This window comes from Methylobacterium sp. WSM2598 (genome assembly GCF_000379105.1).
In the GTDB taxonomy this organism is placed as follows: Bacteria; Pseudomonadota; Alphaproteobacteria; order Rhizobiales; family Beijerinckiaceae; genus Methylobacterium.
This window is the reverse complement of record NZ_KB900609.1, coordinates 4,190,040-4,246,098: the sequence shown is the minus strand read 5'-3', so window position 1 is coordinate 4,246,098 and position 56,059 is coordinate 4,190,040. Positions and strand designations below refer to the sequence as shown.

49 protein-coding genes and 1 pseudogene (2 of these 50 only partly in view) are annotated in these 56,059 nt (G+C 71.7%); 18 read left to right on the top strand and 32 right to left on the bottom strand.

What is annotated here, in order from left to right; all coding sequences use genetic code 11:
* A protein-coding gene (locus MET2598_RS0120215; protein WP_036270456.1) for a bifunctional aspartate transaminase/aspartate 4-decarboxylase crosses the window boundary here: on the bottom strand, positions 1-873 show its 5' portion. It extends 780 nt beyond the left edge of the window; 873 of the gene's 1,653 nt are visible here — the first part of the coding sequence; it begins with the start codon at positions 871-873; its stop codon lies off the left edge, out of view.
* Between the two features lie 902 nt (positions 874-1,775).
* Between MET2598_RS0120215 and MET2598_RS0120210 the strand changes: the two genes are divergently transcribed.
* The 7 genes from MET2598_RS0120210 (at position 1,776) to ppk2 (ending at position 10,404) form a co-directional block, all read left to right on the top strand.
* The gene (locus MET2598_RS0120210; protein ID WP_018262117.1) at positions 1,776-2,570 is read left to right on the top strand and encodes a DUF4344 domain-containing metallopeptidase; all 795 of its coding nucleotides are present in this window, start codon (positions 1,776-1,778) and stop codon (positions 2,568-2,570) included.
* A gap of 471 nt (positions 2,571-3,041) precedes the next feature.
* Positions 3,042-3,866 carry a DUF4344 domain-containing metallopeptidase gene (locus tag MET2598_RS0120205; protein ID WP_018262116.1) on the top strand — a complete coding sequence of 275 codons (825 nt, stop codon included), beginning with the start codon at positions 3,042-3,044 and terminating at the stop codon, positions 3,864-3,866.
* Between the two features lie 218 nt (positions 3,867-4,084).
* Entirely contained in the window at positions 4,085-4,420 is a 336-nt protein-coding gene (locus MET2598_RS0120200; protein WP_018262115.1) for a GCG_CRPN prefix-to-repeats domain-containing protein, read from the top strand.
* Between the two features lie 192 nt (positions 4,421-4,612).
* The gene (locus MET2598_RS0120195; protein WP_018262114.1) at positions 4,613-5,164 is read left to right on the top strand and encodes a hypothetical protein; all 552 of its coding nucleotides are present in this window, start codon (positions 4,613-4,615) and stop codon (positions 5,162-5,164) included.
* A gap of 81 nt (positions 5,165-5,245) precedes the next feature.
* Positions 5,246-6,361: an efflux RND transporter periplasmic adaptor subunit gene (locus MET2598_RS0120190; protein WP_018262113.1), complete on the top strand. Its 1,116-nt coding sequence runs from the start codon at positions 5,246-5,248 to the stop codon at positions 6,359-6,361.
* A 4-nt stretch (positions 6,362-6,365) separates the two neighbouring features.
* Positions 6,366-9,551, top strand: coding sequence for an efflux RND transporter permease subunit (locus MET2598_RS0120185; protein WP_012331475.1), 3,186 nt, complete (start codon positions 6,366-6,368; stop codon positions 9,549-9,551).
* A gap of 13 nt (positions 9,552-9,564) precedes the next feature.
* The gene (gene ppk2, locus MET2598_RS0120180) at positions 9,565-10,404 is read left to right on the top strand and encodes a polyphosphate kinase 2 (RefSeq protein ID WP_012331476.1); all 840 of its coding nucleotides are present in this window, start codon (positions 9,565-9,567) and stop codon (positions 10,402-10,404) included.
* A gap of 270 nt (positions 10,405-10,674) precedes the next feature.
* Here the strand turns inward: ppk2 and fabI are convergent, their stop codons facing one another.
* The 11 genes from fabI to MET2598_RS0120125 all read right to left on the bottom strand — a co-directional run bounded on the left by fabI (position 10,675) and on the right by MET2598_RS0120125 (position 20,339).
* Positions 10,675-11,457: an enoyl-ACP reductase FabI gene (gene fabI / locus MET2598_RS0120175; protein WP_012331477.1), complete on the bottom strand. Its 783-nt coding sequence runs from the start codon at positions 11,455-11,457 to the stop codon at positions 10,675-10,677.
* A gap of 22 nt (positions 11,458-11,479) precedes the next feature.
* Positions 11,480-13,789, bottom strand: a complete 2,310-nt coding sequence (locus tag MET2598_RS0120170) for a DUF3141 domain-containing protein (protein ID WP_012331478.1) — start codon at positions 13,787-13,789, stop codon at positions 11,480-11,482.
* 196 nt (positions 13,790-13,985) lie between these two features.
* Positions 13,986-14,483 carry a hypothetical protein gene (locus MET2598_RS0120165; protein ID WP_012331479.1) on the bottom strand — a complete coding sequence of 166 codons (498 nt, stop codon included), beginning with the start codon at positions 14,481-14,483 and terminating at the stop codon, positions 13,986-13,988.
* A gap of 16 nt (positions 14,484-14,499) precedes the next feature.
* Positions 14,500-15,702: an acetate/propionate family kinase gene (locus MET2598_RS0120160; RefSeq protein WP_018262112.1), complete on the bottom strand. Its 1,203-nt coding sequence runs from the start codon at positions 15,700-15,702 to the stop codon at positions 14,500-14,502.
* A gap of 2 nt (positions 15,703-15,704) precedes the next feature.
* A complete protein-coding gene (locus MET2598_RS0120155; protein ID WP_012331481.1) occupies positions 15,705-16,679 on the bottom strand; it encodes a phosphate acetyltransferase in 975 nt (324 codons plus the stop codon).
* A gap of 262 nt (positions 16,680-16,941) precedes the next feature.
* Positions 16,942-17,481 (bottom strand): GNAT family N-acetyltransferase, encoded by a 540-nt coding sequence (locus tag MET2598_RS0120150; protein WP_018262111.1) that lies wholly within the window; start codon positions 17,479-17,481, stop codon positions 16,942-16,944.
* A 180-nt stretch (positions 17,482-17,661) separates the two neighbouring features.
* Positions 17,662-17,844: a hypothetical protein gene (locus tag MET2598_RS0120145; protein ID WP_012331483.1), complete on the bottom strand. Its 183-nt coding sequence runs from the start codon at positions 17,842-17,844 to the stop codon at positions 17,662-17,664.
* A gap of 49 nt (positions 17,845-17,893) precedes the next feature.
* Positions 17,894-18,535 carry a 3-oxoacid CoA-transferase subunit B gene (locus tag MET2598_RS0120140; RefSeq protein ID WP_012331484.1) on the bottom strand — a complete coding sequence of 214 codons (642 nt, stop codon included), beginning with the start codon at positions 18,533-18,535 and terminating at the stop codon, positions 17,894-17,896.
* Between the two features lie 4 nt (positions 18,536-18,539).
* Complete coding sequence (locus tag MET2598_RS0120135; RefSeq protein WP_018262110.1) at positions 18,540-19,187, bottom strand: CoA transferase subunit A; 648 nt, start codon at positions 19,185-19,187, stop codon at positions 18,540-18,542.
* 247 nt (positions 19,188-19,434) lie between these two features.
* Entirely contained in the window at positions 19,435-19,854 is a 420-nt protein-coding gene (locus MET2598_RS0120130) for a hypothetical protein (protein WP_012331486.1), read from the bottom strand.
* A gap of 71 nt (positions 19,855-19,925) precedes the next feature.
* Positions 19,926-20,339, bottom strand: coding sequence for a hypothetical protein (locus MET2598_RS0120125; protein ID WP_018262109.1), 414 nt, complete (start codon positions 20,337-20,339; stop codon positions 19,926-19,928).
* A gap of 349 nt (positions 20,340-20,688) precedes the next feature.
* Here MET2598_RS0120125 and MET2598_RS0120120 point away from each other — a divergent pair, with 349 nt between their 5' ends.
* Positions 20,689-20,907 (top strand): hypothetical protein, encoded by a 219-nt coding sequence (locus MET2598_RS0120120; RefSeq protein ID WP_012331488.1) that lies wholly within the window; start codon positions 20,689-20,691, stop codon positions 20,905-20,907.
* Between the two features lie 338 nt (positions 20,908-21,245).
* Here the strand turns inward: MET2598_RS0120120 and MET2598_RS0120115 are convergent, their stop codons facing one another.
* Both MET2598_RS0120115 and MET2598_RS0120110 read right to left on the bottom strand, forming a co-directional pair.
* Complete coding sequence (locus MET2598_RS0120115) at positions 21,246-21,677, bottom strand: hypothetical protein (RefSeq protein ID WP_018262108.1); 432 nt, start codon at positions 21,675-21,677, stop codon at positions 21,246-21,248.
* 29 nt (positions 21,678-21,706) lie between these two features.
* Entirely contained in the window at positions 21,707-22,837 is a 1,131-nt protein-coding gene (locus MET2598_RS0120110; protein ID WP_026190835.1) for an AraC family transcriptional regulator, read from the bottom strand.
* Between the two features lie 961 nt (positions 22,838-23,798).
* On the opposite strand from MET2598_RS0120110, the gene MET2598_RS0120105 reads away from it, so the two are divergent.
* Positions 23,799-24,182, top strand: a complete 384-nt coding sequence (locus tag MET2598_RS0120105) for a c-type cytochrome (protein WP_012331491.1) — start codon at positions 23,799-23,801, stop codon at positions 24,180-24,182.
* Between the two features lie 134 nt (positions 24,183-24,316).
* Positions 24,317-25,639: a cation:proton antiporter gene (locus MET2598_RS0120100; RefSeq protein WP_018262106.1), complete on the top strand. Its 1,323-nt coding sequence runs from the start codon at positions 24,317-24,319 to the stop codon at positions 25,637-25,639.
* 47 nt (positions 25,640-25,686) lie between these two features.
* Here MET2598_RS0120100 and MET2598_RS0120095 read toward each other — a convergent pair whose 3' ends face one another.
* The gene (locus MET2598_RS0120095; RefSeq protein ID WP_018262105.1) at positions 25,687-27,060 is read right to left on the bottom strand and encodes a TAXI family TRAP transporter solute-binding subunit; all 1,374 of its coding nucleotides are present in this window, start codon (positions 27,058-27,060) and stop codon (positions 25,687-25,689) included.
* A 68-nt stretch (positions 27,061-27,128) separates the two neighbouring features.
* Between MET2598_RS0120095 and MET2598_RS41355 the strand changes: the two genes are divergently transcribed.
* Positions 27,129-27,377: a hypothetical protein gene (locus tag MET2598_RS41355; protein WP_157182214.1), complete on the top strand. Its 249-nt coding sequence runs from the start codon at positions 27,129-27,131 to the stop codon at positions 27,375-27,377.
* A gap of 61 nt (positions 27,378-27,438) precedes the next feature.
* Here the strand turns inward: MET2598_RS41355 and MET2598_RS0120090 are convergent, their stop codons facing one another.
* The 3 genes from MET2598_RS0120090 to MET2598_RS0120080 all read right to left on the bottom strand — a co-directional run bounded on the left by MET2598_RS0120090 (position 27,439) and on the right by MET2598_RS0120080 (position 31,762).
* A complete protein-coding gene (locus tag MET2598_RS0120090) occupies positions 27,439-28,542 on the bottom strand; it encodes an AraC family transcriptional regulator (RefSeq protein WP_026190834.1) in 1,104 nt (367 codons plus the stop codon).
* A 482-nt stretch (positions 28,543-29,024) separates the two neighbouring features.
* The gene (locus MET2598_RS0120085) at positions 29,025-29,399 is read right to left on the bottom strand and encodes a hypothetical protein (protein ID WP_012331495.1); all 375 of its coding nucleotides are present in this window, start codon (positions 29,397-29,399) and stop codon (positions 29,025-29,027) included.
* 692 nt (positions 29,400-30,091) lie between these two features.
* Complete coding sequence (locus MET2598_RS0120080; RefSeq protein ID WP_012331496.1) at positions 30,092-31,762, bottom strand: SulP family inorganic anion transporter; 1,671 nt, start codon at positions 31,760-31,762, stop codon at positions 30,092-30,094.
* Positions 31,763-32,381: 619 nt separating this feature from the next.
* Between MET2598_RS0120080 and MET2598_RS0120075 the strand changes: the two genes are divergently transcribed.
* The 5 genes and pseudogenes from MET2598_RS0120075 to MET2598_RS36955 all read left to right on the top strand — a co-directional run.
* Entirely contained in the window at positions 32,382-35,093 is a 2,712-nt protein-coding gene (locus MET2598_RS0120075; protein ID WP_051086522.1) for a decarboxylase, read from the top strand.
* An 88-nt stretch (positions 35,094-35,181) separates the two neighbouring features.
* Positions 35,182-36,873: an aspartate-alanine antiporter gene (gene aspT / locus MET2598_RS0120070; protein WP_012331498.1), complete on the top strand. Its 1,692-nt coding sequence runs from the start codon at positions 35,182-35,184 to the stop codon at positions 36,871-36,873.
* A 454-nt stretch (positions 36,874-37,327) separates the two neighbouring features.
* A complete protein-coding gene (locus MET2598_RS0120065; protein ID WP_018262101.1) occupies positions 37,328-37,756 on the top strand; it encodes a hypothetical protein in 429 nt (142 codons plus the stop codon).
* Between the two features lie 396 nt (positions 37,757-38,152).
* Positions 38,153-38,536: a hypothetical protein gene (locus MET2598_RS0120060; RefSeq protein WP_150108605.1), complete on the top strand. Its 384-nt coding sequence runs from the start codon at positions 38,153-38,155 to the stop codon at positions 38,534-38,536.
* A 213-nt stretch (positions 38,537-38,749) separates the two neighbouring features.
* Positions 38,750-39,172 (top strand): annotated as a pseudogene (locus tag MET2598_RS36955) (SDR family NAD(P)-dependent oxidoreductase); the annotation flags it as partial.
* Positions 39,173-39,265: 93 nt separating this feature from the next.
* Here the strand turns inward: MET2598_RS36955 and MET2598_RS0120050 are convergent.
* The 4 genes from MET2598_RS0120050 to MET2598_RS0120035 all read right to left on the bottom strand — a co-directional run bounded on the left by MET2598_RS0120050 (position 39,266) and on the right by MET2598_RS0120035 (position 43,554).
* Positions 39,266-39,493, bottom strand: a complete 228-nt coding sequence (locus MET2598_RS0120050; RefSeq protein WP_012331500.1) for a hypothetical protein — start codon at positions 39,491-39,493, stop codon at positions 39,266-39,268.
* Positions 39,494-39,947: 454 nt separating this feature from the next.
* Positions 39,948-41,318 carry an LLM class flavin-dependent oxidoreductase gene (locus tag MET2598_RS0120045; protein WP_018262098.1) on the bottom strand — a complete coding sequence of 457 codons (1,371 nt, stop codon included), beginning with the start codon at positions 41,316-41,318 and terminating at the stop codon, positions 39,948-39,950.
* Between the two features lie 8 nt (positions 41,319-41,326).
* Positions 41,327-42,700 (bottom strand): LLM class flavin-dependent oxidoreductase, encoded by a 1,374-nt coding sequence (locus tag MET2598_RS0120040; protein WP_018262097.1) that lies wholly within the window; start codon positions 42,698-42,700, stop codon positions 41,327-41,329.
* Positions 42,697-43,554: a MetQ/NlpA family ABC transporter substrate-binding protein gene (locus tag MET2598_RS0120035; protein WP_018262096.1), complete on the bottom strand. Its 858-nt coding sequence runs from the start codon at positions 43,552-43,554 to the stop codon at positions 42,697-42,699. Before MET2598_RS0120035 ends, MET2598_RS0120040 begins: the two co-directional genes overlap by 4 nt.
* A 430-nt stretch (positions 43,555-43,984) precedes the next feature.
* Between MET2598_RS0120035 and MET2598_RS0120030 the strand changes: the two genes are divergently transcribed.
* Complete coding sequence (locus MET2598_RS0120030) at positions 43,985-45,208, top strand: acyl-CoA dehydrogenase family protein (protein WP_018262095.1); 1,224 nt, start codon at positions 43,985-43,987, stop codon at positions 45,206-45,208.
* A 174-nt stretch (positions 45,209-45,382) separates the two neighbouring features.
* Here MET2598_RS0120030 and MET2598_RS0120025 read toward each other — a convergent pair whose 3' ends face one another.
* The 9 genes from MET2598_RS0120025 to MET2598_RS0119985 all read right to left on the bottom strand — a co-directional run bounded on the left by MET2598_RS0120025 (position 45,383) and on the right by MET2598_RS0119985 (position 54,261).
* The gene (locus tag MET2598_RS0120025; RefSeq protein WP_018262094.1) at positions 45,383-46,417 is read right to left on the bottom strand and encodes an LLM class flavin-dependent oxidoreductase; all 1,035 of its coding nucleotides are present in this window, start codon (positions 46,415-46,417) and stop codon (positions 45,383-45,385) included.
* A 63-nt stretch (positions 46,418-46,480) separates the two neighbouring features.
* Positions 46,481-47,434, bottom strand: coding sequence for an ABC transporter substrate-binding protein (locus MET2598_RS0120020; RefSeq protein WP_018262093.1), 954 nt, complete (start codon positions 47,432-47,434; stop codon positions 46,481-46,483).
* Positions 47,435-47,442: 8 nt separating this feature from the next.
* A complete protein-coding gene (locus MET2598_RS0120015; protein ID WP_036270453.1) occupies positions 47,443-47,697 on the bottom strand; it encodes a hypothetical protein in 255 nt (84 codons plus the stop codon).
* A 482-nt stretch (positions 47,698-48,179) separates the two neighbouring features.
* Positions 48,180-49,058: an FAD:protein FMN transferase gene (locus MET2598_RS0120010; RefSeq protein WP_018262091.1), complete on the bottom strand. Its 879-nt coding sequence runs from the start codon at positions 49,056-49,058 to the stop codon at positions 48,180-48,182.
* Positions 49,059-49,110: 52 nt separating this feature from the next.
* A complete protein-coding gene (locus MET2598_RS0120005; protein WP_018262090.1) occupies positions 49,111-51,288 on the bottom strand; it encodes a PepSY domain-containing protein in 2,178 nt (725 codons plus the stop codon).
* Between the two features lie 11 nt (positions 51,289-51,299).
* Positions 51,300-51,761 (bottom strand): DUF2271 domain-containing protein, encoded by a 462-nt coding sequence (locus MET2598_RS0120000; RefSeq protein ID WP_012331510.1) that lies wholly within the window; start codon positions 51,759-51,761, stop codon positions 51,300-51,302.
* Positions 51,762-51,795: 34 nt separating this feature from the next.
* Positions 51,796-52,131: a hypothetical protein gene (locus MET2598_RS0119995; protein WP_018262089.1), complete on the bottom strand. Its 336-nt coding sequence runs from the start codon at positions 52,129-52,131 to the stop codon at positions 51,796-51,798.
* A 91-nt stretch (positions 52,132-52,222) separates the two neighbouring features.
* Positions 52,223-53,593 (bottom strand): sensor histidine kinase, encoded by a 1,371-nt coding sequence (locus MET2598_RS0119990; protein WP_012331512.1) that lies wholly within the window; start codon positions 53,591-53,593, stop codon positions 52,223-52,225.
* Complete coding sequence (locus MET2598_RS0119985; protein ID WP_018262088.1) at positions 53,590-54,261, bottom strand: response regulator; 672 nt, start codon at positions 54,259-54,261, stop codon at positions 53,590-53,592. Before MET2598_RS0119985 ends, MET2598_RS0119990 begins: the two co-directional genes overlap by 4 nt.
* Positions 54,262-54,401: 140 nt before the next feature.
* Between MET2598_RS0119985 and MET2598_RS0119980 the strand changes: the two genes are divergently transcribed.
* On the top strand, positions 54,402-54,713 hold the full coding sequence (locus MET2598_RS0119980; protein ID WP_018262087.1) for a PepSY domain-containing protein: 312 nt from the start codon (positions 54,402-54,404) through the stop codon (positions 54,711-54,713).
* 42 nt (positions 54,714-54,755) lie between these two features.
* Here the strand turns inward: MET2598_RS0119980 and MET2598_RS0119975 are convergent, their stop codons facing one another.
* On the bottom strand, positions 54,756-56,059 hold the 3' end of the coding sequence (locus MET2598_RS0119975; protein ID WP_018262086.1) for a cation-translocating P-type ATPase. Its footprint extends 1,561 nt past the window's final position; the window shows 1,304 of its 2,865 coding nt (coding positions 1,562-2,865); its start codon lies off the right edge, out of view — the gene reads right to left on this strand; its stop codon occupies positions 54,756-54,758.

The following is a 56,059-nucleotide window of genomic DNA, read 5'->3' as shown; positions in this document are numbered from 1 at the left end:
GACGTCGTCGGTGAGGATCATCAGATCCGGCCGCTTGCTCTTGACCAGCTTGGTGATTTTGGCGATCGTCTCCGCGCTCATCGCCATCCCGGTCGGGTTGCCGGGATTGACGACGAAGAAGGCCTTGACCTTGGGATCGAGAAGCTTGTCGATCTCCGCATCCGTGTACTGAAACTTGTTCTCCTGTGGCGCCTTGATGTGGACGACGTTGAGCGCGTAATCCTCGAGATGCGTCATCTCGAGATAGGGCGTGAAGATCGGCGTGCCGAGGGCGATCGTGTCGCCCGGCAGCAGCAGCCGGTTGGCCTTGAGCGATTTGAACAGGTAGCACATCGCCGCCGTTCCGCCCTCGACCGCGTAGAGGTCGAACCGGCCGGCCGGCGCGCGCTTCCCGCACATCGCCCAGATCAGGTATTCGTGCACGATCCGCTCGTTGTGGACGAGCATGCGGTCAGGCACCGGGTAGTTGTCGCCGACGATCGAATCGACGAGCTCGTGCACGAAGGCGTCCGGATCGAACGCGAACGCCTTCACGGCGAAGGGCACCATCGCGGCCAGGAAGGAAGCCCCGGGCTGATCGGAATGCCGCTCCAGCCACGCGTCGAGCCGGCCGGCGATCCCGGCGGCCTGCGGCATGCCGCCGAGCCCCGCGGGGTGGCTCATCACGCGCCTGCTCTCGCTCATCGCGAACTGGCCGAGCAGGAAGAAGGCGTCGCGCGGCGTCGTCGCGACCCAGTTCGGATTGCCGCGACCCGCGTTGAGGAACGCCGATTGCGTCCGGCGGGACGTCTCCTTGGCCAGTTTGATCAACTCGTCCTTGATCTCGAACGGGCTGAGCGACTCGAAGTTCTTCAGGTTCAGCACATCAGTCATCGTCATCCTCCCGGAGATATGAATTGTCGTGCAAGACAATGGCCGTGACCGTGCCGCAGGTGACGAGCCCGATGGGGCCGGGGGCGGGCCGACGCCGAGAGCCGGGGCCCTCGTCCTAGAGCGGATCCCGGAGCCGATCCCGGCAGCGGCGCGGACCCGGTCTGCGCCGAGGTGGTCGCCGACCCGATCGCGACGAAGGTGCGGGTGAGGGTGTGGCCGATCCGACCTCGGTCGCGCCGGCGATCGCGGGCTGCGCGACCGCGACCACCGCCGGCAGGGTTGCCGTAACGTGTCCGGGACCGGGTCCCGCGACCTTCCTCCGCGTGATCGCGAGGCCGGACACGAGGGACGAGACGATGGCCAGATCAGGATGAGCACGGGACATCCTGACGCGCCGGTCGGTCATGGCCTCCCTCCCCGCATGGCCGCCCGACCGAGGAGGCCCCCCTCGAGGACGAGGCGGTCTCCGCGGGCAGCCGTATCTCGACTTCCGTCAGATCGCGTTGCGGTCCGAAGGCACAGCCGAGGCAGCGTTTCCTAAAGTGTTTACGGTGCGACCGACCGGGTGCTTGATCGAACGGGACACGGATCGGTACGCCTTCACTGAATTACGTAAAATCTCATTGCCACAGATCTTGTGCGGTGCGAGGGTATGGGCGGTGGCGGCTCTATTCAGCAGGAATTGCGACGCAGCATCGCGCGGCTTGATCGCTTGGCTCGGGCGCGGCGTGGCGACCCACTGATCACGCCGGCCGGATCGGGCGCATCCGCGAGCGCGACGGCGCGCGCGACATCGGGAGGGCGCGGTGGGTCAGGTGCGTCTGCGAAGCCCGCGTCGGCCGGACCGCGAACCTGGCCGGGCATCGCGCATCCATCGCAGGGCACTCCGCGCGATCGTCCTGATGGCGGCCGGTCTCGTGACGTGCGTTCCCGCTCACGCCGCCGCGAAGCCCGCGCGCGTCGTCGTGAGTTACGTGCCGCCCAGCGACCCCGCGCATCGCGACATCTACCGGACCGCGCGGCGGCAGCGCGTGCTGGAGCGGCTGGCCGATGTGATCCGCCTCGTTCGCCTTCCCCACCGCCTCACCTTCCGCATGCAGGGGTGCGGCGGCGAGCCGAACGCGTGGTACGATCCGGACAATCACTCCGTCACGATGTGCTACGAGATGGTCGCGGGCGTCGTGGCCCTCGCGCCTCGCGCGCGGTCTCCGGCCGGCGTCACCCGGGATCAGGCGATCCGCGGGCCGGTCGCGCAGATCCTGATGCATGAGACCAGCCACGCGCTGTTTCACCTCTTGCGCGTCCCCATCTTCGGGCGCGAGGAGGACGCGGCTGACCAGCTTGCCTCCCTGATCCTGCTGCAACTCGCGCCGGCCCCTGCGCGCGACGTCGTGAGCGGGAGCGGATACTTCTTCGCGGCACTCGGCCGACAGGAGCCGGTCGACAAGGGCAGCTTCGCGGACGTGCACGGCCTGTCGTGGCAGCGATTCTACAATCTCGCCTGCTTGGCCTATGGCGCGCATCCGCGCCGCTACGCCGACATCGTCACCAAGGGGTATCTGCCGAAGGAGCGGGCGGAGCGGTGCGGCGAGGAGGCCGCGCAGGTCTCGTACGCGTTCGAGCGGCTCATCGCCCCGCACCTTCGCGTGCGCCCCCATCGCGGCGCCCATCTTCGGCGCGCGTGGCGGTCGCGTTAGCGGACGGGCCCGCCGTCGTGTGTCGATGCCGGCACCGGCGGCCGCGGCGAGGTGCGCCGGCCATGCGCGGCTCCCGCCGATCCCTCGGCGCGCGACGCCGATCTGCGCCACGCGTCGCAGCGCCACCGCCGGACCCTCGATCGGTGCCGCCGCGATGACCTTTCGTCCCTCACCGTCTCGCGCGCGGCGGATGCCGATCCAGGTCTCGTTCGATCAAGCACCTGCCGCGGGAGCGGTCATTCTCGCGGGGACGGGCTCACCCGCCTCGGCGGTGACCTCGATCGGAGATGAAGGCAGCGATGGCCCGAGACCTCCCTCGTACATCGCCGTGCGCCGGTCGCGGTACCACCGCGGTGCCCGGCTCGCGGGATGAGGCGGGCGCCGGCCCCGAGGGGGACGCCGCTCCGCCTTGCCCCCGGCGCGGTCGTGCGCGTCGTCTCGCATCGGCGCGGCATATCCGGAGACGGCGACATGCGGCGCACCCTCGGGCTGACGGCGGGTTTGGCGCTGGCCGGCAGTGCCGTGCCGGGCTGGGCGACCCCGTCCCGCGATGCTCTCATCCGCGTCGTTTACGATCGTCCGGTGCAAGCGGAGGCGCTCGCGATCTACCGCGACCTCAAGGGGCGCCGCGTGCTCGAGGAATTGCGGAACATCATCGGCGTCCGCCTGCCGCGGCCGCTCACCCTGAAATTCTCGGCCTGCGACGGCGAGGTCAACGCGTGGTACGCGCCCGAGAGCCGGCTGGTCACGATCTGCTATGAGTACGTCCGAGACGTCCAGGATCGGGCGCCCAAGGAGACCCCCCAGGCTGGGGTGGCGCGGCACGCCGCGGTCTTCGGTCCCATCGCTCTCGTGGTCCTGCACGAGACCGGGCACGCCCTCTACGATCTGCTCGACGTCCCGGTGCTCGGCCGGGAGGAGGACGCGGCCGACCAGTTCGCCGCGATGGTGCTGCTCGAATTGCCGCCCGCACAGGCCCGGCCCATCATCGACGGCATCGCGCACCATTTCCGCAGCCATGCGGCCGAGGAACAGGCGGAGGAGGCGGTGCTCGCCGACGACCACAGCCTCGCCTTCCAGCGCCTCTACAATCTTCTCTGCCTCGCCTACGGCGCCGACCGCCGCGCCTTCGGCTACCTCGTCGAGGGCGGTGCCCTGCCGAGGGCGCGCGCCGCCCAGTGCGGGGCGGAGTACGACCTCGCCGCGTACTCGCTGCGCAAGCTCTTCCGGCGCCATCTGCGCGACGGACGGATCGCGCGCGCGCGCCTCCGCCGCGCTTTCCAGTGGATGTTCTGATGTCGTCGCCCACCCTCGTGCAGGTTGGCCCCGTCCTCGCCGCCCCCGGTCCGGCCGGCGCCGCGACGGGCCGGCCGACCGGTCTCGACCCGGCCCCGCGTGCCGGGCCGGGTCGCCGCAAGGGCGGTACGACCCCGTCGAATGGCCGATCTCGCGCCATGCCGGGCACCGGACCCGGCTCTCAGCGTCCTGACAACCGGAGACAAGGAGTGGCCTCCATGAAGCTGTTCTCTCCCGTCACCCTGGCGGCCCTGCTCCTGGGCACGCTGCTCGGGTTCGGCCCCGCCCCGGCGAGCGCCGCGCAGGGATGTGGCCCGGGCTTCCACCGGAACGTCTACGGCGTCTGCCGACCGAATTACGGCGGCTATTACGGCGCGCCGGGCGTCTACAGGGGCGGCGTCTACAGGGGCGGCGTTTACCGGGGCGGCGTCTACGGCCGGCGGGTCTATGGCGGCCGCGTGTACGGCCACCGCGGCTATGCCGGCCGGGGCTACGGTGCCCGCGTGGGCCATTACGGCGCGCGCGGCTTCGGCGGCCGAAGAGGCCGGCGGTAGGGGCCGCCGCCCGAGCCGGCCGGTGGGAGCCGCCCGCGCGGGCCGGGCGGCCCGCGCTGCGCATCGCTCCGCGGCGCCGGCGCTCCCGCGGGCGGGCGATCGGGGCTGCGCGGGCCTGGGCCGCATCATGAGGCAGGGCCGCGCTCGCCGCGGAGGGTCGCGGGCGGCGGGGATGATCCAGAGGAGGGCGGGATGACGGGCATCTCCACCGACACGGTGTCCGATCAGGTCCCCGACGGCCGCTGGCGGCGCATCGGCCGGCGGATCGCCGACGAGGCCCGGCGGATCGCCGCGATCTTCGCCTATCTCTGGGTCGTGTTCGGCGTGCTGGTGCTGCACGAATCGATCGTGCTGTCGCGGCACGGCATCGGCTTCCGCTTCTACGGCTTCGCCTTCCTCAATGCCTGGATCCTCGCGAAGGTCGTCCTGGTGGCCGAGGCCTTCGATACCCGCCTGCGCTTCGAGGGCAGGCCGCTGATCCTGCCCATCGGCCTGCGCTCCGCCGGGTTCGCGCTCCTCCTCGTCTGCGCCTACGCGGTGGAGGAGACGCTGATCCACCTGTGGAACGGGCGCCCGCTCGCCGAGAGCCTCCCGGCCATCGGCGGCGGCGGCGTGCGGGGATTCGTGGTCATCGCGGTGATCATGACCGTCGCGCTCGTGCCCTACTTCACGTGGCGCGAGCTCGGGCGCGTGCTCGGCCGCGAGCGGCTGCGGGCCCTGATGCTGTCGGGCCGCGGGGCCTGACCGGCCCGCTGTCCCATCCGATCAAGCCGGTCGGGCGCGACCTGCGACCATGGGCTGCCGTTCTCCGCGCGAGGGGCGATCATGCTCCACCGTCCCCGATTCCTCCTCCTCCTCCTCCTCGCCGCCGCGCCCGCCGCGGCCCGGGCCGAGACGGATCCGGCCGCGGCGCTCCCGGTCGGCACCGTCGCCGCCCAGAAGAAGGCCATCGACAAGGCCCTCGACTTCGTCGGCCGGGTCGAGGCGGTGAGCCGCGTCGAGGTGCGGGCCCGCGTCACCGGCTTCCTCGACACCGTCCTGTTCAAGGAGGGGGACCTCGTGAAGGAGGGCGCGCCCCTCTACCGGATCGAGCCCGACCTGTTCGAGGCCGCGGTGAAGCAGGCCGAGGGCGCGCTGGAGCGCAGCCACGCGGCCGAGACGCTCGCGGCGATCCAGCTCCAGCGGGCGCAGGACCTCCTCGATCGCAGTTCGGGCACCGTGGTCGCGCGCGACCAAGCCCGCGCCGCCCTCGACCAGTCGCGGGGTGCCGTGACGGGCGACGAGGCGAACCTGAGGACCGCGGAGATCAACCTCGGCTACACGAAGATCCTCTCGCCCATCGCCGGCCGGATCGGCCGGACCAGCGTCACCAAGGGCAACGTGGTGGGGCCCGACAGCGGCGTGCTGACCACCATCGTCAGCCAGGACCCGATGTATGTCAGCTTCCCGGTGAGCCAGCGCGAGTTCCTGCGGATGCAGCAGGGCGGTCCGCAGCCGGACCGCAGCAAGATCGCCGTGCGGATCCGCTTCTCGGACGGCTCGACCTACGATCAGGTCGGGCGGATCAACTTCGTGGACATCAGCGTCGACCGGAGCACCGACACCGTGCTGGTGCGCGCCAGCATGCCGAACCCGGCGGGCACCCTCCGGGACGGGCAACTCGTCCAGGTCGCGCTCCAGACCGGAATGCCCGAGGAGAAGGTGGTGGTGCCCCAGGGCGCGCTCATCGCCGACCAGGGCGGCGTCTACGTCTTCGTGGTCGAGGACGGCCGCGCGGTGACGCGGCGCGTGACGGTGGCGTCGGGGGCCGGCGGGAGCGACGCGGTGATCGAGGCGGGGCTCTCGGGCGGCGAACTCGTCATCGTCGACGGGCTGCAGCGCGTGCGCCCCGGCCTCCCGGTGCGGGCGGTCCCGGCCAGCGCGGCGGCGGGAAGGACCTGATCCGATGCTCTCCGCGATCTTCGTCGACCGGCCGCGCCTCGCGCTGGTGATCGCCATCGTCACCTCGATCGCGGGGGCGCTGGCGCTCCTCGCCATCCCGGTGGCGCAGTATCCCGACATCGTGCCGCCCCAGGTCTCGGTGACGACGACCTACCCGGGCGCCGCCGCCGACGTGGTCGAATCGACCGTGGCGCAGCCGATCGAGTCGCAGGTCGTCGGCGTCGACAAGATGATCTACATGAAGAGCGTCAGCGGCAACGACGGCAGCTACACGCTCACCTGCTCGTTCGAGCTCGGCACCGATCCCGACATCAATGCCGTCAACGTCAACAACCGGGTCCAGATCGCGCTCGCGAAACTCCCCGAGGACGTCCGCAAGCAGGGCGTCACGGTCAAGAAGAAATCCTCCGCCCTGCTCGGCGTGCTCGCGGTCTACTCGCCGAAGGCGATCCAGGACCCGCTCTTCATCTCGAACTACGTGACCATCAACCTGCTCGACCGGATCAAGAGCACGCCCGGCGTGGGCGACGCGACGCTGTGGGGGCCGCAGGATTACGCGATGCGGGCCTGGGTGCGCAGCGACCAGCTCACCGGCCTCAACCTGACCACGGGCGACGTCATCAACGCGATCAAGGCCCAGAACGTCCAGGCGCCGGTCGGCCGCATCGGCGCCCGGCCGATCTCGGACGAGCAGCAGCTCCAGCTCAGCATCCAGACCCAGGGGCGGCTCACCTCGCCCGAGCAGTTCCGCAACGTCGTGCTGCGCACCAACCCGGACGGGTCGCTGCTGCGGCTCGGCGACGTCGCCCGGATCGAGCTCGGCGCGGCGAGCCTCGACCGCGAGACGCGGCTCAACGGCAGCCCGGCCACGGTCATCGCGATCTACCAGTCGCCCGGCGCCAACGCGATCGCGACCCTGAAGGAGGTCAAGGCGCGGGTCGCCGCGCTGGCCAAGGCCTTCCCGGAGGGGCTGGAATGGAAGGTCACCTACGACCCGACCGCCTTCATCACCGAGACCGTGCACGAGGTGCAGAAGACGCTCGTCGAGGCCTTCGTGCTCGTCGTGATCGTGGTGTTCCTGTTCCTCGGCAGCCTGCGGGCGACGCTGATCCCGACGGTCGCCGTGCCGGTGAGCCTGATCGGCACCTTCATCGCGCTCAAGGCGGTCGGCTACTCGGCGAACTCGGTCTCCCTGCTCGCCATGGTGCTCGCCATCGGGATCGTGGTCGACGACGCCATCGTGGTGGTCGAGAACGTCGAGCGGGTGATGGAGGAGCACCCGGACCTGTCCCCGCGCGAGGCGACGAAGCGCGCCATGGCGGAGATCACCGCGCCGATCATCGCGATCACCCTGGTGCTGCTCTCGGTCTTCGTGCCGGTCGCCTTCGTGCCGGGCATCTCGGGCGAGCTGTTCCGCCAGTTCGCGGTCGCGGTCGCGGTCTCGATGTTCCTCTCGGCCATCAACGCGCTCACGCTCTCGCCCGCGCTCTGCGGCGTGCTGCTGAGACCCCATCACGGGCCGCGGCGCGGCATCATGGGATTCGTGATGCGGGCGATCGACGCCGTCCGCGACGGCTACGGCGCCGCGGTGGCCCGCATCGTGCGCCTCTCGATCATCGGCCTCGTGCTGTCGCTCGCGGCGGCCTGGGGCACGGTCGAACTGGCGAAGATCACGCCCACGGGCTTCCTGCCGGAGGACGATCAGGGCGCCTTCTTCGTGGTGGTGCAGCTTCCCGAGGGCGCTTCGGTCGCGCGGACCTCGGACGTGGCGGCGAAGGCCGAGGCCATCCTGCGCGAGGAGCACGCCGTCGCCGACGCGACGACCGTGGTCGGCCTCAACTTCATCGACAATTACTCGCAGAGCAACGCCGCCTTCCTGGTCGTCACGCTCAAGCCGTTCGAGGAGCGCAAGGGGGCGGGCGACGGTGCCGCGGCCCTGATCGCGCGGCTCGGCCAGCGCTTCCGCGAGGTGCCGGGCGGCCTCGTCGTGCCCCTCGCGCCCCCGCCGATCATCGGGCTCGGGACCGGCGGCGGCTTCGCCTACGTGCTGGAGGACCTGCGCGGCGGCGATCCGAAGGAGCTCGCCCAGGCCCTGCGCGGCCTCATCGTCGCGGCGAACCAGGAGCCGAAGCTCAGCCGCGTCTTCAGCACCTTCTCGGCGACCAACCCGTCGGTCTACCTCGATATCGACCGCAACAAGGTCCAGATCCTGGGCGTGTCGCTCGACAGCGTGTTCCAGGCGCTGCAGGCCTCGCTCGGCGGCTACTACGTCAACGACATCAACCTGTTCGGCCGCACCTGGCAGGTTCAGGTCCAGGCCGAGGCGGCCGATCGCCAGAGCATCGACGACATCTACCGCATCAACGTGCGCAACAAGGACGGCCAGATGGTGCCGCTGCGCAGCCTCGCCGAGGTGCGGATCGTCGTCGGACCGCCCTCGCTGATCCGCTACAACAACCTGCGCGCGGTGACGGTGCAGGGCGGGCCGGCGCCCGGCATCTCCTCGGGCCAGGCCCTCGCCGCCATGGAGGCCGTCGCGGCCCGGACCCTGCCGACCGGCTTCGGCGGGGAGTGGACCGACACCGCCTTCCAGGAGAAGCGGGCGGAGGGGAAGACCGCGATCATCCTCGCCTTCGCGGTGCTGTTCGCCTTCCTGTTCCTGGTCGGCCTCTACGAGAGCTGGACGATCCCAGTGCCGGTCCTGCTCTCGGTCACCGTCGGCATCGTCGGCGCCTACGCGGCGATGGTCTGGGGCGGGCTCACCCTGGACCTCTACGCGCAGATCGGCATGGTCGTGCTGATCGGGCTCGCCGCCAAGAACGGCATCCTCATCGTCGAGTTCGCCAAGGAGCAGCGGGAGAAGGGCGTCGCGCTGCGCGAGGCCGCGACCGAGGGGGCGCGGCTGCGCTTCCGCCCGGTGATGATGACCTCCTTCGCCTTCATCCTCGGCCTGCTGCCGCTCGTGATCGCCACCGGCGCCTCGCAGCTCGCCCGGCGCAACGTCGGCACGCCGGTCTTCGGCGGCATGGTCGCCGCGTCCTTCCTCGGCATCTTCGTGATCCCGCCGCTCTACGTGGTGTTCCAGGGCCTCCGCGAGCGGGCGTGGCGGCTGCTCGGCGGCAAGAAGCAGCAACCGGCGACGCGGCCGGCCGCGCCGACCGGTGCGGCGGGGCACCAGCCGGCGGAGTAGGGGAGGGGGCGCCATGGACGATACCGACCAGGACCTGCTGGCGGAGGCGCACGACGAGGCGGTGCCGGCCTCCGAGGCCGGCCGGCTCAAGCGCAAGCCCTACGAGCGCGAATTGCGCAAGCTCCAGGTCCAGCTCTGCCACCTGCAGAGCTGGGTGCGGGCGACCGGCGCGCGCATCATCGTCGTCTTCGAGGGCCGCGACGCGGCCGGGAAGGGCGGCACCATCAAGGCGATCACCGAGCGGGTCAGCCCGCGCGTGTTCCGGGTCGCGGCGCTGCCGGCGCCCTCCGATCGGGAGAAGAGCCAGCTCTTCCTGCAGCGCTACATCGCCCAGTTTCCGGCCGGCGGCGAGATCGTGATCTTCGACCGCTCCTGGTACAACCGCGCCGGCGTCGAGACCGTGATGGGCTATTGCGACGAGGCGGAGCGGCGGCGCTTCCTCGCCCTCTGCCCGCAGATCGAGCGCTTCATCACCGGCGGCGGCATCCAGCTCATCAAGTTCTGGCTGGAGGTGGGGCGCGCCGAGCAGAAGCGCCGCTTCGAGGCGCGCATCGACGACCCGTTGCGGCAGTGGAAGCTCAGCCCGATGGATCTCGAATCCTACCGGCGCTGGTACGAGTATTCCCGCGCCCGCGACGCCATGTTCGCCGCCACCGACACCGACGACCTGCCCTGGTACGTGGTGCGCTCGGACGACAAGCGGCGGGCGCGGCTCAACTGCATCGCGCACCTCCTGCACCTCATCCCCTACAAGGAGCTCGAGGCCGAGAAGGTGACGCTGCCCAAACGGAGCAAGAAGGACGCCTACGACGACACGCTGCGCGACCGGCGCTTCGTGCCCGAGCGCTACTGATCCCGACGGTCACGTCGCATGCGCCATCCGACGGATGGCTTCGCCATGCGGATGTCGGCTTCGCTCAGGCGCCGCGCAGGCTCGTGATCCGGGATCCGCTTCGATCAAGCGGATCCCGGATCATACGCGGTCCGGACGTGATCGTCCGGACCGCGTATCATCGGGAGGCACGACGGCCCGATGCGTCGGCATCCTGGGCCGTTGGCGCGGGGCGGGCGGCGCGGTCGCCGTGCGCGCCCCGATCGGGCGGGGCGCGATCGGCGGCCGGGCTCAAGCCATGATGCTGAGGCCGCCGTCGACGTAGACCGTCATGCCGGTCAGGCGGGCGGCGTAGGGCGTCGTCAGGTAGGCGGCGGTGAGCCCGACATCGTCGATGTCCACGAGTTCGCCGATGGGCGAGCGCTGGATCGCCTCGTTGAGGAGGAGGTCGAAATCCTTCAGGCCCGAGGCGGCGCGGGTCTTGAGGGGGCCCGGCGACACCGCGTGGACGCGGATGTCGCGGTCGCCGAGCTCGTAGGCGAGGTAGCGCACGGCGCTCTCCAGCGCCGCCTTGACGGGTCCCATCAGGTTGTAGTTCGGCACCACCTTGCTGGCGCCGTGGTAGCTCATGGTGAGCAGCGTGCCGCCCTCGTGCATCAGCGGCGCGGCGAGCCGCGCCATGCGGATGAAGGAGTGGCAGGACACGTCCATGGCGATCCCGAACCCCTCGCCCGAACTGTCGACCAGCCGGCCCTGCAGGTCGGCGCGCGGCGCGAAGGCGATCGAGTGGAGCGCGATGTCGAGGCGGCCCCAGCTCTCGGCGATCTGCCGGAACACCGCCTCGAGCTCCCCCTCCCGCTGGACGTCGCAGGGCAGGAAAAGCGGCGCGTCGAGTTCGCGCGCGAGCGGCTCGACGAAGGGCCTCGCCTTCTCGTTGAGGTAGGTCAGGGCGATCCGCGCCCCGAGCCGCCGGAAGACGCGCGCGCAGCCGTAGGCGATCGAGTGCTCGTTGGCGACGCCGAGCACCAGCGCGTTCTTGCCCGCAAGGGCGTTGCCATCGGGGATCTGCGTCATGGCTCTGTCTCCGGAGCGGGCGTCAGCCGGCTCTGCGTTGACGGGGGGCGGGCTCGGGCGCCGGAACCGCCGCGGGGGCCGGCCCGAGGAGGTCGCGCAGCCGCGGCATCACGGCGAGCTGCTCGGGCGCGAGGTCGAGCCGCGTCGTCAGGCGCTCCAGGATGTCGAGGAGGCGGCGGCGCTCCTCGGCCGTGCGCAGCAGGTCCGGCAGGGTCGCCATCGCCCGCTCGGGCGCGTGCGCGATGATCTCCGCCTGCTGGCGGACCACCCGGGCCGCCGCGCTGGCCGGCAGGTCGAGCAGGCCGATCTCGCGGCCGGCGATCTCGCGGATGCGCTTGAAGGTGGACAGCCGCCGCTCGCTGCCGAAGCGCGACACGAGGAGGCCGGCCCGCACGGCCGCCTCGGTGAAGCCGCCCTCGGCGATCCGGCTCAGGGCCTCGGGCGGCGCCGCATCGATGGACGGGGCGACGGCCGGCTCCGCACCGGGCGGCGCGACCGCGCTCAGCGTCGCGTAGACGGTGAAGAACAGGTTCTCGACCGCGGCGTCGCGCATCTGCCGGTAGAAGTCCCACCCGGCCATGATGCCGGCCGCGGCGCCGCGCTCGCTCGCCGCCCAGGCCCCCGCTTCGTCCCGGTGGACGCGGTGCCCCCTCACCAGATCGGCACAGGGGCCGAGGCAGGCGAGGGCCGGGTTGAGATCGGACAGGGCCCAGCGCCGCGCCCGCAGGGGGTGCAGCGCCCGCGACAGCGCCCCGATCTCGCGCGGCACCCAGGCGCTCAGCACCGGATGCACGAAGGTCTCGTAGGCGGCCGCATTGAGCTCGGAGACCCGGCTCACCGCGGCGAACGGCACCTCGTCCTTGCGCGCGTATTTCTGCAGCGTCTGAAGGTCCTCGACCTGCAGCTCGCGCAGGACCGCATCGTAGCGCACCCCCCCGTCGGCGCGCTCCTCCTCGACCTTCATGCCGTAGAGCCCGGGCGGAAGGTGCTCGATGTAGTCGAGGAGGTCGACGATCTGCGCATGCTCGCGGCGCGCGACGCCGGCCGAGACGAAGATGCCGAGATGCCCGACGCTCTCGTGCATCAGCCCGACGATGACCTGCCCGTTCGCCTTGAGGTCGGCGGTCGTCGGGTAGAGGTCCGCGACCCAGTTGAAGGCCTGCTGGGGCGGGGTGATGTTGTCGCCGAGCGAGGCGAACAGGATGATCGGCGAGCGGATCGCCTTCAGGTCGAAGGTTCTGCCCTCCGCCCACTCGGCGCTGCCGGAGGCCAGCCGGTTGCCGACGAACAGGTTGTCGACGATCCAGCGGATCTCCTCCCGATTCATCAGGAAGTACCCGCCCCACCAGCGCTCGAATTCCAGGTAGCGCGCCGGCTCGGTGTCGATCTTCGAGAAGAGGTTGTAGGATTTCCCGAACCACGTGTTGGCCGGGTTCAGGTACTCGAAATTGTCGACGAGGTGCGCGCCGTCGAAGACGCCGCCGCCGAGGTCGCTGGCGAGGAGCGCCGTCCAGCTCCCGCCGAGCATGCCGCCCGCGTAGCGCATCGGGTTCTCGGCGTCGTTGCCCGCCCAGTAGGACATCGGCGCGCCGTTCACCACGATCGGCCCGGCGCCCTCGGGATCGAGCGCGCCCACCAGCATCGCGGCCCAGCCGCCCTGACAATTGCCGACGATGACCGGCTTGCCGCGCGTCGGGTGGCGCTCGCGCACGAGGCGCAGGAAGGCCGCCTCGGCCTGCGCGACGTCCGCCAGCGTCTGGCCCGGGACCGGCTCGGGGAAGAAGATCACCACGTAGACCGGATGACCGGCGCGCAGCGCCATCCCGACCTCGGAATCCGGCTTGAAGCCGCCGATGCCCGGCCCGTGCCCCGCCCGCGGATCGATGATGATGTAGGGGCGCTTCTCGGCGTCGCTCGGCCGCTCCGGCGGCGGCAGGATCCGCGCCAGGGCGTAGTTCACCGGCCGGGCGAAGCGGCGCGCATCGGCGACCACCTCGTAGGGGAAGGCGAGGAGCGGCGGCTTGCCGGCCGCCTCGTGCGCCAGCCAATTGTTGCCGCGCTGCCGGAGCGTGTCCCAGAACAGGACCGAGCGTTGGGCGAAGTCGGTCCAGTAGGTGATCGCGTCGCCGGCCGCCTGCGCGGGCGTCCGGGGCGTCAGGGCCTCGATCCAGGCGCGGTTCGCCCCTTGGACCGCGTCCAGATAGGCGTCCAGGGCCGTGGCGCAGCGTTCGCGGTAGACCTCGGCGATGCGCAGCTGGAGCGGGAGCAGCGGCTGCAGGCTGCCCGTCGTCGGAGCTTGCCGAGGATATACACGTGTTCCTGGGTCTGCCATGGCCCTCATCCTGTCCCGGTTGCGTGCGCGGCGGCGGGCGGCCGCGCGGCGCCTTGCTGCCCCAAATTCATGATCGCGCGCCGATGTCTCGGTCCCAGAGCACTTTCCGACGAAGTGGATGCCGGTTCGTCGCGGAAAATGCGGCAGGATCAGAGACCTAGAGCAGTACCCGATTGCAACGTGATCGGGTGCCGCTCTAGTGGGGCTTGGTCTCCCAGGTGAGGAAGAACCCGACATCGCCCGGCATCCCGTCCGGCCAGTCGACGATCATCGCCTTCAGGCCGTAGCCGGCCGGTTGCAGGCGGTCGCGCCAGAACTCGTAGGCCTGGCGCGGGCGGCCGGTGAGGGTCTCGGCCCAGCCCGCCTCCGCCCCGTTGATGGCCCGGCCCTTGTCGGTGCAGATCAGGTTCGGGAAGCGCATCACCAGGAGCTCCTTCTGGCCCTGCTCGGCCGCGATGCGGAGCTTGTGCAGGAGGCGCTGCGTGATCTCGCTCAGCTTCTCGGGCGTGAGATCGAGGGGTTCCGCGAGCTGCTTGGCGAGTTCGGTCCGCGCCTTGGTGGCGCGGTCCTGCCCCTCCATCTCCTTGAGGGCCTTCGCGGCGCGCATGCGGGCCGAGTAGGCGGCGAGGTCGTCCGCCGACATGAACGGATCGTTGCCGATCACCGCGTCGGGCTTGGTCGTGAGCGTCTCCATAGCGGTCTCCATGGGGTCAGAGCGCCGGCTGGCGCGCGTCGTCGAGCACCGCGCGCATCCCGCGCGCGATCATCGTCTCCTCGTCGGTGGGGATGACGAGGGCCTGGGGTCCGGGACCGCGCGTGATCAGCGGCCCGCCCGCCGCGTTCGCGGCCTCGTCGAGCCGGAAGCCCGCCCAGGCGGCGCCCCGCAGCACCTCGGCCCGGGTGGCGGCGTCGTTCTCGCCGATGCCCCCGGTGAAGACGAGGCCGTCGATGCCGCCCAGGGCCGCCACGAGCGAGCCGAGCTCGCGCCCGATCCGGTAGACGAAGAGGTCGATGGCGGTGCGCGCGCGGCGGTCGGTGCCCGCCAGCGCGCGCAGCGTCCGCATGTCGTTCGACAGGCCCGAGACGCCCAGGAGCCCCGAGCGGGTGTAGAGCATCCGCTCCAGCGCGTCCGCGTCGAGCCGCATCTCCCGCAGCAGGTAGAAGACCGCGCCCGGGTCGAGGCTGCCGCAGCGCGTGCCCATCGGCAGCCCGTCGAGGGCCGAGAAGCCCATCGTGGTCGCGACGCTGCGCCCGCGGTCGAGGGCGCACAGGCTCGCGCCGCTGCCGAGATGCGCCGCGATCACCCGGCCCTGCGCGAGGACCGGGAAAGCGGCGCCGAGCCGCTCGGCGATGAAGGCGTAGGACAGGCCGTGGAAGCCGTAGCGGCGCACGCCGCGATCCGAGATCTCGGCCGGCAGCGCGAAGAGCTGCGCCACCTCCGGCTGGCCGCGGTGGAAAGCCGTGTCGAAACAGGCCACCTGCGGCAGGTCCGGGAATTGCCGCCGCACGACGCGGATCGGCTCCAGGTTGTGGGGCTGGTGCAGCGGCGCGAGCGGCACGAGGCGCTCCAGCGCCTCCAGCACCGCGTCGTCGACCCGCACGGGCGAGCTGTACGCCGTGCCGCCGTGCACGACCCGGTGCCCGACCGCCGCCAGCCGGTGCTCGCTCCGGTGGGCCCGCAGCCACGCGGCAATCTGGAGCAGCGCTTCCTCGTGCCCGAAGCCGCCCGCCTCGAAGCACGCGTCGGCGACCACGGCGCCGGCGCGGTCGCGCACGATCATGTGCGGCCCGCTGCCGAGCCCCTCGAACAGGCCGCGATAGAGGCGGCGCGGGGCGCCGTCCTCCCCGGGCTCGAAGACCTGGAACTTGAGGCTCGACGAGCCGGCGTTCAGCACGAGCGAGGCCGGGATCATGGCTAGACCTCGGGCAGGGGCTTGGCCGCGCGCTGCGCCGCCGCGAAGAGCGAGGCGACGGCGCAGGAGGCGAGCCGCGTCAGGCGCGAATCGGCCCGGCTCGTCAGGATGATCGGAACCCTCGCGCCGAGCACGATCCCGGCGGCGTCGGCATCCGCCAGGAAGGTCAGGCTCTTGGCCAGCATGTTGCCGGCCTCGAGATCCGGCACGACCAGCACGTTGGCCCGGCCGGCGACCGGCGAGCGGATCTTCTTGATCGCCGCCGCGCCGAGATCGATGGCGTTGTCGAGGGCGAGCGGCCCGTCGAGCACCGCTCCGGTGATCTGGCCGCGATCGGCCATCTTGCAGAGCGCCGCGGCGTCGAGGGTCGAGGGGACCTTCGGGTTGACGGTCTCCATCGCCGACACGATCGCGACCCGCACCGTCTCGATCCCGAAGGCCCGCGCGAGGTCGATGGCGTTCTGGACGATGTCGCGCTTCTCCTCGAGACTCGGCGCGATGTTGATGGCCGCGTCGGTGACGATGAGGGGGTCGTCGTGGCTCGGCACGTCCATCACGAAGCAGTGGCTGAGGCGGCGCGCCGTGCGCAGGCCGCCCTCGCGGCGCACCACCGCGCCCATCAGCTCGTCGGTGTGGAGGCTGCCCTTCATCAGGGCCTCCGCCTCGCCCGCATTCACCAGCGCCACGGCCTTGGCGGCGGAATCGTGGCTGTGGGCCGCCTCGACGACGCGGTAGGCCGCGAGATCCTTGCCGAGCGCGGAGGCGGCCGCGGCGATCCTCTGTGGCGGGCCGACCAGGATCGGGTCGATCAGGCCGAGATCCGCCGCCTCCAGCGCCGCGCCGAGCGAGGCTTCGTCGCAGGGATGGGCGATCGCGACCTTCAGCCGGGGCCGCGCCCGCGCGGCGGCGACCAAGCGCTCGTACTTCTCGTGCCGGCGGTGCCGGGCCGGCGCCTCCTGCGTCGTCGAACTCGCCACGATGCTCTCTCCTGATCGGACAGGGCGCACGGTGCGCCGCCGATGGCCGCGCGGCCGGACCGGCCTCGGCCGCGAACCGGAGGGGCGCCCGCGCCTTCCCGATCACCCGCCCCCCGGCGGCGTCCGCGGGGCAATCTTCCAGAGGACGCGCCCCGCCGCTTGATCGGGCGGGACACCGGCGCGGCGGCTGCGATCGGCCCGGGACCGCGCCGGCCGGGAGCGGCGCCGCGGCGCTGGCGGGTGCGGGACGCCCGAACTCCCGTCAGCGCAACCGGAGCACGACGTGGACCGTCCGGCGCTCCCGCCGCATCTCCACCGGGGTCCCGCAGCGCCTGAACAGCGCGAGCATGGGAGCGTTGTCCGACAGAACCTCGGCGGTGAGTTCGGAGAGGCCGCTCCCGCGCGCCAGGGCGATGAGGTGGCGCATCAACGCGGCGCCGACGCCCCGGCCCTGCCACGCATCCGCCACCGCGAAAGCGAGCTCGGCCGTGCCGGGCGCCGTGACGATGAAGCGGCCGCCACCGACCAGGGTCGGGGCGCCGCCCGCCTCCGCCTCCGCCACCAGGGCGACGTGCTCGCGGAAATCGACATTCACGAAGTAATCGACCTCCCGCTCGCTGAAGCCGCGCCTGGGCGCGAAGAAGCGCAGGGTGCGCGAGCGCTCGCCGAGGCCGGCGAAGGCGGCGAGCAGGCCCTCCCGGTCCCCCGGCCGCAGCGCCCGGATCGACAGCGCCTGCCCGTCGCGCAGGTGCTCCATGGCGGCGTAGTGCGGTCCCGGGCCCGTGCTGGCCTGCTCCGTCATGGCGGACCTCGAATGTCGGAGGGGCGGCGCGCCGATCAGGCCGGGCTCGGGCGCCTCGCACCGGCGGTCATGTCTCGTGACCGCCGGTGCGATTCGCGAATCGTCGCCGAGCCTGCGGCCTGCTGTCGACGGTGCGAGATGGTCACCGGCCCGATGCGTCAGCGTCCCGGGCCGCTGGCATCAGTAGCGCCGCACGCGCACGGCGCGCGCGCCGTAGACGCCGCGGCGCACGCCGACCGCCCCGCGCGGGCCGACGCAGCCGGCCCGGTAGACGCCGCGCGCGCAGACGACGGCCTCGGCCTCGGTCGGCGCGAGGGCGACCAAACTCGCGAGCAGACCGGCGACGATGAGAATGATCCTCATGGGCAATTCTCCTCCTTCTCGCGCGTCCCCGCGCGGTGATGGGCTTCCCTCACGTGCCCTCGGTGAGGGCGATGGCGAGGTCGGCCTCGGTGGCGGCGCGCACGGCGTCGAGGCTGACGCCCGGCGCCGTCTCGACGAGGGTCGCGCGCCCGTCCGGAAATGCGATCACCGCGAGCTCCGTCACCAGGAGGTCGATCCGCCTCTCGGCCGTGAGGGGCAGCGTGCATTCCCGAACGAGCTTGGGCCGGCCCTTCGCGGTGTGCTGCATGGCCACGACGACGCGCTTGGCTCCCGTCACCAGGTCCATCGCGCCGCCCATGCCCGGGACCATCCGGCCCGGCACCATCCAGTTGGCGAGGCGCCCGGTCTGGTCGACTTCGAGGCCGCCGAGCACGGTCAGGTCGAGGTGGCCGCCGCGGATCAGCGCGAACGAGGTGGCGCTGTCGAAGGCCGAGGCGCCCGGAAGCGCCGTGACGGCCTTGCCGCCCGCATCGGTCAGCCAGCGCAGGGCCATGCCGGGCTCCGGGACCGGGCCGGTCCCGATCAAGCCGTTCTCCGATTGGAAGAACACCGTGAGCCCGGGGGGGACGTGGTTCGCGACCAGGGTCGGGATGCCGATCCCGAGATTCACCAGCATCCCGTCGCGGAGTTCGCGGGCGATGCGCTTGGCGATGACGACGTGCGGATCCATCGGTTCACCCGCAGGCGATGACGTGATCGACCAGCGGCGCCGGCGTCACGACGTGGTCGGGCGCGATGACGCCGGTCGGGACGATGTGCTCGGCGCACACGATCACCGTTTCGGCCGCCATCGCCATCAGCGGATTGAAGTTCCGCCCGGTCAGCGCGTAGGTGAGGTTGCCGAGATAGTCGCACAGGAAGGCCTGTATGAGCCCGAACTCGGCGCGCAGGGCCGGTTCGAGCAGGTAATCGCGGCCGTCGACGGTGATCCGCCGCTTGCCCTCCTCGACGAGGGTGCCGATCCCGGTCGGGGTGAGGATTCCGCCCAGGCCGCAGCCGCCCGCCCGGATGCGCTCGGCCAGCGTGCCCTGCGGCACCAGCTCGACCTCCAGTGTCCGCGCGATCATCCGCGCCTGGGTCTCGGGATTGAGCCCGATATGGCTGACGACCGCCCGCCGCAGCGCCCCGGCCGCCACGAGCTTGCCGATGCCCCGCCCGGGCGCGGCGGTGTCGTTGGCGATGACGGTGAGGTCCTGCCGGCCCTGCCGGACGAGCTCGTCGACGAGCGGCTCGGGCGTGCCGACGCCCATGAAGCCGCCGATCATCACGCTGGCCCCGTCGGGGATCAGGGAAACCGCCTCGGCGAGTGAGCTGATCCGCATGGGAGACTGCCGCTCGGTGATGAGGGAGGGTGCGGTCGCACCGCCGGCCCGGGCGGGCCGGGCTGCCCGTGCCGCCCGGCTGAGCGGTCCGGGGGGCGCCGGCAACTCGGCCCCGCGACCGGCGACGGGCGAGGATCCGTCGTGCGCGCCTCGGCGCGCGACGAACTCTCGGCATCGGCTCCGCCGTCCGCCCGAACGGCGGCCCGGTCACCCCGTCCCCCGGACAGGGCTGCCCTGCGCGCCCCGCTCAGTAGACGGCGGCGGCGCGCACGCGGCGGTAGGCGAACGGATCCGTCCAGGCAGGAACCCTGACGACCACGACCGGAGGCGCGGGATCGAAGGGCAGGAGGGCGGCACTGAAGGCGATGAAGCCGGCCGCCGCGCGCACGTCGTCGGGCTGCCGCGGGTCGCGGGAGATCCGGTCGGCCTCCCATTGCAGGCGCAGATTGCACCGGCGGGACGGGAGCCCGCCCGCCGGCGTGCAGGCGTCGTGGCGGGCGCAGGCCGCATCGAGCGCATCGACCGGCGGCAGCGGCGCCCGGTTCCCGAGGCCGCAGTAATTGCCGTGCATCAGCAGGCTCGGCGCGAGCGGCGCGGCGGGCGCCTGCGCCAGCGCGGGCGAGGCCAGGCCGAAGGCCAGGACGATGGGCGTGAGTTCACGGATCATGGCAGGCCTTCCTCCACTCTGCGGCCATCCCCGGGCGGCGCCCGCCCCGGCGGGCGCCGAGGAGCGACCGCTCAGTAGCCGTAGGGGCGGCAGACACCCGACGCGGCGTCGTAGTAGCGGGACGGGCCGCATCCGCCGTAGGTGGAGCCGTAATAGCCCGCCGCCGCGGCCGCCGCGGCGCCGGCCGCCAGCCCGTAGCCGTAGGGACGATAGCGGTAGCCGTAGGCGCCGTAGCCGCCGCGGTACCCATAGCGGCCGTAGCCGCCGCGGTACCCGTAGCGGCCGTAGCCGCCGCGGTATCCGCCGCGCACGCCCGCCACCCGTCCGCCGCGGAAGCCGCCGGCACGGACGCCGTGGAACCCCCCTCCGCCCCGGAACCCCCCTCCGCCCCGGAACCCGCCGCCGCCGAAGCCGCGCGCTTCGGCGGTGATGCTGGTGAGGATCAGGGCGGCGATCGCGGAGGTGACGATGATGAGGCGCTTCATGGCGTCGTGTCCTTGACCTAACGGGCCGGCCGGCACGGGCTGCTGGCCGCCGATCAGGAGCTCGGGATCGGCAGCAGCTCCGCCGGTCATTGCGATGTGAACGATAATCTTGGCGTGCCTTGGCGCTTGATCGGACAGGACAGCCGAGATCGCAGTCGGACTGAACGTCTGGATTGCAGCTGGATCCACCCTGCACTACGCTCGACGGCGTTCGCTCATCGACCCTCACGCGCCAGCGCGGCGGGTCCGCGTCGCTGCGTCAGAGACGTCCCGCCTGGAGACGGTCGGGGCCGGGCGACGCGGGCGAGTCACGCGGGTTCGGCGCGGCATCGATTCGGTCGTAACAGAAGTGCCGTCATTCGAGATCAGGGTCACGACGGGAAGCGCGGGGGCGATCCTGCGCGCCGCGACTGAGCGCGCGGCGGCCGCCAAGGCCGAGGGGCTCATCCGCCGGGCGCACCATCGCGGCGCCGCCATCGCGGTCGCGGTGGCGGGCAACGACGACCAGGCGGTGCGCCGCATCGAGCTCTACCTGGCCGACGTCATCTCCGAGGTGGAGCGGGCCTGACCGCCGAGCGGGACGGCGCCCGGCACGTCCGGCGCCGAACCCCGCCGGCCGGCTCGCCGGCGCGGTCCGGCGCGACCGCGGCGGGACACGGCCCGCGCCCCGGCGGCGTCGCCGCGGGCGGACCGGGCGCCGGCCTGGGGGCGAGTCCGGCACCGATCGGCAGGCCGACCGTGGCGCCCGGCTGCGCGAGGGCCGGGCCGGCGAGGCCGGCCGCGAGGGTCAGGCAGACGAGGGGCAGGCAGACGAGGGTCAGGCGCATCGCTGCGGGTCTCGGTGAGGGGGCCGCGCGGAACCGGACCTGGGGCGGCTCTCGGCGGCCGGCGCCGGGCTGCGCGCCGTCAGGGGCTCGAGCAGCGCCGGTACTCCACGCCCGTGGGGTCCTGATCGCCGTAGTAGCGCTTCAGGGTTCCGTTCGGCCCGAGCGCCAGGAGAACCCTGACCTCGTTGACGGCGACGACGTTCGCGCAGTCGAGGACGAGCCGCTGACGGTCGCTCACCGGGCGCACCGACTTGATGCGGCAGGACGCCATCGGCGTCCTGAGGCGGTTGCCGGAGACGATGAAGGCCGGCGCGAAGATGTCGAGCGGCGTCTTGAACGACGTTCCTTTCCCGGCGGATGAGTACACCTCCGCACAGTCGCGCCCGCCCAGCACCCAGGCGCCCTGGTAGCCGGCGAGCCCGGCCGGCGCCGCCGTCGCGCGCGTGCCCCCGGCCGAGGCGAAAAGGGCCAGGCCGAGCGCGGCGGCACGAACTCCGTGTGCAGGTCCCATCGCGGATCTCCTCCCTCACGCCTCACGCCTCACGCGCCCGCGGCAGCGCGACGGCCGTCGCTCATCTCGCCGCCGCCCGGTTCTCGCCGCTGCTTGCGCCACGCGCTCGGCGTCGTCCCGGTCCAGCGCCGGAAGGCATGGGTGAAGGCGGCGGGCTCCGAGAATTCCAGGGCGACGGAGATCTCCGCCAAGCTCAGGTTGGTGTCGGCCAGCAGCTGCTTGGCGACGGAGAGGCGCGTCTCGTTCGCGACCGATCGGAAGCTCGTTCCCTCGGCCCTCAGACGCCGGCTCAGCGTCCGCCGGTGAACCGCCAGCGCCTCCGCGGCCTGGCGCGCGCTCAGCTCTCCCTGCGTCAAGGTGGCACGCAGGTGCCGGCGCAGCTCGTCCGTCAGGTCCGCGGGCATGCTGGCCGCGAACTGGCGGATGCGCTGCTCGGCAAGCTTGCGCACGATCGGGCTCGCGTCCCCGATCGGCCGCCCGAGGAGGCGCGCCGGGAAGGTCAGCGCCGCGATCTCCTGTCCGAAGCGGACGGGAGCGCGAAAGACATTCGCGTAGGGCGTCGCATCGTGCGGCCCCAGGCGCGGCAGCAGCACCTCCTCGGGCGCCCAATCGCCCCCGCAGAGGGATCTGATCACGTTCGTCATCGCCGTGAGCGCCCGCTCGCAATGGAGCGCGATCCCCTCGGCCTCGGGCCGGTAGGGCGAGTAGCTGGCGATGGCGAGCGGGCCGTTCACCGCGACGCGGATCACGGCCCCTCGGTTGAGAAGACCGTGATGCGTCTCCAGCACCCGCAGGGCGTCACCGACCGTCTCCGAGTTCCTCATCAGCACGCCGAGCAGCCCGAGCGAGGCCAGCGTGGTGCGCTGGCCGACCAGGAGGCCGAAATGCGGACAGGCGCTCCGGCGGGCGGCGAGCGCCATCAAGCGTCCGAGACTCTCGAACGAGAGCGCCCCGGCTCCCTCCAGGCATCGCGGGCCGATGCCGCTCTGCACCAGCAGCGGAGCCGGCTCGATCCCGAGCGCCACCAGAACCTCGCAGATCGCCTCGACGGCGCTGCCGTGAACGGCGGCAGGGGCGGCCGGGCGCGGAGGGATGCTGGTCTCGGCACGCCTCGCCTCCGGCCGCGATCGCTCGCAACTCCAACTGATGGCTGACATCATGCCCACTCCTCCCTTCTTCGGTGCCGATGCTGCGGTCTTGCTGCGACGCATGATGACCGAACGCCGCTTCGATCGGCCGCCCCCGCCAAGTACTTTACCCGAGCCAAAACGCAGTTGCGCGAAATACGACCCCGACCAGCACTCTCTGTCGGATATGATATGAAGCAAAATTCGGAGATGATACTTAAAAAATTCAGTCGTTTGGCAACGAAACTGAATTCGTCGCCACGCCGACCGTCTCACCCGGTTCCGGCCGAGCGGGATCGGTGCGGCAGGAGCCGCGCCATCCGGCCTCGTCCGAGCGATGACCTCCTCGCCCCGCCGGGTCGGAGCGAGGACTGACCTGATGGCGCGGTCGGAATGCCCATGCGTCCGGTCCACCTGCCGGCCGCTGCTCTGAGGCTTCGAGCCACCGTCTTGCCTGGCACAATCGTATGTTTCTCGATGCTGTGGTCCTTGACATAAGTCAATATCTGTCCGGTCTGACCACCGTGAGCGCGATGAAGAGGCTTGCCAAACTTCACAATTGATATTGAATCGGGCGCTGCCAGAGGTGGAACCCTGACATCTTGCAACGGATCGCCTCCTCGAGGGCGTGGAGGGTCCGGAGGTCGCCTCCGCGGTGATGGGCTGCCGTTCCGGATGGGCGCGGGTCGCGGCGCATCGCGCGGCCGCACCCGCCGCGCAGCGGGAGGCGGACCGGGATGCCGGTGCCGCGCGAGCAGGCCGAAGGGGCCGACACCCTGCGATCCTGCCGGCCTTTCGACGCGACCATCGGAGGGCGCCGGGCGCAGCGAGGAGATTTGCGTTCGGCGCCGCTTCAACCTGATCTACATCAAGGCGGCGAGCGACGATTCCGCCCTGATAGGATCGCGAGAGTTCAGCCGAGGCCGCAGCGCCGATCGATGCCGAGGGCCACGCCCAGGCGTCGCGCCGGCGCTGCCATGCGGGGAGGCAGGCGATGCACCGAGGACGCGGGACGCCGAAACACCGTCCGGACCTCCTGTCCGGCTCGACCCGCGCCCTCCTCATCCTCACCCTCCTCGTCGCGGGCGCGGACCGAGGCTGGTCGCAGGACAGCGTTGCCCGGGGGCGCCGCCTCGCCGACGATCTCTGCGCCGAGTGCCACCGCGTCGATTCCATCTCCCGGCCGAGGGGCGGCCCGGCCCCCGACTTCGTCGCCGTCGCGCAGGCGCCCTCCACGACCGGCGTCGCGCTCAGCGTCTTCCTGCAGCAGCATCACCCCGGGATGCCGAGCTTCCAGCTCTCGCGCGAGGAGCGCGACGCCCTCATCGATTACATCCTCAGCTTGCGCTCCCGGGCCTCCGGCAGCGGGCAGCCCTGAGCGCCGAGGCCTGCGGAGGGGCTCGCTTCGCGCCGGGCGGCGGCATCGCGTCGGACGAAACGTCCCGCACCCCGCACGCGTCCGGAGATCGAGGCAGGCGCAACGGGAAACACTCTCGGTCGGGGATCTGGCCTATGTACCAGAATATCGCCATCCTGTTCGCGTTCGTGTTCGCCTACAGTCTGGTTGCCGCGCCGCTGGAGCGCACGCCGGTGGCCGGCGCTCTCGTCTTCACGGCATTCGGGCTCGCCCTGGGACCGATGGGCCTGAATCTGCTGGAGATCGGCTCACGCGCGCAAGTCCTCAAGACTCTCGCTGAACTGACGCTGGCGCTGGTGCTGTTCATGGATGCGGCCAACGCGGATCTCGGTGTGCTTCGGCGCTCCTACGCGATCCCGGTCCGCCTGCTCCTGGTCGGGCTTCCTCTCACGCTGGTGCTCGGCACGGCGGCCGCGTACCTGCTGTTTCCCACGATCGGCCTGCTCGGCTGCGCGCTCCTCTCCACCATCCTGGCCCCCACCGACGCCGCGCTCGGGAAGGCCGTCGTCACCAACCCGTCCGTGCCCGCGGCCGTTCGCGAGGGCCTGAACGTCGAGAGCGGCCTGAACGACGGGATCTGCGTGCCCGTCCTGCTGATCCTGCTCGCGCTGGCCGCGGATCGGGCGGCCGACAACGACCACCTGCAGCTGGTGATGTCGCACTTCGTTCGGGAGATCGGCATCGGGCTCGTCACCGGGGTCGGGCTCGCGGTGATCGGCGTCTGGGGGCTGCGATGGGCGGAGCGCCGCGGCTGGATGGGCACCGGGTGGCGCCAGATGCCCGCCGTCGCGCTGGCGATCACGTCGTTCGCGGCCGCGCAGGCGCTGGGCGGCAGCGGCTTCATCGCATCCTTCGTGGGGGGGCTGGCGGCCGGCTGGATGGCGCGGCGGCGGACGGTGAAGCACGAACTGCTCATGGCGGCCGAGGGCGCCGGCAACGTGCTGGCGCTCCTCACCTGGGCGCTCTTCGGCGCGACGGTGGTCAGCGAACTCGCGCCGCGCCTCGGCTGGGAGATGGTCGCCTATGCCGGCCTCAGCCTCACGGTGATCCGGATGGCTCCCGCGTGGATCGCGCTGGCCGGCTCCGGTGTGGACGCCGGCGGCAAGGTGTTCCTCGGCTGGTTCGGCCCGCGAGGGCTGGCCAGCATCGTGTTCGCCGTCCTGGTGCTGGATGCCGAGGTGCCCGGCAGCGACCTCATGGCGGCCACGGTTGCCTGCACGGTGATCCTCAGCGTCGTGGCCCATGGCCTGACCGCCAATCCGCTCAGCGACGCGTTCGCCCGCCACGCCGCGAGGCGGAGCGAGCCGCGCGGGGCGGCCGTCGCGCCGGGGCAGGCCGGCGCGCAGGTCCCGCGGCGTCGGGGCGCGGCCGCTGCCGGGGAGCCGCTCGCGAGGGATTCCCTCTGGCCTCACGCCTGATCCGGGATCCGGTTGACCCAAGCGGATCCCGCGCGCGATGGCCGCGATCAGGTGGGAAGACCGGCCTCCCGGCCCGTCCGGAGCGGCTCACGTCTTTGCAGCGCGACGTCTCCGGCGGCTTCCGCGCGGCGCGCCGACCGGAGCGCCTCCTCCCGCTTCGTGAGCGCCTGGTCAACGTAGTCGACCGCCAAGTGGATCACCGCGGCCTGGTGCTCCTCCAGGCGGCCGCGCGCCGCCTGCGACGCGATCGTGGCGACCGCCTCGTCGAGGCGGCTGCGGATCCTCTCGAGATCGGACAGCGTGCTGGCCCGCGCGATGGACGAGATCATCTCGTGCGCGCGGGACAGGATCGTGGGAGCATCCTGGACGCGCGGGACGCCGAGGAACCGCAGGATCGCGGCCAGTCCGGAGCCCAGCAGCCCCAGGATCATGGGACCGTAGAAGAGCCAGTCGCCGTAGCGCTCCATCAGGGTGGTTTCCTCGCTGTCGTAGAACGCCCTGGCGCCGGGATGAACCGGAATGACGGCGTCCTTGTCGGTGCTGGCAGCCTCCACCAGCGCGGCGAGCGGGGCATCCGGCGTGAGCTTCTGGCGATTGTCGAAGAGATGGCGGGTGAGCTGCGTGATCACGTCGTTCGAGACCTCCCGGTCCGCGACCAGGAAGGTCGCGACCTCGAGCGTCGTGAGGCTCTCCGCGGGCAGCGTGGGCGAGCCGCCGAACTGGCCGGCTGCGATCTCGGTGGCCTCGTAGACCGGGGTCGCCGCCGCGATGGCCTCGGCCTCGCTGATCTCCAGGAAGGCGAGTTCCCGGCGGCTGGCGCGGCGCACGGCCGCCCATTTCTCCCTCATCCTCGCCCCGCGGGTGGCCGGCACCGTGAACAGCAGCGCGTCCACCTTTCGGCTCCTGATCGCGTCCGAGATCTCGATCGCCGATGGCGGGACGGTCCTCGCGTCGACGGAGACCGCATAGTGATTGCGCAGCGTCGCGACGATCTGATCGTTGGCGTTGGGCGGGCCGACGACGCCGAGCACCCGGCCTCTCAGGTCGGCGAAGCCGGCGATCCTCGTCTTGCTCAGAGCGACGATCACCACCGGATCCTTGTGCAGGATCGCCACGGCGCGGACCTTCTCCGAGACCGCGCCGTCGCCGCGCACGACCGCGAGCTGCGCCTTGCCCTCGGCCAGCCGCGCCAACGCCTCGGTCGGGCCGGAGGTCGGGATCACGGACAGGCGCGCCGGAGCGCCGCCCTGGGTGAGGGCCCGGCTCCAGGCGGCGATGAGCACGGCGTCGTCGAACTCGGCCGGCCCGACCGCGACCGACAGGATCGCCGGCTTCGAGAGGTGGCGCCACGCCGCGACGGCCAGCCCGGCGACGAGGCAGAGACCCGCAGCGACAACGAGCCAGCGCACCGTCGTGCCCATCGCCCTGCCACCTGCGACCCGCCTCGCCATGACGCTCAATGACCCGGGCGGCGTCGAGAAGCTTGATCGTGCGGGACAACGCGCCGCCAAGACCGAGAGCAGCGCTGATACGCGACCCCGGTCGGATCCTGATCGCCGTGGACGCGCGTGAGACCGCCATTCGGCACGGCTGCCATGAGAACCGCGACCGCGTTGGCTGCGACCCCATTCCCGCAGTCGCGCCCGCTCAACAACCGCGCGCCTCGGGAACCCGAGAGATCGGCCTGGGCCGCCGCCGCGACGCCGAGACCGAGCCCGGCGGCACGCGCGAAACCTGAGAGGCTGATGGCGGCCCTCTCCCGAATCGCGCGCCGCGGACCGCGGATCCGCGCAGGGCCGCTACTTCGCCCATCGTTCGTTGCGCCACGCGCTCGGCGTCATGCCTGTCCAGCGCCGAAAGGCGTGCGTGAAGGCGGCGGGCTCCGAGAATTCGAGCACGGATGAGATCTGCGCCAAGCTCATGGTGGTGTCGGCCAGCAGCTGCTTGGCGATGCCGAGCCGCGTCTGGTTCGCGATGGACCGGAACGTCGTTCCCTCGGCCTTCAGGCGGCGGGTCAGCGTGCGCTGGTGGATCGCCAACGTCTGGGCGACCTGATCCTTCTCGATTCGCTTCTGCATGATCCTGGAGCGCACGCGCCGCCGGACCTCGTCGGTGACGTCGGACGGGAGGATGGCCTCGCATTGCTGGATGCGCCGCTCCACGCTCGCGCGAATGAGGGGATTGGCGTCCTCCACCGGCCGCTTCAGGAGCCGTGCGGGGAACACCAGTGCGGCGATCTCCTGCGCGAACCGGATCGGGGCCCGGAAGAAGCCCGTGTAGGGTGTCGTGTCCGGCGGCTCGAGCCGCGGCAGCAGCACCTCGTCCGGGCTCCATTTCGCGCCGCACAGCGCGCGCAGGACGTTGGTCAGGGCCGCGACGGCCCTCTCGCAGTGGAGCGCGACGCCGTCGACGTCGGACGCGTAGGGGGCGTAGCTCACGGTCGCGACGGCACCATCGACCGCCAGCTCGATCATGGCGCCGCGGTTCAGGAGATCGTGGTGCGTCTGCAAGGCCTGCAGGGCGTCGCCGATCGTCTCGGAGTGGCGCATCAGCGTCCCGAGCAGGCCGAGCGAGCCGAGGGTGGTGCGCTGACCAACGAGGAGGCCGAAATGGGCGCACCGCGCCTGGTCGGCGGCCAGTGCCGTCAGGCGGCCCAACGCCGCGAAAGAGACCGTTTCCACCGTCTCGAAGATCTGGGCATCGATCCCGGCTTCTTCAAGGACAGTTTCAGGATCTAGCTCAAGCTCTAACAGTATATCGTAGACGGCCTTGACTGCGAAGACGTGGGTGAAATTGAATGGGATAGACGGTGCGCTGAAACATTTTGAATGTTTTGATATAAGACCCTTCTGAAACTCTGGGTCGCGGTCTTGATTGCCACTCGACGGCACATCGGAAGGCATAGTCGTGCCTCCAGTGCTTCTGGATCAGGGCCGTCATGTAGATCATAAATGGGGCGGCTTCGCAATACAGGTCTCAAGAACATGGCCGTGCCGCGGAATGCGCAGGTGTCAGCGAATTGCGCCCGATCTTATCCGGCGCGAGGCGAATAGCCGTGGCATGGACAGGCCGTGGAGGCTCGGGACGGGGACATCGGCCCCGTTCGCGCGGGCGCGGGTCCCCGATCGTCCCGCTCCGTCGACGCGCGGCGGGGACGAGCGGCCGGTCCCGGGCCCCGACGGGGATCCGCGCCTTCCGATTCCGGCCCCGTCTCCGCGCGGACCGACGCGCCTCGCATCTCCCTCGGCGCGCTGCCCTCACCCCGTGGCGGGGAGCGGGCCGGGCAGGGGGTCGACGACGCCGCGATGCCGACGGCCTCGTGCCGAGCCGAGCCGAGCCGAGCCGAGCCGCGGACGGGCAGGGCTTCGCTCCCGTCGCGGCGGCCTCACTTGTCCTGGACGGTCGGATGTCCCGCGTCTGCTCCCCGCGCACCGGGGGCCCGGCGGCGCCTCACGGTCGGAGACGCGGGCCCTGCCTCCCGCGCGGCGGCCGCGTCCCGGTCGCGCGTGGGCGTTGCCAGCAGGATCGCCGTCCTCACCGCCGCGCGCATCTGGGCGTCGGACGAGCCATGCATGGCCAGCACCTCGCGGGCCTGAGGGTTGGCCTGCATGATCGCGCAGACGTCGATCGCGATGCCCTCCGCGAGCTGTCGCGGCCCGGGCGCCGGATCGTTCAGGTAGTCCGCCACGGCAGCGTCGAGCTGCTCGTCGGTGACGCGCTTGCGCTTGTGGAGATCCCCGATGGTGGGAGTGTCGATCATGGGCAAACTTCTACTCTGGCATGCCTGAATGCTGCGTTGAAGCGGATGATCGGGCAATGCGGCGGTCTGCGCAGGCGATGGGAGCCTCGAAACATCCAGTATCTACTTGATAGGCCGCCACGGCGTCGGTGCAGGAGCGCACTGCTGGATCGCTGCGCGAGGTCCGGAGATGCGCGCGGGCGCGCCTGGGTGGGGTCGCGGACGAGCCCAGCCGGTCGGCCCCCCGCCGGTGACCGCCGACGAAGCGGTGATCGGGAGGGGGATCGTCGCGCGTGCGTCGGGCCTGTCCCCGAGGCGGCGGGGCTGGCCGGGCGGGGCCCTTGAGCGAGGGGGCGGTCCGGGCTTGAGGGGCGGCGGTCATCGGTGCCAGCCATAACCGGCAGCCGGCGCGAGAGTTTCGGCGAAAGTTTCGGCGAGAGTTTCGGCGAGAGTTTCGGATCGCGTGCTTCGCCGAGGGAGGCGGGATCCGATCCGACGGGCAGCCTCACGAGGCCGAGGCGCGGACCGAGGCCGGGCGCGAAGCCGTCGGGGTGGCTGCGTCCCGATGCCGAGCGCGCATGGCACGCCGCTCGTCCGGCGCCGACGAGTCTAAAGAGCAGCACCCGATCACGTTGCAACCGGGTGCCGCTCTAGATCTCTGATCTTGCCGCATTTTCTGCGACGAACCGGCATCCACTTCGTCGGAAAATGCTCTAATCGGGCACGCATTTCGCTTGTCTCTCCTGGTATCGCTGAATAGCAACTCGCGCATTGAACAGCAGGCGATCCGGTCCGAGCTCCCTGTCCAGACCAGAGCGCCTCACCATCTCAAGCACACCGGGATTCAAGCCGACGAGCCAAACCGTCACGCTGGTTCGTCTCGCGCCCTCCTGCAACATCTTGAGGGCCGAATACTCGATATCCGGAACGCGGCTGAGGTCGAGGGCGACCACGCGAGGCTTGTGTTCTGCAATGAGCAGCCTGATCTTGTCACCCACGTTCTGTGCATTCGCGAAGTAAAGGCGTCCCTCGGGCCGTATGATCAGGAGGCCGTCGAAGGTCTCGTCGTCGGGATGCTCGGGCGAGAGGGGGCGCAGGACGTCCGCACCGCGCTTGCGACCGATCACGGCGACCGCGGGGCGCGCGGTCTGGAGGGCCAGGCCGACCAGCGAGAGGACGACCGCGACGACGATGCCCTGGAGCGTGCCGAAGACGAGCACCCCGATGGCCGCCATGATGGCCCAGCGGAACTCCATCTGCCTCACCTGGAGGATGGCCCGGAACTCCCCTGGCTGGATCAGGCCGACGGAGTACACGACGACGATTGCCGCCAAGGTCGCGTGCGGAAGGAGGCTCAAGATCGGCGCCAGGACCAGCATCGTGGCGAGAGCCGCCGCCGCCGCGACGAGCGAGGCGGTCTGCGTCCTGCCCCCGGCGGCCCGGACGACGCCCGTCTGCGACGTCCCGCCGCCGGCCGGCATGGAGCCGAGGAACGCTCCCCCCAGATTGGCCGCTCCCGTGGCGATGAGTTCGCGATTGGCATCGATGGGCGGATCGCCCGCAACCACGAAGGCTCGCGCCGCGGCGATGCTCTCCGCGAAGCTCATCAGCGCGATGCCTATCGCGCCCGGAAGAAGCGCCTGGACGAGGGCCGGGTCGGGCCACGACAGCGCGGGGAGGCCGCGCGGGATCGGACCGACGATCGGGACGCCCCGGGCGTGGAGGTCGAGGAGCCACGAGGCCGCGATCGCCCCCGCGACGGTCACGAGGGGCGCTGGCGAGTGGGGCCTGAGGCGCTCCATCACGATGAGCGCGGCCAGCGTGATCCCCGCGACGGCCGCGGTCGGCAGGGAGGTTTCGGGGAGGTGTCGCACGAGGCTCAGCGCATCGGCGAAGAACGACTGCTTGGCGACGTGGAGCCCGAGAAGCTTGGGGGCTTGGTCCAGCAGGATCACGAGACCGATCCCGGCCTTGAAGCCCGTCAGGACCGGCACCGAGATGAAATCGGCGACGACGCCGAGTTTGAGGAGCCGCGCCGCGAGAAGCAGCGCGCCGACCAGGGCGGTGAGGGTCGCGCACGCGGCGGCTGTCTTCGCGGGATCGCCGTCCGACACCACGCTGCCGAGTTCAGCCCCGGTCAGGATGGCCAGCGTGGTCGTCGAACTCACGCTGAGAACGCGGGACGAGCCCAGCAGGCCGTAGAGGATGGTCGGCACGAAGGCCGTGTAGAGGCCGACCGCCACCGGCAATCCGGCCACGGTCGCGTAGGCCATGGCCTTGGGCAGAACGACCGCCGCGACCGTAGCGCCCGCCACGGCATCCGAGCCGAGCCCCGTCGGCGCACCTGCCGGACGAGCCTGCATGGGTGGTCCGAGTTCAGCCATGTGGACGACTCCGCGGATCGGGAGCGAATCCTCCCGGGGGTGGCGCGTCGCGCCGAGCAGGGGACCCGATCAGCGAACGTCCCGTCCCTCTGCCAGGGGCCTGACCTCGCGGGCGCGCCGCGGAGCGCGGGCGGAGCCGCGACGACGGGCGGGGCGCGGTTGAGCGGCGCATCTCATCGCAGGGCGCGGGCTGGCCGACAGGGGCTCCGGCCGAGCCGCCGCCGGCGCCGATCCGACCCACCGGAGAATGCGGAGAGGCTCTGGCATCGCGGTCGCTCCCGTCTGCTTCAGGTTTGAGATCGAATACTCGCGGTGATCGCCCGCCCAGCCAATGGTAGCACTGCGCGTGCTTTCGAATTGAAGCAATCCTGACGTGTCCCGTTGGATCAAGCGCCGCCGGAACCGGCGGCTTTAACATACATCGATCGACGAGGGTTTCCAGCAAGATCAGCGCCCGCACTGGCGAGGCCGAGAGAGGGTTACCTCCATGTCGAAGGCTGACCGACCGCACACGCCGTCCAATTTGCGGACTAACGAGCGATCCTCACGAAGGCTTGGCCCGCGATCGGTCGATGAGGGTGGCGCCTCATCCTCGCAGCGCGTCGACCAATTCTTGCTCATGCACTCCGCCCGACTGGACCAGTGGCGGGATATCGCGGTCGTTGCCGAAGCGTGGCAGGCCGGGACCAGGCAGCGGGACGATGTCGAGGCGGCCGTCCAGGCCATGGAAGCGGTCGAAGGCTATCACGCCTATCCGGGATCGCGGCTCCTGGCGGCGCTCCGCAACGCCATCGCGGAGGACGACGCGGGCGGCACGGCCCGCATGGCGCTGCGGATCTCCAATGCCTTGCTCACCCGGGCCTACCGCGAGCGGGCCGCGGAGTGGGACCCGCGTGCCGAACTGGCGCCGGACGAGGTCGGCGACGTGATGCCGCCCGGCCTCGGCGAGGCGGACCCGCACCGCCCCTATTTCGAGGTGCTGTTCGTGACCGCCCAGCCGGCCTCGCGGTGGCCGGCCCTCGCCGAGGAGTTGCGCCGGCTCCGCCGCCCCGAGGATTCGTTCGTGTACGAGCCGGTTCTCGTCGGGTCGTTCGAGGATGCTCTCTGCGCGGCGGCGATCAACCCGTCCATCATCTCGGCGGTCGTGCCGGAGGGCTTCGCGTTCCGGTCGCGCCACGACGCGCCCGTGCTGCGGGAGGTGCTGCACACGCTGGGCGTGGAGGATGACCGCAGCACCTCCGCCCTGCGGCTCGCCGCGGCCCTGAAGCGAATCCGGCCGGAGCTCGACATCTTCATCCTCTCCGAGCGCCGGGTGGAGGATCTGGCGGGCGACCCCGCCGCGGATTGCGTGCGCCGGATCTTCTACGCCGTCGAGGAGCCCCTGGAGATTCACCTCTCGATCCTCGAAGGCGTGCAGGACCGCTACGAAACGCCGTTCTTCGACAACCTGAAGCGCTATGCGCGGCGGCCCATCGGCACCTTCCACGCACTCCCGATCGCGCGCGGCAAGTCGGTCTTCAGATCCGACTGGATCCGGGACATGGGCGCGTTCTACGGCATCAACCTGTTCCTCGCCGAGAGCAGCGCGACGACGGGCGGCCTCGACAGCCTCCTCGAACCGACCGGCACCATCAAGCGGGCGCAGGACATGGCGGCGCGCGCCTTCGGCGCCGACCACGTGTTCTTCGTGACCAACGGAACCTCGACATCGAACAAGATGGCCGTTCAGGCCCTGCTCGGGCCCGAAGACATCGCCATCGTCGACCGGAATTGCCACAAGTCACACCACTACGGCATGGTGCTGTCCGGCGTGCATCCCATCTACGTCGAGGCATTTCCGATGACGGAATACTCGATGTACGGGGCGGTTCCGCTGACCACGATCAAGCGGGCACTGCTCGCCCTGCGCGCCGACGGTCGTCTGGAGCGGCTGAAGCTGCTCGACCTGACCAACTGCACCTTCGACGGCCACATGTACAACGTGCGCCGCGTGATGGAGGAATGCCTCGCGATCAAGCCGGACCTGGTCTTCCTGTGGGACGAGGCATGGTCCGGTTTCGCCCGGTTCTCACCCTTCCTTCGGCCCCGCACCGCGATGGGAGCGGCGGCCGAGATCGAGGCATGGTTGCGGGACCCGGCCTCGCTCGACGCCTACGAGGCGCAGCAGCGCGAGCTGGGACCCCAGCCTTCGGACGAGGCGCTCCTGAGGACGCGGCTGATTCCCGATCCGCGCCGCGCGCGGCTTCGCGTCTACCAGACGAACTCGACGCACAAGTCGATGTCGGCGATCCGGCAGGGCTCCATGCTCCTGGTGAAGGATGTCGACTTCCACACCGTGGAGGCGCAGTTCCGGGAGGCGGTGTTCACGCACGCCTCGACCAGCCCCAACCAGCAGCTGATCGCGAGCCTCGACGTCGCCCGCCGCCAGATGGAGCTCGAAGGCTACGGGCTGGTCATGAACGCGATCGAGATCGCGCTCCGGATCCGCCGGGCGGTCAACACGCATCCGCTGGTGTCGCGCTACTTCAACGTCCTTGGTGCCGAGCGCATGATCCCGGCCGCGTACCGCCAGTCCGGCTTCAAGGACTACCTCGACCCGGACGCGACCTGGGCCGACGTCGTCCGCGCCATGCACGAGGACGAATTCTACCTCGATCCCACGCGCATGACGCTCGTCTGTGGCACGGCGGGCTTCGACGGCACGCAATTCAAGGGCCTTCTGGCGAGCCAGTACGGTATTCAGCTCAACAAGACATCACGAAACAGCGTGCTGCTGCAATCGAACATCAACAATACACGCAGCGACGTCGCCCACCTGATCCGCGTGCTGGTCGAGATCGCTCACGGCATCGAAGACCGCCTCGCGGCCGGCGGCGAGGCGGAGCGCGCCGCCTTCGACGCGCGCGTCAAGTCGCTGATGACCGACGTGCCGGATCTGCCGAATTTCAGCCACTTCCACCAGAGCTTCAGGGAAAACGCCGGCGAGAATACGCCCGAGGGCGATATCCGCTCGGCCTTCTTCAGTGCCTACGATCCTTCGCTCTGCGAATACGTGCCGCTGTTCGGTCCGGAATGCGACCGCCGGTTGCGCGACGGACCGGAGATGATCTCGGCGAACTTCGTCATCCCCTACCCGCCCGGCTTCCCGATCATGGTGCCGGGCCAGGTGCTGACGCGGGAGACGGTCGACTTCATGCGCAAGCTCGACGTCAAGGAGATCCACGGTTACGAGAAGACGAGAGGGCTCAAGCTGCTCAAACCGGATGCGATCGCGGCAAAGCGCAAGTCTAAAGCACCGGCTGCGACGAGCAAGGCCTCGCGAGCGGCGTAGGATGAGGTGCGAGCCATGGGATGAGGTGCGAGCCATGGGATGAGGTGCGAGCACTTGGACGAGGCGGATCTGACGGGAGAGGGCTTCCATGTTCGACTGGTTCGCAAACACGCTTCGCCAGTATCCTGAGATAGCCATCTTTATCGCCCTGGCGTTCGGCTATTACTTCGGGTCCTTCACCTACAAGGGGCTGGGTATCGGTGCCGTGACGGCGACGCTCATCGCCGCCGTGGTCATCGGCCAGATCGGCATCAGCGTGACCGGGCCGCTCAAGCCGTTCTTCTTCCTGATGTTCCTGTTCGCGATCGGCTACGCGGTCGGACCGCAATTCGTCCGGGGCGTCGCGCAGGACGGTCTTCCGCAGGCCCTCTTCGCGGTCATCGTCTGCGTGTTCTGCCTTGCGGGCGGTTATCTCGCGGCGCGGTTCGGGGGCTACGATGCCGGGTCCGCGGCCGGGCTCTACGCCGGCTCCCAGACGATCTCGGCCTCCATGGGTCTGGCGACCGACGCGATCAACCGGCTGCCGATCCCCGCCGAGCAGGCCAAGGCTCTCCTCGACGCCATGCCGGTCGCCTACGCCATCACCTACATCTTCGGCACGCTGGGTTCCGCGGTGATCATCGCCCTGCTCGGCCCGGCCCTCCTGGGCATCGACCTCGAGGCCGCCTGCAAGCGCTACGAGGAGAAGCGCGGCGGCACGAAGGTCGCCGGCGGCCCCGGAACCGCGTGGCACCAATTCGACCTGCGTGCTTATCGCGTGCGGCCCGACGGGATCATCGTCGGAAAGACGGCCGCGGAGGCGGAGCGGATGGTGCCGGAGCAGCGGCTCTACATCGAACGGCTTCGCCGCGGCGCGAATGTCATGGATGTGACCGCCGATACCGTGATCCAGGCGGGAGACGTGGTCGCGGTCGCGGGACGGCGCGAGGTCCTGGTCGGCCTGATCGGCGCGGCGGCCGAGGAGGTCGATGACAGGGAGTTGCTGGCGGTGCCGGTCGAGGGCCTCGACGTCTACGTGACGAGCAGGGAGGTCGATGGCAAGTCGCTCGCGGAGCTGGCGCAAAGCCCGTGGGCGCGCGGCGTCTTCCTGCGGAAGATCACGCGCGGCGCCACCGCGATCGACATCCCGATCCTGCCGAGCACGAGGATCAATCGCGGCGACATCCTCACGCTGGTCGGCCGAACTCAGGACGTGAGCGCGGCCACCAAGGCGATCGGCCATCCCGACCGCGCCACCGACGTCGCCGACGTCATGTTCATCGGCGCTGCGATCGCGATCGGCGCCCTGGTGGGTGCGGTGGTCTACACCGTCGGCGGCGTGCCGCTGACGCTCTCGACGTCCGGGGGCGCCTTGATCTCGGGCCTCTTCTTCGGCTGGCTGCGGTCGGTTCGTCCGATGTTCGGACGGATCCCGTCCTCGACCGTCTGGTTCATGAACTCCGTCGGACTGAACGTGTTCATCGCGATCGTCGGCATCTCGTCCGGCCCGAAATTCGTCGCCGGATTGCAGCAGCTCGGCTACGGTATCTTCCTCTGGGGAATTTTCGCGACGACGCTGCCGCTCATCCTTGCCCTTTATGCCGGGAAATACCTGTTCCGCTTCGACGACGCGATCCTGCTCGGGGCCGTGGCGGGAGCGCGCACCACGACGGCCGCGCTCGGGATGGTGACCGATCGGGCGAAGAGCCAGATCCCCGGCCTCGGCTACACCGTCACCTATGCGGTCAGCAACACGTTCTTGACGATATGGGGAATGGTCCTGGTCATGCTGCTGACCTAGCAGGTTCCGGTCACTCCCAAAGACGGACGGCGATGTTCTGAAAATTCGGCCGTCCGCAGCGCTGCATGGATGGTGGAGATTGGCTCTCGATCCTCACCATTCTTGACGCGAGAGCGTCAGTGCTCTTGCGGGCATCCGATCCGAGCGATCTCGCGGAGGACGTTCGGCAATTGTCGCGCTCTCGTTCTGGTCAAGGCCGGTGGCGGCGGGTGGACGGCCGAAACTCCGTTCGTGGTTCGCGGCCGCGTGGATCGCGGCCGCGGAGCCGAAGGTCCGCCGGCTGACCAGCCTGACCTCGGGCCCGCCTGTCTCGTCCGATCAAGCTGCGCCGGCGCCATGGTTTAGCATGTCGGGAATGCGACGGTGGTCTCGCGCTTTCGGAGCCGTTGCGCGCGGCGGAACGATCCGAGCAGCGCCCACCTGACCAGGATCCAACTGTCCAGGAGGCTGGGCCATGAGGCGTCTGATTCTGCCGGCGGCAGCCATCACCGTCCTGATTTCGAGCGGTATCGTCGCGGAGGCGCGGGGCTTCCGCGGCGGGGGCGGCTTCCAAGGGGGCGGCTTCCGCAGCGCGTCCGTCGGTGGGGGGTGGCGCGGTGGCGTGGGCCGCCCGGGCTGGGGGGCGGCAGGACCGATCGCGGGCAGGCCCGGCTGGGGTGCGGGGCGGCCCGGGTGGGGAGCGCGGCCGATCGCCGGGCGGCCTGGCTGGGGCTACGGCGGATATCACCGATACGGCTACGGGTACCGTCCCTACGGGTACGGCCTTGCCGGGGCCGCGGTCGGGGCGGCCGCGGGGTACGCTCTCACGAGCCCGGCCGGTGACGGCGAGTGCGGGCCTTACGCCTATTACGACGCGTATGCGGGCGTCTGCCGCCCCTACTGACCGGGCTGCATTCCCGCGGGACGCGCCGTGCCGGTTCGCCCCGTCGGGACGGGCGGCGATCCGCGTCATCTCGGTTTCACGGCCCCCCGCGTTCCGCGCGGGGGCAAGCGCGCATCGAGGGCCGACGACGGGTCTGGCTCGGTGCGGCGTCCGGGCCGGTTCCCTCCGCGCGTCGCGACGGCGTTCGGAGCCGACGCTCCGCGCCGCGCCGGGGGCCGCGACTCCCGCGTGATCCGCGCGAGGCGCGAGATCGGCGGAGGAGCAACGACCGCGCCTCAGCCCTCGCGGACGGCATCGACCGGGCGGCCGCGATGCGCCCGGCGCGTGCCGGCGCCAGCGCGCCACGTACGTAGGGTATCATTCCCATAGATTATATTCTGGGATATGATTCGAGCATTGAGCGATTCTCGCGGGGGCGGAATTGTGAAAAACTATCACGAAGAACTTTATGAAGATTATACAGATCCTGCATCCGTCGTGATCGACGAGTTGAGCGAGATCGATTATGTTGAGCACTTAAAAATCATACTAAAATCTCATATGGGTCATTTTTTGGAAACCGGAGAAATCAGCAAGGTTGGCCTCGAAGCCAGCCGGTTGGATTTTGACGAGCTGATAAAGCGTTACGATGCCGACATCGAGGCGAAGATGATCATCAATTTCGCCAAAGATCGTCTATTTGGCGCAATCTGTTGCTTCAAAGATAATACGGCTCTGGCGTTGAGGCACATCGAAGAAACGCTCGGATACGTCGAGCGTATCCGAACCATATTTGACTAGGTGGGAGTTCGATTCGGAGCCCTTCCTCCCCTTTCGGCACTCTCGCGGCGACCCTCGCCAGCCTGCGCCGCGATGCCGGGCGGGGGCGCGACGAGGGACGCCCGCAACCGCGGCTTGCCGGGCCCGGATCACACGCCTGCGCGGCGCCTGAGCGAAGCCCCAATCCGCCATCCCGAAGGGATCAAGCGGATCACCAGCCCGCGCGGCGCCTGAGCGAAGCCCACATCCGCCATCCCGAAGGGATCAAGCGGATTTGGGATGAGCGGCATCCGAGGTCGCGCGGCGTTCTCCGCTGGCCCCGCCCCGCGACGACGCGCGAGCCGAATCGGTCTCTGCGCTGCCTCGAAGGCGGTGCGGTCGTTCGCCCGCAACTGGATCCTCGACCTGAAGGGGCGCGGCATCCGGGTGAACACGCTCAGTCCCGGCGCGACCCGCAGGCCGGGCCTCGTCGCCCTTGCCGGCCCGGATGCGGCCCAGCAGCAGGGGCTGCTCGACCATCTCGCCTCGAAGGTCCCGATGGGCCGGGTCGGCGAGCCGGACGAGATCGCGAAGGCGGCGGTGTTCCTGGCCTCGGACGACGCGAGCTTCATCGACGGCGTCGAGGTCTTCGTCGATGGCGGCCAGGCCCAGGTCTGACCCGGGATCCGCCTCGATCGGGCGGATCCCGGGTCGGGAAGCCCGCGCGGCGGAGCCTCGCGCGGCGGCGCGGCGGACGCGGTGTCCAGAGCCTCAAGAGACGCTTCGATCGCGCCTCTGCTCGTCAACCACGTCGTAGATGCTGCACATCGCATTGAGGAACTGGATGACGGCGCTCTTGATCGCCGTCCGGTCGGACTCTCCGGCTCCGATCACATCGATCGTGAAGTGGCGTCTGCGATGGGCGTCCTCCTGCAGCGTCACTTTCACGGATTCGATGTCTTCGAAGCACGGCATCTCTTTGAGGTAGAGAAGGGCCAAGCATTCGATCTCAGAGCAAGTTCTCCGCGGGCGCCTCACTTACCATACTCCAGTGCAGCATGGGACCAGCAGCGTCGCAATCCGGCAGCGACTGATCAACGATAGTTGTTAACATTTGCTGTTCACGATCCCTCGATCATCGATCGACGCGACTCCACTGCAAAGCTGCGGGCCGCGTGCTCCGGCGCGACGCGGGAGAGGGGGCGGGCGGAGAGCGCCGGCGCGGCCGGCGCCGCGCCCGAGCGGGTCGCTCCCGATCGTTCGGCGCGGCTCGACCCGTGACGAGGCCGCGGAACGCTCTCGCCGTCCCGTGCCCGGCAGGATGCGTCTTCGCCGTCAACTCGTCTTCGAAAAGGAACGTTCCCGCTGATCCTTCGGGATGGCGGATTGGGGCTTCGCTCACGCGCCGCGCGGGCTCGTGATCCGGGATCCGGTCGGATCACCGGATCCCGGATCAGGCCTCCGCCCGTCGGAACCGCGCCGCCGGGTGGCTCCCCGGCAGCAGTCGCCGCGCCTCGCCGAACACCTTCTGGCGCAAGGTGCCCGGCGCGTAGTCCGCCTTGTAGCGGCCCCGGCGCTGCAATTCCGGCACGACGAGGTCGATGAAGTCGCCGAAGCCCTCGGGCGTCACCGCGTAGCTCAGGTTGAAGCCGTCGAGGCCGGTCCCATCCATCCAGGCTTCGAGCCCGTCCGCGACCTGCTCGGGCGAGCCGATCAGCACCGGGCCGCGGCCGCCGATCGCGTTGTGCTGCACGATCTCCCGGATGGTCCAGCGCCGCTCGGCCCGCGCGAAGGACTCGACCATCGAGGTCACCGCGTTGTCGCGGCGGATCACCGGGAAGGGATCGTCGAGCGAATAGGCCGAGAGATCGATGCCGGTCCAGCCCGAGAACAGGGCGAGCGCGCCCTCCGGGTCGACATAGGCGAGGTAGTCGCGGTGCTTGTCGCGCGCCTCCGCCTCGCTGCGCCCGACGATCACCGTGATCAGCCCGAAGAACAGGATGTCGTCCGGGTCGCGGCCGCGCGCCGCCGCGCGGGCGCGGGTATCCGCCACGGTGGCGGCGACCGCCCGCCGCGAGGGATCGCTCAGGAACACCGCCTCGGCATGCGCGGCCGCGAAGTCGCGGCCCCGGTGCGAGGCCCCGGCCTGGAACAGGAAGGGCGTGCGCTGCGGCGAGGGTTCGACCAGGTGGATGCCCTGCATGCGGAAATGCGCGCCCGCGTGCGCGATCCGGTGGATCTTCGCCGGGTCGGCGAACAGGCCGCGCTCCCGGTCGCGCAGCACCGCCCCGTCCTCCCAGCTCTCCTCCCAGAGGCGGTAGACCACGTCGAGGAACTCGTCGGCGATGTCGTAGCGGGTGTCGTGCGCGGTGATGCCGGGCCGGCCCACCGCCCGCGAGGCCGCGTCCGAGTAGCCCGTGACCACGTTCCAGGCGATGCGCCCGCGCGTGAGGTGGTCGAGGGTGGAGAAGCGGCGGGCGAGCGTGAAGGGCGGCTCGTAGGAGACCGAGGCCGTCACCCCGAAGCCGAGATGCGCGGTCACCGCCGCCATGGCGGAGACGAGGAGCATCGGGTCGTGCTTGGGCACCTGCGCGGCCCGGCGCAGGGCCGCCTCGGCGCTGCCCGCGTAGACGTCGTGGATGCCGATGCCGTCGGCGATGAACAGCGTCTCGAACAGCCCGCGCTCCAGGAGCCGCGCGAGGTCGGTCCAGTAATCGAGCGTGTGGAAGGCGAGCGAGCGGTCGCGCGGATGGCGCCACAGGCCGGGCGAGAGGTGGACCGGGCTGTGGATCGCGAAGCCGTTGACGCGGATGGGCTTGGGCATGGCGGTGGTCACGCCGCGCGGCGCCGGAACGCGGCGCCCGGATGGGTGGATTTCAGCCGCGCGCCCGTCCCCGGAAACAGCTTCTCGCGCAACGTGCCCTCCTGGTAGCGGGTCTTGAAGGCGCCGCGGTCCTGCAGTGCGGGCACCACGAGGTCGACGAAGGCCTCCAGCGTCTCCGGCACGACCACGCGGGTCAGGTTGAAGCCGTCGACGTCCGCCTCCTCGGCCCAGGACAGGAGTTCGTCCGCGACCTCGCCGGGCGAGCCGACGATGAAGGGCGCCCGCGCGCCGAGCGGCCCGAACTGCGCGAAGTCCCGGACGGTGAAGCGGTGGTCCGTGTTCACCGTCAGGTTCTCGACCAGCGACTGCATGGCGTTGGTCTCGACGTAGGCCAGCGCCTCGTCGGGGCCGAGCGCCGAGAGGTCGATGCCGGTCCAGCCCGAGACGAGCGCGAGCTGGCCCTGCACGTCGAGGTAGCGGGCGTACTCGTCGCGCAGGTCCAGCGCCTCGGCGCGGGTCGGGGCGACGATCACGGTCGCGCCCAGGAACATCAGGATGTCGTGGGGCGCGCGCCCGTGCGTGCGCGCGGCCTCGCGGATGCGGCGCACGGCCTGGCCGGCGATGGCCCTGGTGTGGCCGTTGAGGAAGATGCACTCGGCGTGGCGCGCCGCGAAGGCGCGGCCGCGCGCGGAGGTGCCGGCTTGGTAGAGCACCGGCGTGCGCTGGGGCGAGGGCTCGGCGAGGTGGTGGGCGTCGACCCGGTAATAGGGGCCGTCGTGGCGGATCCGGTGCACCTTGTCCGGGCGGGTGTAGAGGCCGCGCGCGCGGTCGCGCACGACCGCGCCGTCCTCCCAGCTGCCCTCCCAGAGCTTGTAGGCGGCCGCCATGAAGTCCTCGCCCGCCTCGTAGCGGGCGTCGTGGGCGCGGGCCTGCGCGAGGCCCATGCCGCGGGCGCCGCTCTCCAGGTAGCCGGTGACGACGTTCCAGCCGACCCGGCCGTCCGTGAGGTGGTCGAGCGTCGAGAAGCGCCGGGCGAATTGGTAGGGGTGCTCGTAGGTGAGGTTCGCCGTCACCCCGAAGGCGATCTGCGAGGTGACGAGCGCCATCGCCGGCACGACCAGGAGCGGGTCGGCGTTCGGCGCCTGGGCGGCGCCCGCGAGCGCCGCGTCGGCGCTGCCGCCGTAGACGTCGTAGGTGCCGAACACGTCGGCGAGGAAGATGCCGTCGAGGAGCCCGCGCTCGGCCGTGCGGGCGAGGGAGGTCCAGTAATCCAGGGAGGTGTAGCGCACCGAGGCGTCGCGCGGGTGGCGCCACATCCCGGCCCAGGAATGGCCGGGGGCGTGCATGTGGAAGGCGTTCAGCCTCAGCTCGCGGCGGCTCATTCGAAGTCGTCCGGCAGGGTGAAACCGTCGTAGAAGCGGTCGGCCCGGATCGCGGCCTTGAACGCGTCCGAGCGGTAGGCGGCGACGAGGTCGCGCGCCCAGGCCGTGCCGGCGGAGGCCCTGCGCACCGCCACCACGTTCACGTAGGGCGAGGTCATCCTCTCCAGCGCCAGCGCCTCGCTGAGCTTCAGCCCGCTGAAGATCGCGAAATTGCCCTGGATCGCCGCGAAGTCGACGTCGTCGAGCACGCGCGGGGCCTGCGCGGCCTCCAGCGGCACCAGCCGGATACCCGCCGGATTCGCGATCACGTCGAGTTCGGTGACGTCGACCGGGTTGCCGTTGGGGCGCAGCCTCACCCAGCCGAGGTCGCGCAGGATCTTGAGGGCGCGTTCCAGGCTCACCGGGTCGTTTGGCACCGCCACGCTGGCGCCGGGGCGCACGGCCCCGGCGTCGCGATGCTTGCGCGAGTAGAGCCCCATCGGCGGGGTCGGCACCTGCACGATGCCGACGAGGTCGGTGCCGTTCCGGTCGTTGTAGGCCTTCAGGTAGACGCTGTGCTGCATCACGTTGGCGTCGACCTCGCCGCGGGCCACGGCCGCGTTCACCTCCAGGCCGGTGCTGAACTGGAGCCGCTGCACCCGGTAGCCCTGGGCCCGCAGAATCGGCTCGACCCCGGCCCGGAAGGCCTCCTCGTAGGGGCCGGGCGCGAAGCCGACCTTGAGGTCGGGCCGGTCCGGCCCGGCGCGCGCGCCGCTCGCCGGCGCGAGCACACCGCTCGCCGCCAGCACAGCGCTCGCCGCGAGCGCGCCGCTCACCGCGAGCCCGGCGACGAACCGGAGAAGCTGGCGTCGCATGGTCAGGCCTCCCGCGCCCGCCGGCCGGACACGCGCGCCGGTGCTTTCGGCCGCGACCCGGCCGGATCGAGGGTCTCGCATGCCATGAGGGGTCTCCCGAGGGGCGGCCGTCGCGGCCCTTGCCCAAGCCCGGGAACGCTCTCGCGCCGCGGCGCCGAAGTCAACGAGAATGTTCTTTTTAAAGAACGGCCTCGGGGAGGCTCGGCCCCTCTCGCGGGCGGAGAGGCGAGATTTTCGTTGCTGCCGCGGGGAGCCAACAGCCCCGGGCCGGGACCGGAGGGCGGCCTCGCGATATTCCGCGGAAAAAACGTTCGGAATGAGAAACAGGCCGGACGGCGGCCGGACCCGCTTGCCACGCTCTTCGAATTGTCTATCAACTAAGTGGATTACACGCCGGCGCGGGTCCCCGCGCGCCACAGGGAGCAGGCCGATGTCGCAGGTTCAGGCAGGGTGGGGCGGGGGGCCGAGCGCCCGCTACGAGGATCTCGCCGAGCGCTTCCGTCCGGTCTTCCGGCGCATCCGCGACACGGCGGCTGCCCGCGACCGCGAGCGGCGCCTGCCGCACGAGGAGATCGCGTGGCTGCGCGAGGCCGGCTTCACCACCCTGCGCCTGCCGCGCGCCCATGCCGGCCACGACGCCACCCTGCCGGAGCTGTTCAACCTGCTGATCGAGCTCTCGGCCGCGGATTCGAACGTCACCAACGCGCTGCGGGCGCATGTCGGCTTCACCGAGGACGCCCTGAACGCCCGCTCGCCCGCGTGGCGCGAGGCCTGGATCGCCCGCATCGGCCGCGGCGAGACGGTGGGGAGCGGCGTCTCCGAGACCGGATCCGCCAGGGTCGGGTCCTTCGAGACGGTGCTGCGGCGCGACGGCGCCGGCTGGCGGCTGTCCGGCACCAAGTACTACACGACGGGCTCGCTCTTCGCCGACTGGATCCACCTCGCGGCCGAGGACGAGGCCGGCGCGCCGGTCGGCGCCGCGGTGCCCCGCCGGGCGAAGGGCGTCGAGGTCATCGACGATTGGGACGGGTTCGGGCAGGCGCTCACCGCGAGCGGCACCGTGCGCTTCACCGAGGTCTCGCTCTCGCCCGACCTCGTGAATCCGGATCCGGGCCGCTTCCGCTACGCGATGGCGTTCTTCCAGCTCGTCCACCTCGCGACGCTCGCCGGCATCGCGCGGGCGGCCGCCGAGGACGTGGCGCGCCTCGTCGGCGAGCGCCGCCGCGTCTACAGCCACGGCAACGCCGCCCGCGCGGCCGAGGACCCGCAGATCCTCCAGGTGGTTGGGCGCGTGCGCGGCGCGGCCTACGCGGCGGGCGCGGTGGCCCTGCGCAGCGCCGAGGCGCTGCAGCGGGTCTACGACCTCGAGCAAGCGGGCGACGCCGCGGGCGCGGAGGCCGCCGGCACGGTGGCGGATATCGAGGTCAACCAGTCCGTGACGCCGGTGACGGGCCTCGTCCTCGACGCCACGACCCTGCTCTTCGACGCGCTCGGCGCCTCGGCGACGGCGCGCTCGCTCGGTCTCGACCGCTACTGGCGCAACGCCCGCACCATCGCCTCGCACAACCCCCGCATCTACCGCGACCGCATCGTGGGCGATTTCGCCGTCAACGGCACCGTGCCGCCCAAGCAGTACCGCGTCGGGCAGGGGTGAGGCGCGAGGCGGAACGGCTCACGCCCCCGGCCAGGCCGGCACGAAGCCGGGGCGCGTCCGGGCGATGAGGACGGGCGCGAGCGCCCACGCCACACCTGTGCGGCCCCACGATCCCCCCGCCGCGGCAGCGCCGAGGCGGACGGGCTGGCCGGACACCGATCGATCGTCAGCCCCTCAGGCGAGGAGGGGCCGCACCCGTTCGGCGAAGCGGCGCATCTCCGCCTCGAAGGGCTGGAATTGCAGCATGAACAGCTCGATCCCGGCGGCGTGGAAGGCGGCGAGGCGCTCCGCCACGGTGGCGTAGCTGCCCACCAGCCCGGCCGCCGTGCCGCCATTGGTGCCCACCGCGCGCGTCCTCGCCATGGTGCGGATCATGACCACCTCGGGATCGACGCGCGTGCGGCTCGCCTCGCGCATCCCGGCATCCGCGCCCGCGAGGTCGAGGAGCCGGGCGTGCTCGGCCCGCGCCTCCCGGTCCGTCTCCCGGGCGATCACGAAGGCCGCGAGCCCGAAGCGCAGGGGCGGCAGGTGCCGCGGCCGCGCCGCCGCGTCCGCGATCAGCCCGCGCACGGCCTCGATCGGCTGGCCGTTGAGGAACCAGACGTCGCCCTGATCGGCCACGAGGGCGCGGGCCGGCTCGGACTCGCCCCCGAGATAGATCCGCGGGCGCGCCCGGTAGGGGTCGGCGGGCCGCAATTGCAGGTCGCTCACCCGGAAATGGCGGCCCTCGTGGCTCACCCGCTCGCCCCGCATCAGGCGCGAGACCAGCGCGATCCACTCGGCCCCGTAGGCGTAGCGGGCGTCGTGCGCCGGGAAGGGCAGGCCCGCCGCCTCGAATTCGGTCGCGTTCCAGGCATTGACGAGGTTCAGCGCGAAGCGTCCCCCGCTGATGTGCTCGATCTGCAGCGCCATCTTGGCGAGCACGACCGGGTGGAAGAGGCCCGGCTTGACCGCCGCGATCAGCTCGATCCGCTCCGTCAGCGCGGCGAGGGCCGCGGTGGCGGTCCAGGTCTCGAGCTGGTCGCGGGCCTCGTCGTAGGGGTTCACCACGTGCTGCGCCACCAGCACCGAGTCGTAGCCGAGCGCCTCCGCCTCCCGCACCAGGGCGCGGTTGCGGGCCCAGGAGGCGTCGTCCGGCTCGTCCGGGTCGTGATGCGCCGCGCGGCTGCCGTGGACCGGCGCCCAGACGCCGAAGCGGGGAGGTGTCATCGCGCAATCCCTCTCGGGGGACGCCGCCCCCGGGCCGGAGGCGGGGCCGCCGGCGATCGGTATTCAGCCGCCCGTCTCGGGGCTCCAGAGCGGCACCGAAGCGGCATCGATCGGGCGGGGGATCAGGCCGGCCTCGTGGAAGGTGTCGGCGATCACCTGCTGCTCGGCCAGCCCCTCGCGCAGCACCGGCCTCACCGCGTAGCTGCGGCGGGCATTCACCGTCTCGACGATCGGCACCGGGACGTCGCCCCAGAGCGGGGCCAGCCGCGCGGCCGCCTCCCGCGGGTTGCCCTTCACCCAGCGGCCGGCCTCGACCAGCGCGTCGTACACCACCCCGACCACGTCCGGGCGCGCCTGCGCGAAGGCGGTCTGCACACTGTAGTAGCGGTTGTAGCTGGAATAGCCGGTGGCGTCCGTGATCACCCGGACCGGCGCCTTCGCCTGCGCGATGGCCAGGAACGGATCCCAGATCACCCAGGCGTCGAGGCTGCGCCGCTCGAAGGCCGCGGCCCCGTCCGGGGCGTTGAGGTAGGCCGGCCGGATCTCCGCGAAGCTCAGGCCCGCGCGCTTGAGCGCCGCGGCCAGCAGGAAGTGGCAGCCCGAGCCGCGGGAGACGCCGACCGTGCGGCCCTTGAGGTCCTGGACGCTGCGGATCGGCGAGTCCGCCGGCACGATGATCGCCTCGGCCGCCGGGGAGGCGTCCTCCTTGGCGTAGAAGGTCAGCGGCGCCCCGGCCGCCTGCGTGAAGATCGGCACCGCGTCGGCCACGTCGGCGTGGAACTCGGTGCTGCCGGCATTCATCGGCTCGATCACGCTGGTGAACAGGTGCCAGCTCACGCCGAAGCCCTTGGCGGCGAGCCGCTGCTCCAGCGTGCCGTTCGTCTTGAGGAGGGTGAGCAGCGTCGACGAGCGCTGGTAGGCGAAGCGGAGGATTTTTGGCGCGGCCCGCGGGAGGCCGGGCGCCGCGAGGCTGCCGGCGAGGCCGCCGAGGAGGGCGCGACGGGTCGGAGGGGCCATGGGATTCCTCAGGGGCCGGGCCGCCGCACGGCGTCCGCGATGGCGAGGGGCCTCGGCAGCGGGCCGAGCCGGTGGACGCCGTCCGCCGCCCGCCGCTGGTCCGCGATCGCCCCCGCAGAGGTCCGGTCGCCGTCGCGGACGACCCGCTCCTCGGCCCGGGCGGTGAGCACGGTGACGAACAGGAAGGCGAAGGCCGTGAGCAGGAGCCAAGTCTCCCACAGGCCCCTGCGCCGGAGCACCCGGCGGGCCGCTGTCGCAGGCATCGACACTCTCCGATCGGTGCGGTCCGTCCGCGGCGCGGCGATCCGCAGGGACGGACTCTCACCGACATGCGCGCGCCCGGTCAATGAAATCGGTTTTCGTTTTCAGGTCGATCGGCGGATGAACTCTCCGCGTGGCACGGTATGAGGGAGAATGTCCGACCATCAGCCGGCATTTTTCGAAGCGAGGCTGCCCATCACGTCGATCGATCGTCGGAGAATATGTCTCACATGGGCGTTTTGGGAGGACATCATTGCTGCGAGATCGACACGGGAGGGGAGGAGTATGCCGGCCGACGGCGACGTGCTGCGCCGGGGGCGGACGCGCTGCCGCCCGGGTCCGGGAGGAGATCCGGTCCGGCGTCCTGTTCCGATGCGCGGGATGGGCGTCGGACGGAATCCCGGTGAGCGGTCCGGCATGACATCCGGGCAGCTGTCTCCGTCTTGCCGGACGGCGCCGCTGAACCCAGCGATCCGGAACCGCGTCACAGCGTCGAGACGACCTGGCCGTCGGATCGGACGAACAGCGCGCGCAGGCCCGAGCGCTCGGCGAGGCGAACCGCTTCGGTCTCTCCGAGGACCAGGAGCGCGGTCGCCCAGGCATCCGCCACCATGCAGGTCTCGGCCAGGACCGTGACCGAGACGAGGCGGTTCGACGCGGGGGCGCCGGTGCGGGGATCCATCGTGTGGGACACCGTGCGGTCGCCGATCCTGCGGCGATGCCGGTAGGAGCCGGAGGTCGCCACGGCGCAATCCGTCAGTTCCAGCACCCCCGCGAGGCTGCGCAGGCCGGGCTCGGGCCGCTCGTGCCCCACCGCCCACGGGCGTCCGTCCGGCTTGGTCCCGCGGGCGCGGAGCTCCCCGTCGATGCCGACCAGGAAGGCGGTCACCCCGGCCCCCGCGAGGACGCGTGCCATCTCGTCCACGCCGAAGCCCTTCGCGATCCCCGACAGGTCCAGCGCGAGCGGCGCGCGCTTGCGCGCGCGGCAACCCGGCCGGTCGATCTGCAGCAGGTCGGGCCCGCTCGGCAGGGGGCGGCCCGCCAGCGCCGCGATCGCACCCGGATCGGGCCGCCCCGCCCCGCCGAAGCCCCAGGCGCGCACCAGGGCCCCCGCGGCGATGTGGAAGGCGCCGCCGGAGGCCGCGCCGATCTCGATCCCGGCGGCCAGCACGGCGGCGAGGTCCGGCGGGATCTCGACCCAGGTCCCGACCGGCGCGGCGTTGAGGCGGTTGAGGTCGGAGGCCGGATCCCAGCTCGACATCTGCCGGTCGACCCGGCTCACCGCCTCCTGCAGGGCGGCGCCGAGCGCGTCGCGGTCGTGCGCGCCGGAAGGGTAGAGGAGCGCCGACCACCGCGAGCCCATCGTGGGGCCGCTCAGCGCGACCCGCGGCCCCGGGAGCGCAGCTCCCGGCAAGTCAGTAGACGTCTTCGGCATAACGCCTCCGCGACCTGAGGGTGGTGACGTCGAGGCCGAGCGGCTGCACGGCCCCGTCGAGCACGCGCCGCACGGCCTGCGCCATGCTGCGCCCGCCGCAGACCAGCACCTGGCCGCCCCGGTGCACCTGCTCCCGCACGAGCGCCGCGTCCGCGGCGAGGCGGTCCTGGACGTAGCCCCCGCCCGGCTGGCGCGAGAAGGCGGTCCGCAGCGCCGTCAGCCGCCCGGCGGCGAGGTGCTCCGCCAGTTCGCGCGCGTAGAGGTAGTCGGATTCCGGGCGCCGGCCGCCCCAGTAGAGATGGATGGGCCGTCGCGCCCGGTTCGCGCGGACGAAGCCGATGAGCGGCCCGATCCCGGTCCCGGCGCCGACCAGGACGAGCGGGGCCCTGCCGGGAGCCGGACGGAACTCGGGATTGGCCCTGATGAACGCCCTGACGCTGCCCCCGATCGGGAGGCCGTGGAGGAAGCCCGAGCAAAGCCCGCCCGCGTGCCGCCGCACGCAGATCTCCAGCACGCCGTCCTCCGACGAGGTCGCGAGCGAGTAGGAGCGGGGCACCTCGGTGCTCGGTGCGAGGATGCCGAGGAGATCGCCGGCCCGGAAGGGAGGCGTCTCGCCCCCGTCCGCGGGGGCGAGACGCAGGACGGCGACCGGCGTCGCCGAGGCGATGTCGTAATCGTCGCGGCCGACGAGCGTGTAGGGCGCGGTCGGCGGCACCGGAGAGGCGTGCGCGAGGACGAGGTCCCGCCCGTGCCCGAGCGCCCGGCCCAGGTCGCGCCCCCATTGCGCGAAGCCCTGCGCGGATTGGCGGTCGATCCAGGCCGGGGGCATCAGCCGCGGCCAGCCCTTGCGGTCGAGCGCGTCGGCCACCTCCCGCGCGAAGCCGCAGAAATGCGGAAAGGTGCGGTCGCCGAAGCCGAGCACGGCGACCGGGGGAGATCCCGCGACCGCGGCCAGGCGGTCCATGAAGCGGCTCGCCGAGGCGGGGGCGGCGCCGTCGCCTGCCGTCGCGGCGAGGATGAGCAGGCGGTCGGCCGCGCCATGCGCCGGCGACAGGGCATTCATCGGGGCCGTGTGCACCCGGTGGCCGGCCCGGGTGAGCGCGTCGTGCAGGCACGCGGCGAAGCCCCAGGTCGTGTTGCCCTCGCTCCCGACCAGGATGACCGTGTCGGCGGCGCGGAGGGGCAGGTTGGCGGGACGCCGCCCCCGCGCCGAGCGCCGCCGCAGCCAGATCGCCAGGCCGGTGCCGGCCAGGACGGGGGTGCTGGCCGCGCACAGCCCGAGGACGAGGCCGAGCGCCCAGGCGCCGCGCCCCGTATGGAGCGCGGCGACGAGGCGGCTTGCGCGGTCGAGGGTCGTCGTCGGCGCGAAGGCCAGGACGCGGCCGGTCGCGGGATCGATCGAGGCCTCCCCGGCCGAACTGCGCAGCACGTAGACATCCGCCGGATCCGCCGGATCCGGAAAGGTGAGCGCGTCGAGATCCGCCAGTGCGACGCGGCGGAGGAGGTCGAGCGACCCGACCGGCAGGGGCGCGCCGCCGCTCGCCGCGACGGCCGCCGGGGCCGTTCCGCCGGCCGGGAGCAGATCGAATCCCTCCGCCGCCATCCAGAGGCCGGTGACGGAGGAGACCATCAGCCCGAGGGCGGCGAAGCGCCCGAGTTCCGCGTGCCACCTCTGCGCGAGACCGCCGCGGGGACGGCGCAGGAGCGCCGTCCAGCCGCCCTGGCGCCGCGCCAGCATGTGCAGGCCGGTCGCCGACAGGGCGAGCATGAGGGACGCCGCGAGGGCGGCGCCGATCCGGCCCGCATCGCCGGCCAGGAAGGCCCGGTGCAGCTGCGTGAGCGTCCGCACCGCCTGGGATGGGCGGAACGGGGCGAGGCTGCGTCCCGTGGCGGGATCGACGATCTCGACGCCGCGCGCCTCGCCGTCGTCGAACGCGACCGTGACGGCGCCGCTCGGACGCCGGACGATCCCGGTGACGCTCCGGTGGCGGGCCGCGACCGCCTCGGCCAGCGCGGCCACGCTCGTCCCGGCCGGGATGGCCGGAACGCGCGCCCGATCGACGACCGGAACCAGGGACAGGGCCGCGCCCGAGAGGGCCGCGACGACGAGGAGCGCCGCCAGGGGCAGCCCCAGGACGGAGTGGATGCGGCGGAACATCGGTCCCCCCGTCAGAAGCTGACCGTGAAGGTCGCGACGTGCTCCTTGCCGGTGACGGGCTTGCCCGCCGCCGCGCCGGAGAGCGGCGCGACCACCTCGGAGGGCCGGTCCACGCCGTCCTCGACGGCGGTGTCGACGCGGACCTGATAGCCGGCATCGATCAGGGCATCCGCGAGATCGACGCTGACCCTCAGCGTCCGGCCCGAGCCGATGCTCGCCCCGGTGATGCCGTCGATCGCCGCGCCGCCCGCGGCGCGGTACCACTCCGAGAGGTGGCGGTGGTACCTGGCCTTGCGTCCCGCCACCCAGAGCGTGCCCCGGTACTGCCCGGCCGCATCCGTGACGTAGACGGCGAGGTAGGCGGGGTTGCCGCCGTAATCCTTGAGCCTCGCTTCGAGGGTGACCGGCCTGGCCTCGGCCAGGGCGGGGGCCAGCAGGGTGGCGGCGGCGGCTACCGAGAATGCGCGCTTCATGGGGAATCTCCGCGGGAGGGTCCGGGCCGGCCGATCAGCGGATCTCGGCCCGGGGAGGGGCCTTGCCGCCGAAGAGGCCGCTGTCGGGAGCGGGTGCCTCGGTGCGGCGCGGCGGCGCGGGCACGCCGCGCCCGTCCTCCTCGCCGTCCTCGTCCTCGTCCTCGTGCCGGTGGCCGTGCCGGCGGGCCTCGGCCGCGCGGGCGTGCTCCCGCGCCCCGCCGGGCCGGAGGCCGGAGGAGCCCGGCCGGCCGGATTCGGCGTGGCGGGCGCCGGCGTGCTCCTGCGCTCCCCGCGAGCCCTCCGCGGCCAGCACGGCCCCCACGGCCGTCGTCAGGAGCAGGGCCGTGCCGATCAACGCGTGCTTGGTCATGGGTTCGTCTCCGGTCATTGCGACGCGCGCAGCCTCGCGCCCGCGCCTGACGCCGGGCTGAAAGGCCGGGCCGACGTCGTTCAGCCCGGTGTCAGGCGGGGGGCGCCGCGGGCCGCGGACCGGCCGGAGCGAGGTGGACGACGGCCCGGAAGCCGCCGCTCTCGCCCGGGATCGGCGAGGCGAGGTCGAGCCGCAGCCCCGCGCCGCGGCAGATGGCGGCGGCGATCGCCAGCCCCAATCCCGATCCCTCGGTCCGCGCCGGCCCGCGCGTGAAGGGCCGGGTCAGCCGCGCGAGGTCTTCGGGAGGAACCGGCGGTCCGGCATTGCTCACGGCGAGCGCCTGCCCGGACAGGCGGACGCTCACCGGACGCGCGGGGTCGCCGTGCTTGAGGGCATTCTCGATGAGGTTGCGCGCCAGGATCGCGAAGGCGTCCGGGTCGAGATCCGAGGTCGGGCCGGGCCCGGGCGCCGCCTCCACCCGCAGGCGCTCGCCGCCGCCGCCGCGGCGCAGCTCGTCGACGACGAGGTGCAGCACGGGCGCGAGCGGCGCGGCGGTCTCGGCGATCAGCCCGCCGCCCTCGGCCTTGGCGAGCTGGAGCAGCTTCTCGGAGAGGCGCGAGAGCCGGTGCAGCGCGCCCTCGACGGCGCGCGCGCGCGCGAGGCGCTCGCCATCCTGCAATTCCGCGCAGAGGCGCTGGGTCTGCGCCAGGGCGGCGGCGATCGGCGTGCGCAGCTCGTGCGCGGAATTGGCCGTGAAGCTGCGCTCCGCCTCCAGCGCGCCGCGCAGGCGGCCGAGCAGGGCGTTGACCGCGGCCGCCACCGGCGCCACCTCGGCCGGGAGGTCGAGCGTGGCGATCGGCGAGAGGTTGCCCCGGCCGCGCGCCTCGATCGCGTCCCGGAAGGCGAGGACCGGCCCGAGCGAGAGGCGCACCACCAGCCACACCGCGGCGAGGGCGAGGGGCACGAGCGCGGCGAGCGGCCCGACCAGGGTCATCATCGCCTTCGCGACCGCGTCCCGCCGGTGGTCGAGCCGCTCGGCGGCGGTCACCGCGATCGTCCCCCGAACCCCCGTCTCCGTGTAGGTGCGCAGGCCGCTCAGGGTCCGGAATCCCGGGGCGAGGCCGCCCGGGATCCCCATCCGGTCGGCGTCGCTCGACCGCAGGAGGTCGCGCCCGTCGGCATCCCGCACGACGTAGGCGATGTATTCCCGATGCCGGCCGACCGGGGGCATGAGCTGGCTCGCGGTGCCGTCCTCCCGCGCCAGCACCTCCGCGTAGGCGAGGGGCAGCACCCGCTGCGCGACCTCCTGGAGGGCGCTGTCGAAGACCTCGTCGATCTCGTGACGCAGCACCAGCCCGGCCACCACCGAGGCGGCGAGCCAGGTCGCGGCCACGCCGAGCGCCAGCCCGATCCCGAGGCGGCGGCGCAGGCTCGCGCGCCCGGCTCCCCGGGCGATCCTCACGCGCCCCTGGCCGGTGCACCGAGGCGGTAGCCCATCCCGCGCACGGTCTCGATCGCCTCCGCGCCGATCTTCCTGCGCAGCCGCCCGACATAGACCTCGATCGTGTTGCTCTCGACCTCGGCGTCGAAGGCGTAGAGCCTCTCCTCGAGCTGCCCCTTGGAGAGCAGCGCGTGCGGCCGCTGGACGAGCGCCTCGAACAGCGACCATTCCCGGGCGGTCAGCGGCACGGGTTTCCCGGCCCGGTGGACCGAGCGGGCCGCCAGATCGATGTCGAGGTCGCCGATCGTGACGAGGGGGTTGGGGTTGCCGGAGTAGCGCCGCCCGACCGCGCCCACGCGGGCGGTGAGTTCGAACAGGTCGAAGGGCTTGATGAGATAGTCGTCCGCCCCCGCGTTGAGCCCCGCGATCCGGTCGGAGATCTGGTCCCGGGCGGTGAGGATGATCACCGGCGTGACGTCCCCCTGGGTGCGGCGCTGCCGCAGGAAATCGAGGCCGCGTCCGTCCGGCAGCATCAGGTCGAGCAGGACCAGATCGTAGACCGCCGCCGTGATCGCCGCGGCGGCATCGGCGAGGGTCGCGACCCGGTCGGCGGAATGGCCGTCCGATGCGAGGTGGTCGCGGACCGCCTCGCCCAGCACCGGATCGTCTTCGATGAGGAGGATGCGCATGCCCGCCCCGGTTGATCTCCCGCGAGACTACCGCATTTCCCCGTGCGGCGGACCGCAGCGGCGGCGCCCGGCGTTCAGGCTGGCGTCAGGTTTCGGTGATTGAGCTGCGCGGGACGGCCCGCGGATCCGGAGCCCCGGCCATGCGACGCGCGACGATCCTTCTCGCCCCGATCCTTCTCGCCCCGATCCTTCTCGCCCTCTGCGCGGCCCTGCCGGGCGGCCCCGCCGCGGCGGACGGGCATTGCCGCGTGCCGCTCGCCGATTGGCAGCCCCGCGCGGCGCTGCAGCGCAGGCTCGAAGCCGAAGGATGGAGCGGCATCGCCATCCGGGTGGATGACGGCTGCTACCGGGTGCGGGCGACGAATGCGCGGGGCCAGCGCCTGGACGAGAAGTTCGATCCGGCCCGGCTCGAACCCGCCCGGCGCGACGCGCACGGGGACGACGAGGAGTGATCCGACATCCGCATGGCGAAGCCATCAACCGGATGATCCAGGTCACCGTTGGCCGGTTCGGCGTCGCCGCCCGGCCGCGCGGATCAGCCATTTCCGCGCCTCGCCGAGGACGAGGACGGAACTGGCGGCGGCCGCGCAGATCGCCCAGTCGCCGACGCCGAGGCTCACCGTCGAGAAGGCCCGCTGCAGGACGGGAACGGAGACCGCCGCCACCTGGAGCAGGAGCGACAGCGCGATCGCGGCCCAGAGCCAGCGGTTGCGGAACAGGCCCTCGCGCGCGCTGCGGTCCTCGGAGCGCGTGTTGAGGACGTTGAAGAGCTGGGACAGGACGAGCGTGGTGAAGGTCATCGTCTGCGCGTAGGCCAGGGTGCCGTCCCCTTCGATGAATCCGCCCGGCAGGCAGGCGTCGAGCACCACCAGGGTGCTGCAGGCGGTCACGAGGCCCACGAAGGCGATGCCCTCCCACATCCGGCGGGTCAGCACGCCCTCGCCGCGCGGGCGCGGCGGGCGGCGCATCGCCGCCGGATCCGCCGGATCGACCCCGAGGGCGAGGGCCGGGGCGCCGTCGGTGACGAAGTTGATCCAGAGGATCTGGGTCGCCGTCAGGGGCAGCACCACCTCGCCGGCCCGCGCGCCGGTCAGCCCGAGCGCGTCGGCCAGCACCACCCCGAGGAACATGGTGGCGACTTCGCCGATATTCGACGACAGCAGGTAGCGCAGCACCTTGCGGATGTTCGCGAAGATCGCCCGCCCTTCCTCGACCGCCGCCACGATCGTGGCGAAATCGTCGTCCGCGAGCACGATGTCGGCGGCCTCCCGCGCCACGTCGGTGCCGCTCAGGCCCATGGCGACGCCGATATCGGCGGCCTTCAGGGCGGGCGCGTCGTTCACGCCGTCGCCCGTCATGGCCACGGTCAGGCCGTTGCGCCGCAGCGCCCGCACGATCCTCAGCTTGTGGGCGGGATCGACCCGCGCGTAGACCGAGACGTCGCGCACGGTCCGTGCGAGCGCCTCCTCGGAGAGCGCGTCGAGCTCGGCCCCGGTGAGGGCGCGCCCTCCCGCGGCGATGCCGAGCTCGGCGGCGATCGCCGAGGCGGTGCCCGGATGGTCGCCCGTGATCATGATGGGCCGGATGCCGGCCGCCCTCGCCCGCGCCACCGCCTCGCGGGCCTCGGCGCGGGGCGGGTCGGTCATGCCGATCAGCCCGAGGAAGACGAGGTCCCGCTCGATCTCCGCGCCCGGCGCCGCGCCGCCCGGCGCCGCCCAGCCCAGGCCGTCCCGCGGGAGCGCCCGGAAGGCGATCCCGAGGCTGCGCAGGCCCTCCCGGGCCAGCGCCTCGTTCGCCG

What these genes read in the sequence shown, in the direction of transcription:
- MET2598_RS0120025 (WP_018262094.1), bottom strand. Translation starts at nt 46,417, where the DNA reads ATGACACCTCCCCGCTTCGGCGTCTGGGCGCCGGTCCACGGCAGCCGC.
- MET2598_RS0120005 (WP_018262090.1), bottom strand. Translation starts at nt 51,288, where the DNA reads ATGTTCCGCCGCATCCACTCCGTCCTGGGGCTGCCCCTGGCGGCGCTC.
- MET2598_RS0120140 (WP_012331484.1), bottom strand. Translation starts at nt 18,535, where the DNA reads ATGGATCCGCACGTCGTCATCGCCAAGCGCATCGCCCGCGAACTCCGC.
- MET2598_RS0120150 (WP_018262111.1), bottom strand. Translation starts at nt 17,481, where the DNA reads ATGACGGAGCAGGCCAGCACGGGCCCGGGACCGCACTACGCCGCCATG.
- aspT (WP_012331498.1), top strand. Translation starts at nt 35,182, where the DNA reads ATGTTCGACTGGTTCGCAAACACGCTTCGCCAGTATCCTGAGATAGCC.
- MET2598_RS0120165 (WP_012331479.1), bottom strand. Translation starts at nt 14,483, where the DNA reads ATGGAGACGCTCACGACCAAGCCCGACGCGGTGATCGGCAACGATCCG.
- MET2598_RS0120080 (WP_012331496.1), bottom strand. Translation starts at nt 31,762, where the DNA reads ATGGCTGAACTCGGACCACCCATGCAGGCTCGTCCGGCAGGTGCGCCG.
- MET2598_RS0120105 (WP_012331491.1), top strand. Translation starts at nt 23,799, where the DNA reads ATGCACCGAGGACGCGGGACGCCGAAACACCGTCCGGACCTCCTGTCC.
- MET2598_RS0119980 (WP_018262087.1), top strand. Translation starts at nt 54,402, where the DNA reads ATGCGACGCGCGACGATCCTTCTCGCCCCGATCCTTCTCGCCCCGATC.
- MET2598_RS0120135 (WP_018262110.1), bottom strand. Translation starts at nt 19,187, where the DNA reads ATGCGGATCAGCTCACTCGCCGAGGCGGTTTCCCTGATCCCCGACGGG.
- MET2598_RS0120205 (WP_018262116.1), top strand. Translation starts at nt 3,042, where the DNA reads ATGCGGCGCACCCTCGGGCTGACGGCGGGTTTGGCGCTGGCCGGCAGT.
- MET2598_RS0120130 (WP_012331486.1), bottom strand. Translation starts at nt 19,854, where the DNA reads ATGATCCGTGAACTCACGCCCATCGTCCTGGCCTTCGGCCTGGCCTCG.
- MET2598_RS0120210 (WP_018262117.1), top strand. Translation starts at nt 1,776, where the DNA reads ATGGCGGCCGGTCTCGTGACGTGCGTTCCCGCTCACGCCGCCGCGAAG.
- MET2598_RS0120035 (WP_018262096.1), bottom strand. Translation starts at nt 43,554, where the DNA reads ATGCGACGCCAGCTTCTCCGGTTCGTCGCCGGGCTCGCGGTGAGCGGC.
- MET2598_RS0119985 (WP_018262088.1), bottom strand. Translation starts at nt 54,261, where the DNA reads ATGCGCATCCTCCTCATCGAAGACGATCCGGTGCTGGGCGAGGCGGTC.
- MET2598_RS0120040 (WP_018262097.1), bottom strand. Translation starts at nt 42,700, where the DNA reads ATGAGCCGCCGCGAGCTGAGGCTGAACGCCTTCCACATGCACGCCCCC.
- MET2598_RS0120090 (WP_026190834.1), bottom strand. Translation starts at nt 28,542, where the DNA reads ATGCCTTCCGATGTGCCGTCGAGTGGCAATCAAGACCGCGACCCAGAG.
- MET2598_RS0120095 (WP_018262105.1), bottom strand. Translation starts at nt 27,060, where the DNA reads ATGGGCACGACGGTGCGCTGGCTCGTTGTCGCTGCGGGTCTCTGCCTC.
- MET2598_RS0120085 (WP_012331495.1), bottom strand. Translation starts at nt 29,399, where the DNA reads ATGATCGACACTCCCACCATCGGGGATCTCCACAAGCGCAAGCGCGTC.
- MET2598_RS0120020 (WP_018262093.1), bottom strand. Translation starts at nt 47,434, where the DNA reads ATGGCCCCTCCGACCCGTCGCGCCCTCCTCGGCGGCCTCGCCGGCAGC.
- MET2598_RS0120100 (WP_018262106.1), top strand. Translation starts at nt 24,317, where the DNA reads ATGTACCAGAATATCGCCATCCTGTTCGCGTTCGTGTTCGCCTACAGT.
- MET2598_RS0120075 (WP_051086522.1), top strand. Translation starts at nt 32,382, where the DNA reads ATGCACTCCGCCCGACTGGACCAGTGGCGGGATATCGCGGTCGTTGCC.
- MET2598_RS0120195 (WP_018262114.1), top strand. Translation starts at nt 4,613, where the DNA reads ATGACGGGCATCTCCACCGACACGGTGTCCGATCAGGTCCCCGACGGC.
- MET2598_RS0120145 (WP_012331483.1), bottom strand. Translation starts at nt 17,844, where the DNA reads ATGAGGATCATTCTCATCGTCGCCGGTCTGCTCGCGAGTTTGGTCGCC.
- MET2598_RS0120190 (WP_018262113.1), top strand. Translation starts at nt 5,246, where the DNA reads ATGCTCCACCGTCCCCGATTCCTCCTCCTCCTCCTCCTCGCCGCCGCG.
- MET2598_RS0120200 (WP_018262115.1), top strand. Translation starts at nt 4,085, where the DNA reads ATGAAGCTGTTCTCTCCCGTCACCCTGGCGGCCCTGCTCCTGGGCACG.
- MET2598_RS0120160 (WP_018262112.1), bottom strand. Translation starts at nt 15,702, where the DNA reads ATGATCCCGGCCTCGCTCGTGCTGAACGCCGGCTCGTCGAGCCTCAAG.
- MET2598_RS0120110 (WP_026190835.1), bottom strand. Translation starts at nt 22,837, where the DNA reads ATGATGTCAGCCATCAGTTGGAGTTGCGAGCGATCGCGGCCGGAGGCG.
- ppk2 (WP_012331476.1), top strand. Translation starts at nt 9,565, where the DNA reads ATGGACGATACCGACCAGGACCTGCTGGCGGAGGCGCACGACGAGGCG.
- MET2598_RS0119995 (WP_018262089.1), bottom strand. Translation starts at nt 52,131, where the DNA reads ATGACCAAGCACGCGTTGATCGGCACGGCCCTGCTCCTGACGACGGCC.
- MET2598_RS0120115 (WP_018262108.1), bottom strand. Translation starts at nt 21,677, where the DNA reads ATGGGACCTGCACACGGAGTTCGTGCCGCCGCGCTCGGCCTGGCCCTT.
- MET2598_RS0120010 (WP_018262091.1), bottom strand. Translation starts at nt 49,058, where the DNA reads ATGGGCTCGCGGTGGTCGGCGCTCCTCTACCCTTCCGGCGCGCACGAC.
- MET2598_RS0120065 (WP_018262101.1), top strand. Translation starts at nt 37,328, where the DNA reads ATGAGGCGTCTGATTCTGCCGGCGGCAGCCATCACCGTCCTGATTTCG.
- MET2598_RS0120185 (WP_012331475.1), top strand. Translation starts at nt 6,366, where the DNA reads ATGCTCTCCGCGATCTTCGTCGACCGGCCGCGCCTCGCGCTGGTGATC.
- MET2598_RS0120015 (WP_036270453.1), bottom strand. Translation starts at nt 47,697, where the DNA reads ATGCCTGCGACAGCGGCCCGCCGGGTGCTCCGGCGCAGGGGCCTGTGG.
- MET2598_RS0120045 (WP_018262098.1), bottom strand. Translation starts at nt 41,318, where the DNA reads ATGCCCAAGCCCATCCGCGTCAACGGCTTCGCGATCCACAGCCCGGTC.
- MET2598_RS0120030 (WP_018262095.1), top strand. Translation starts at nt 43,985, where the DNA reads ATGTCGCAGGTTCAGGCAGGGTGGGGCGGGGGGCCGAGCGCCCGCTAC.
- MET2598_RS0120125 (WP_018262109.1), bottom strand. Translation starts at nt 20,339, where the DNA reads ATGAAGCGCCTCATCATCGTCACCTCCGCGATCGCCGCCCTGATCCTC.
- MET2598_RS0120170 (WP_012331478.1), bottom strand. Translation starts at nt 13,789, where the DNA reads ATGGCAGACCCAGGAACACGTGTATATCCTCGGCAAGCTCCGACGACG.
- fabI (WP_012331477.1), bottom strand. Translation starts at nt 11,457, where the DNA reads ATGACGCAGATCCCCGATGGCAACGCCCTTGCGGGCAAGAACGCGCTG.
- MET2598_RS0120000 (WP_012331510.1), bottom strand. Translation starts at nt 51,761, where the DNA reads ATGAAGCGCGCATTCTCGGTAGCCGCCGCCGCCACCCTGCTGGCCCCC.